Here is a 57671-nt window from a genome sequence, read left to right as displayed (position 1 = left end):
CGGTGCGGCTGCTCACCGAGACCCAGGTGTGGCCGGAGACCGACCGGCCGCGCCGGGCCGGGGTGTCCTCGTTCGGCATGAGCGGCACCAACGCCCACGCGATCGTCGAGCAGGCCCCCGCCGTCGACCGGGCCGTGCCCGAGGCCGCGCAGCCCGTCCTGGCGCCGAGCTTGGCGCCGCACCTGGTGCCGTGCCTGGTTTCCGCCCGCACCGCCGCGGCGCTGCGGGAGCAGGCCGATCGGCTGGTGTCCCACCTCGACTCCCGGCCGAGGCTGGGCCTGCTGGACGTGGCCCACTCGCTGGCGACCAGCCGGGCCGCGCTGGAGCACCGCGCCGTCGTGCTCGCCGAGGACCGCGCCGACCTGCTGCGCGGCCTGCGCGAGATCGCCGCCGACGGCGGCCGGGTCCAGGGCGTCGCGGGCGACGGGCGCCTCGCGTTCCTGTTCACCGGCCAGGGTTCGCAGCGGGTCGGGATGGGCCGGGAGCTGTCGGCGGCGTTCCCGGTGTTCGCCGAGGCGCTGGACGCGGTGTGCGAGCGGCTGGGTGAGGTGCCGTGGGACGACCAGGAGAAGCTGGACCAGACCCGGCACGCGCAGGCCGCGCTGTTCGCGTTCGAGGTGGCCCTGTTCAGGCTCGTGGAGTCGTGGGGCCTGGCCCCGGACTACGTGATGGGGCATTCGATCGGCGAGGTCGCGGCCGCGCACGTGGCTGGTGTGCTCTCGTTGGACGACGCGTGCGCGCTGGTCGCCGCGCGGGGCCGGTTGATGCAGGCGCTGCCCGCTGGTGGGGCGATGCTGGCTGTTGAGGGCACCGAGGCTGATGTGCCTGCCGGGATTGACGTCGCGGCGGTGAACAGCCCGACGTCGTTGGTGGTATCGGGTGCTGAGGGTGAGATCGCGGCGTTGGAGGCCGGGTGGCGCGCGGAAGGCCGCCGGGTGAAGCGGCTCGCGGTGTCGCACGCGTTCCACTCGCGGCTGATGGAGCCGATGCTGGCGGAGTTCGCCGAGGTCGCGCAATCCCTTGCCTACCACCAGCCCGCGATCCGGATGCTGGGCGCGGTGACCGATCCCGGGTACTGGGTGCGGCAGGTTCGCGACACGGTCCGCTTCGCCGAGGGGATCGCCCGGCTGCGCGCGGAGAACGTCACCACCTTCCTCGAACTCGGCCCGGAGAACGCGCTGTCGGCCCACGTCGACCAAGCCATCCCGCTGCTGCGCCGGGGGCGGGACGAGCCGCGGGCCGTGCTCGGAGCGCTCGCCGCCGCCCACGTCGCGGGCGTGCGGGTGGACTGGACCTCGGTCTTCGCCACCTGGGGCGGTCAAAGCCTCGACCTGCCCACCTACCCCTTCGCGGGTGAGCGCTACTGGCTGCCGGAACGCCAGGACGGCCCGCGGACCGACCCGGCCGAGGACCGCTTCTGGCGGGCCGTGGAGACCGGGGACACCGCCGCCGTCGCCACCACCCTGGGACTCGACCCCGGCAACGGCCTGAGCACCGTGCTGCCCGCGCTCTCCGCCTGGCGCAGGGGCCGCCGCGACAACGCCACCGTGGACTCCTGGCGCTACCGCGTCACCTGGCAGCCACTGACCGACCTGCAGGCCCCGCGCGTACTCGGCACCTGGCTGGCGGTCCTGCCCTCCGGCCCAGCAGAATCCGGTCCAGCAGAATCCGGTCCAGCAGAATCCAGTCCAACAGAATCCGGTCCAGCAGAATCCGGTCCAGCGGAAGCCGACCCGGCCGTCGCCGCGCTGCGGGCGCACGGCGCCCAGGTCGTCGAGCTGCGGCTGCCCGCGGACGCGACCGACCGGTGGGACGTCGCGGGCCTGGTCCTCGACGCCGCCACGGAGGCGGGCGGCGTCGATGGCGTGCTCTCGCTGCTCGGCACCCAAGACGGACCGCACGCCGAGCCGCACGCCGAGTACGCCCCGATGGCGACCGGCCTGGTGGCCAACGTCCTGCTGCTCCAAGCCCTCGGCGACGCCCAGATCGACGCTCCCCTGTGGACCTGCACCCGCGGCGCCGTCGCGGTCGGGCGCGCCGACGCGGCCCCGAACCCCATGCCCGCCCAGATCTGGGGCTACGGCCGTGTCGCGGCCCTGGAGTTCCCCGCCCGCTGGGGCGGCCTGGTCGACCTGCCGGAGGTCATGGACGACCGGAGCGCCGCTGCGCTGGTGTCCGTCATCGCGGGCGGCGGCGAGGACCAGGTCGCCGTGCGCGCCACCGGGGCGTTCGGCCGCAGGCTCCAGCGCGCCCCCCTCGCTGACCCCTCGCTGACCGGCCCCTCGCTGACCGACCCCGCGCTGGGCGGCGCCTGGCGGCCCACCGGTCCCGTGCTCATCACCGGCGGCACCGGGGCGCTCGGCACCCGCGTGGCCCGGTGGCTCGCCGGACGCGGCGCGACCGACATCCTGATCACCAGCCGCTCCGGCCCCTCGGCGGCGGGCGCGGCAGCGCTGGTCGGCGAACTGGCGGACCTCGGCGTCACCGCCACGGTCGTGGCCTGCGACGTCGCCGACCGCGACGCCCTCGCCCGGCTGCTGGCCGAGCACCCGGTGACCGCCGTGATGCACACCGCGGGCGTCGCCGAGTCGGTGCCGCTCGGGGAGACCGGCATGGCGGAGTTCGCCGACGTGCTGCGCGCCAAGGTCGGCGGCGCGCGCAACCTCGACGCGCTGCTGCCCGACGCCGACGCGTTCGTGCTGTTCTCCTCCATCGGCGGGGTGTGGGGCAGCGGCAACGCCGCCGCCTACGGCGCGGCCAACACCTTCCTCGACGCGCTCGCCGAGCACCGGCGGGCCCGGGGCCTGGCCGCGACGGCCGTCGCCTGGGGCCCGTGGGCCGGTGCGGGCATGGCGGCGGGGGAGACCGCCGAGCACATCGCCAGGTGGGGGCTGGCCCCGATGGCGCCCGACCTCGGCCTGACCGCGCTCGGCCAGGCCATCGACGGGGGCGAGACCGCGCTCGTCGTGTCTGCTGTGGACTGGGCCACCTTCGCCCCGGTCTTCTGCACCTCCCGGCGCAGCCCGCTGATCGCCGCGATCCCCGAGGCCGCCGCCGTCCTCACCGCGACCACCGCCGACGCGGCCCAGGGGGACGTGCGCGGCGGTTGGGCCGAGCGGCTCGCCGCGCTGCCCGCCGCCGACCGCGCCGAGGTGCTGCTCGACCTCGTGCGCGCCGAGGTCGCCGCCGTGCTCGGCCACCGCTCGGCCGCCGACATCGCCCCGCGGCTCTCGTTCAAGGACCTCGGCATCGACTCGCTGACCGCGATCGAGGTCCGCGACCGGCTGGGCGCCGCGACCGGTCTGCGGCTGCCCGCGAGCCTGGCCTTCGACTACCCGACGCCGACCGCGCTGGCCGCGCACCTGCTCGCCGAGCTGGCGGGCGAACAGACCGCGCTTCCCGCCACCCCGGCCACCACCGCGCCCACCGACTCCGATGACATCGCGATCGTCGGCATGGCCTGCCGGTACCCCGGCGGCATCCAGACCCCCGAGCAGCTGTGGCGGCTGCTCGCCGACGGCGGCGAGGCGCTCTCGCCGTTCCCCGCCGACCGGGGGTGGAACCTCGACCAGCTCTTCGGCCGCGACCGCGGCACCTCCTACGTCCAGGCGGGCGGGTTCCTGGCCGAGGCCGCCGACTTCGACGCCGCCTTCTTCGGCATCAGCCCGCGCGAGGCCGTCGCGATGGACCCGCAGCAGCGGCTGCTGCTGGAGACCACGTGGGAGGTGTTCGAGCGGGCGGGCATCGACCCCCGGTCGCTGACGGGCAGCCGGACCGGCGTGTTCGTGGGCAGCAACGCCCAGGACTACGCCTACGTGCTGACCTCATCGGCCGAGGACGTGGCGGGCCAGCTCGTCGGGGGCACGACGGCGGGCATCCTCTCCGGCAGGCTCGCCTACACCTTCGGCCTGGAGGGCCCCGCGGTCACCGTCGACACGGCGTGCTCGTCGTCGCTGGTGGCCCTGCACCTGGCCGGGCAGGCGCTGCGGGCGGGGGAGTGCTCGCTGGCGCTGGCCTGCGGGGTGACGGTGATGTCCACGCCCGGCCCGTTCGTCGAGTTCAGCACCCTGTCCGGGCTCAGCGAGGACGGCCGGTGCAAGGCGTTCTCCGACGCCGCCGACGGCACCGGCTGGGGTGAGGGCGTCGGTGTCCTGTTGGTGGAGCGGCTGTCCGACGCGCGTCGCAACGGGCATCCGGTGCTGGCGGTGGTGCGGGGTTCGGCGGTCAATTCCGATGGCGCGTCCAACGGGCTCACCGCGCCCAACGGGCCGTCCCAGCAGCGCGTCATCCGCGCGGCGCTCGCGGGCGCGGGGCTCGACCCGTCCGATGTGGACGCGGTGGAGGGGCACGGGACCGGTACCGAACTGGGCGACCCGATCGAGGCGCAGGCACTGCTGGCGACCTACGGGCAGGACCGGGACCGGCCGCTGTGGCTGGGCGCTGTCAAGTCGAACATCGGCCACACGCAGGCCGCCGCGGGCGTCGCGGGCGTGATCAAGGTGGTGCTGGCGCTGCGCAACGGGCTGCTGCCGAGGACCCTGCACGTCGACCGGGCCAGCACCAGCGTCGACTGGACCGCGGGCGAGGTCGCCCTGCTCACCGAGCCGGTGCCGTGGCCCCGCGCCGGCCGGCCGCGCCGCGCGGGCGTGTCGTCCTTCGGCGCCAGCGGCACCAACGCCCACGTGATCATCGAGGAGTCCCCGCAGGAATCAGCCGGGGAACCAGCCGGGGAACCAGCCACGCCGTCCGACGGGCTGGTGCCGCTGGTGCTCTCCGCGGCAAGCGAGCAGGCGCTGCGCGCCCAGGCCCAGCGCCTGCACACCCACCTGGCCGCCCGCCCGGACGTGCGCGCCGAGGACGCCGGGTACTCCCTGGCGACCGCGCGCGCCACGTTCGAGCACCGCGCCGTGGTCGTCGGCGATCGGGACGAGGTGCTCGACGGCCTCGCGGCCCTCGCCACCGGCAGGCCGTCCGCGGCCGTGGTGACCGGCGACGGCGCCGGGGGCAAGGCCGTGTTCGTCTTCCCCGGCCAGGGGTCGCAGTGGCCGGGCATGGCCCTGGACCTGCTCGACGAGTCCCCGGTGTTCCGCGCGGCGTTCCAGTCCTGCGAGCACGCGCTCTCCCCGCACATCGACTTCTCCCCGACGGATGTCCTGCGTCAGCAGGACGACCGGTTCGACCGCGTCGAGGTCGTCCAGCCGCTGCTGTTCGCGGTGATGGTCTCGCTCGCGGCGCTGTGGCGGGCCCACGGCGTGGAGCCCGCCGCCGTCGTCGGGCACAGCCAGGGCGAACTGGCCGCGGCCGTGGTCTGCGGCGCGCTGTCGCTGCCCGACGCCGCCGCCGTGGTCGCCTCGCGCAGCCGGGCCATCGCCGAGGAGCTGTCCGGCCGGGGCGGCATGGTCTCGGTGGCGCTGCCCGCCGAGCGGGTCAGCGCCCGCATCGCCGACTGGGCGGGCGCGCTGGAACTGGCCGCCGTCAACGGTCCCGCGTCGGTCGTCGTCTCCGGCCCGCCCGGCGCCCTCGCCGAACTGGTCGCCGCGATGACCGCGGAAGGCGTGCGGGCCAAGCACATCCCGGTCGACTACGCCTCGCACTCCCGCCAGGTCGAGGCGATCCGCGACCGGCTGCGCCGCACCCTCGCGGGCATCACCCCGCGCTCCTCCGCCATCCCGTTCTACTCCGCGGTCACCGGCAAGCCGATGGACGCCGCGGGCCTCGACGCCGACTACTGGTACACCAACCTGCGCGAGACTGTGCGATTCGACGTGGCCACCGCCGCGCTGATCGGGCACGGCCACCGGGTCTTCATCGAGGTGAGCCCGCACCCGGTCCTCGCCATGGCCGTCCAGGAGACCGCCGCGGACGTCCCCGACGTCACGGCCCACGTCGTCGGCACCCTGCGCCGTGACGACGCAGGCCCGCGCCGCTTCCTCACCAGCCTCGCCGAGGCGCACGTCCACGGCGTCACCCCCGACTGGGCCGCGGTGTTCCCCGGTGCCAGGCGCGTCGACCTGCCCACCTACGCCTTCCAGCGCACGCGGTACTGGCCCAGGCCGCACGACCCGGCGGACTTCGCACCCCCGGCGGGTTCGGTTCAGGAGGGCCGGTTCTGGTCCGCGGTCGAGACCGGCGACGCCACGCTGGCCGCCACCGTCCTCGACCTGCCGTCGGACACCGGCATCGCGCCCCTGCTGCCCGCGCTGTCCGCGTGGCGCCGCAAGCTGCGCGAGCGTTCCACAGTGGACTCCTGGCGCTACGCGGTGCGCTGGCACGCGATCACCGAACCGGCGTCCCCGGTCCTGTCCGGCCGCTGGCTGCTGATCACCGCGAACCCGGACGACCCGGTCACCCTCGCCTGCGCGACCGCGCTGCGGGCCCGGCTCGCCGAGGTCGACACCCTGGCCGTGGACCCGGCGAGCGCGGACGCGGCGGCGCTGGCCGAGCACCTGCGCGGGGGCGCCTGGACCGGCATCCTCTCGCTGCTCGCGCTCGACACCTCCGCGCACCCCGAGCACGGCGTGCTCCCGGTGGGCCTGGCCGCGACCCTGTCCCTGCTGCACGCGGTGCTCGACGCCGACCCCGGCGCCCCGCTGTGGTGCGTCACCCAGGGCGCGGTGGGCACCGAGGCGCCCGCCAGCCCCGAGCAGGCCCAGGTGTGGGGCATGGGCCGGGTCGCCGCCCTCGAACACCCCCGGCACTGGGGCGGTCTCATCGACCTGCCCGAGGTCGTGGACGCGCGGACCGCCGAGCGGCTGGCGGGCGTGCTGGCCCGCGCCGACGGCGAGGACCAGCTCGCGCTGCGACCGGCCGGGGTGCTGGCCCGCAGGCTCGTCCGCGCCGAGGACACCGGACCGGTCCGCACCTGGCGCCCGCGCGGCGCCGTCCTGGTCACCGGGGGGACCGGCGCGATCGGCGGGCACGTCGCCCGCTGGCTCGCCGGGCACGGCGCCGAGCACCTGGTGCTGGTGAGCAGGCGCGGCCCGGCCGCGCCCGGCGCGCCGGAGCTGGAGGCGGAGCTGGCCGCGCGCGGTGCCCGGGTGACGGTCGCCGCCTGCGACGTCGCCGACCGCGCCGACGTCGCCGCGCTGCTCACCGGCCTGCGCGAGCAGGGCGTGACCATCCGCGCGGTCATGCACACCGCGGGCGCGAGCACCCTGGAACGGCTGGAGCACACCGGCGTCGCCGACCTGGCCGCTCTGCTCGCGGGCAAGGTCGCGGGCGCGCGCAACCTCGACGAGCTGATCGACCCGGCCCAGCTGGACGCGGTCGTGTACTTCTCCTCGATCGCGGGCGTGTGGGGCGTCGGCAGGCACGGCGGCTACGCGGCGGGCAACGCCTACCTTGACGCGCTCGCGCAGCGCAGGAGAGCCGACGGCGTCCCGGCGCTGTCCGTGGCGTGGGGCCCGTGGGACGGCGGCGGCATGGTCGCCCAGGCCGAGGTGGAGCCCATGCTGCGCCGCGGCGTCCCCCTGATCAAGCCGGCCGCGGCGATGCTCGCGCTCCAGCAGGCCCTCGACCACGACGACGCGTTCGTCGCCGCGGCCGAGGTCGACTGGGAGCGGTTCACCCCCGCCTTCACCGTCATGCGGCCCAGCCCGCTGATCGGCGAGCTGCCCGAGGTCAGGCGGGCGGCAGCGGCGACGCCGACCGAGGACACCCGGGCCGACGGCGCGAACGGCCTGCGCGCGTCCCTCGCGGGCCAGTCGCCCGCCGAGCGCGAACGGACGGTCGTGCACCTGGTGCGCGCGAACGCCGCCGCGGTGCTGCGCCACGAGGGCGCGGACGACGTCCCGGCGGGCAGGCCGTTCCGGGAGTTCGGGTTCGACTCGCTGACCGCGGTCGAGCTGCGCAACCGCCTCGCCTCGGCGACCGGGCTCCGGCTGCCCGTGACGCTGGTGTTCGACCACCCGACCCCGGTGGTGCTCGCCCGGCACCTGCTCGCCCGGCTGGAGCCCGAGCCCACCGCCGACGACCTCCCGACGATCGAGGACCTCGACCGGCTCGACAGCGCGCTGTCGGCCAGGGCGGACGACGACTTCGCCAGGGTCCGCGTGGTGATGCGGCTGGAGGCGCTGCTGGTCAAGCAGCGCGGGCACACCGGCGACGACCTTCTGGCGCGGTTGGGCACCGCCTCCAATGACGAGCTGTTCGACCTGGTTGACCGGGATCTCGGGGTCAAGTGACCTCGCCGGTGGTGAAGGAGCGACTGGACACGATGGCTGACGAGAAGAAACTCCGGGACTACCTCGGCCGAGTGATCGCCGAACTGCACGAGACCCGTCAGCGCCTGCGCGAGGCCGAGTCCGGCGGGCAGGAGCCGATCGCCGTCGTCGCGATGAGCTGCAGGCTGCCCGGCGGGGTGAGCAGCCCGGAAGACCTGTGGCGGTTGCTCGAGCGCGGCGGCGACGCGATCACCGAGTTCCCCGCCGACCGCGGCTGGCACCCCGAGGACCTGCGGGGCCGCGCCTTCGGCGGGTTCCTGCACGACGCGGCCTGGTTCGACCCGGGCTTCTTCGAGATCAACCCGCGCGAGGCGGTCGCGATGGACCCGCAGCAGCGGCTCGCGCTCGAAGTCGCGTGGGAGGCCGTCGAGCGCGCCGGGATCGCCCCGCACACGCTGCGCGGCAGCCGGACCGGCGTGTTCGTCGGCGCCAACGGCCAGGGCTACGACGTGGCCCTGGCAGGCGGCGCCACGGGCTCGGAGGGCTACGTGATGACCGGCAGCGCCACCTCGGTGGTCTCCGGCCGGATCGCCTACGCCCTCGGCCTGGAGGGCCCCGCGATCACCGTGGACTCGGCCTGCTCGTCCTCGCTGGTCGCCCTGCACGTCGCGGGCCACGCGCTGCGCAACGGCGACTGCACCCACGCCCTGGTCGGCGGCGTCACCGTCATGCCCCACCCGACCCTGTTCCACGAGTTCGACCAGCAGCGCGGGCTCGCCTCCGACGGCCGGTGCAAGGCGTTCTCCTCGGCGGCCGACGGCATGGGCATGGCCGAGGGCGCGGCGATGGTGCTGGTGACCACGCTGTCCCGCGCGCTCGCCGACGGCCTGCCGGTGCTGGCCGTGGTGCGCGGGTCCGCGGTGAACTCCGACGGCGGCTCCAACGGGCTGACCGCGCCGAACGGGCCGTCGCAGCAGCGGGTCATCGCGGCGGCGCTGGCGAACGCGCGGCTGGGCCCCGAGCAGGTCGACGCCGTCGAGGCGCACGGCACCGGCACCCGGCTCGGCGACCCCATCGAGGCGCAGGCCCTGCTCGCCGTGTACGGCGGGCACCGCGACCGTCCACTGTGGCTGGGCTCGCTGAAGTCGAACATCGGCCACACCCAGGCCGCGGCGGGCATGGCCAGCGTGATCAAGTCGGTGCTGGCGCTGCGGCACGGCGTGCTGCCCAAGACCCTGCACGCCGCCGACGCGACCCCGCACGTCGACTGGTCGGCGGGCGCGATGTCGCTGCTGACCGAGGCCCGGCCGTGGCCCAAGGGCGCCGAGCCGCACCGGATCGGCGTCTCGTCGTTCGGCATCAGCGGCACCAACGCCCACGTCATCATCGAAGACGCCCCAGAGCCCGCCGCACCGCCCGCCGCGGCACGCCCGCCGGTGGTCCCGGTGTTGTTCTCGGCCCGCACCGAGGCGGCCCTGCGCGCTCAGGCCGACCGGCTGGCGGAGGCCGTCGACCCGAACCTGCTCGACCTCGGCCACTCGCTGGCCACGACCCGCACCCACTTCGAGCACCGCGCCGCCATCATCGCGTCCACTGTGGACCAGATGCGCGCGGACCTGGTGCAGCACCGCTATCTCCGCGGTCGCACCGAGCCCGGCCTGACGGCCTTCCTGTTCACCGGCCAGGGTTCGCAGCGGGCCGGGATGGGTCGGGAGCTGTCGGCGGCGTTCCCGGTGTTCGCCGAGGCGCTGGACGCGGTGTGCGAGCGGCTGGGTGAGGTGCCGTGGGACGACCAGGAGAAGCTGGACCAGACCCAACACGCGCAGGCGGCGCTGTTCGCGCTGGAAGTGGCGCTGTTCCGGCTGCTGGAGTCCTGGGGCCTCACCCCGGACTACCTGGCGGGGCATTCGATCGGCGAGGTGGCCGCGGCGCACGTCGCCGGTGTGCTGTCCCTTGACGACGCGTGCGCGCTGGTCGCGGCGCGGGGCCGGTTGATGCAGGCGCTGCCCACTGGTGGGGCGATGCTCGCTGTCGAGGCCACCGAGGCCGATGTGCCCGCGGGCATTGACATCGCGGCGGTCAACAGCCCGACTTCGCTGGTGGTCTCCGGTGCTGAGGGCGAGATCACGGCCCTGGAGGCGCGGTGGCGCGCGGAAGGCCGCCGGGTGAAGCGGCTCGCGGTGTCGCACGCGTTCCACTCGCGGCTGATGGAGCCGATGCTGGCGGAGTTCGCGAAGGTCGCGCAATCCCTTACCTACCAACAGCCCGCGATCCCGATGCTCGGCGCGGTGACCGATCCCACCTACTGGGTGCGGCAGGTCCGCGACACGGTCCGCTTCGCCGACGGCATCGCCCGGCTGCGCGCGGAGAACGTCACCACCTTCCTCGAACTCGGCCCCGACGCCGCGCTCTCCACGCACGTGGACGACTCCGTGCCGACGCTGCGGGCGGGCCGCGCCGAGGCCGAGACGCTCATGGCCGCTGTCAGCGCCGCGTGGGTCCGCGGCGTCGACGTCGACTGGGGCCGGGTCCTGCCCGGCGGCAGGCGAATCCCGCTGCCCACCTACGCCTTCCAGCGCGAGCGGTACTGGCCCGCGCACGCCCCCCGGGCCGACGTGGCCGCCGCCGGGCTCGCGGGCGCCAACCACCCGCTGCTGGGCGCCGCCGTCTCGCTCGCCACCGGCGACGGCGCGCTGCTCACCGGCAGGCTGTCGAGCACCACCCACCCCTGGCTGGCCGAGCACGTCGTCCTCGGCTCGGTCCTCGTCCCCGGCACCGCGTTCGTGGAACTCGCGCTGCGCGCCGGAGAGTTCGCCGGGTGCCCCGCGCTGGACGAGCTGACCCTGCGGACCCCGCTCGCCCTGCCCGAGACCGGCGGCGTCGCGGTCCAGATCGCCGTCGGCGCGCCCGACGCCGAGGGCAGGCGCACGGTCGCGATCTTCTCCCGCGCCGACGGCGACTGGGTCCGGCACGCGGAGGGCGTCCTCTCCGCCGAGACCGCCACGGGCGCGGACCTCACCGCCTGGCCGCCCGAGGACGCGGAACCGCTGCCCGTCGACGACTGGTACGCCACCGCCGCCGAGGCCGGGCTCGCCTACGGCCCGACGTTCCAGGGCCTCACCGCCGCCTGGCGCGGCCGCGACGCCGTCTACGCCGAGGTCGCCCTTCCCGACGCGGCCCACGCCGAGCCGTTCGGCCTGCACCCCGCGCTGCTCGACGCCGCCCTGCACGCGGCGGGCCTCGGCGGCCTGGTCACCGGCGGCGTCCGGCTCCCCTTCTCCTGGACCGGCGTCCACCTGCACGCCGCGGGCGCGGGCGCGCTGCGCGTCAGGCTGACCGCCGCGGGCGAGGACGCGGTCGCCCTGACCGTCGCCGACCCCACCGGCGCCCCCGTCGCCACCGTCGAACGCCTGGTGCTCCGCCCGGCAGACCCGACCGCGGGCCCGCGCCACTCCCTGTTCACAGTGGACTGGGTTCCCGCCGGCCCAGCAGGAACCGCGCGCGAGGGCATCGCCCTGGCCGAGATCCCCACCAACTCCGACAGCACCGCGACCGACCTCGTGGCGGTCACCCGGTCGGCCACCCACGCCGCCCTCGCCGCCGTGCAGCACGCCCTCGCCACCGACACCGACCTCGCGGTCGTCACCACCGGGGGAGTCGCCGCGGACGCGGTGTGGGGCCTGGTCCGCGCCGCCCAGTTGGAGAACCCCGACCGCTTCGTCGTCGTCGACACCGACGGCACCCTCGACATCGACGCCGCGCTCGCCCACGGCGAGCCGCACCTGCGCGTCCGCGACGGGCAGGTCCTCGTGCCCCGCCTGGCCAGGACCGCGGGCGGCGCCGGGACACCGCTGGACCCGAACGGCACCGTGCTGATCACCGGCGGCACCGGCGCCCTCGGCAGGCAGGTCGCGCGCCACCTGGTCACCCGCCACGGCGTCCGGCACCTCGTGCTGGTCAGCCGCGGCGGCCCGGACGCGCCCGGCGCGGCCGAGCTGGCCTGCCTCGACGCCGAGGTCACCATCGTCGCCGCGGACGCCGCCGACCGGGCCGCGCTCACCGGGGTGCTCGCCGCCATCCCGGCCGAGCACCCGCTCACCGCGGTCGTGCACGCCGCCGGGGTCGTCGACGACGGCATCACCGAGTCGCTGACCCCGGAGCGCGTCGACGGCGTGCTGGGGCCGAAGGCGACCGCCGCCGCCCTCCTGCACGAGCTGACCGCCGACCTCGCCCTGTTCGTGCTGTTCTCCTCCGCGTCGGCCACCTTCGGCGCGGCGGGCCAGGCCAACTACGCCGCCGCCAACGGCTTCCTCGACGGCCTCGCCCGGCACCGCGCCGCCGCAGGCCTGCCCGCGGTGTCGATCGGCTGGGGCCTGTGGGAGCAGCGCAGCGGCATCACCGCCCACCTCGACGACACCGACCTGGTCCGGATCACCAGGGCGGGCGGCGCGCTGTCCACTGAGGACGCCCTCGCCATGCTCGACCGGGCGTGCGGGGCAGGCCAGGCCCACGTCATCGCCATGCCGCTGGACCTCGACCTGCTGCGCGCCCAGCACGACCGCGACCCCGACACCCCGGTCCCGCCGCTGCTGCGCGGCCTCGTGCGGCAGCGGGTCCGCCGCGCGGGCGCCGCCACCGCGGCCCCGACCGGTCTCGGCGCCCGGCTCGCGGCCCTGGCCGACGCCGAGCAACTGCGCGTGCTGGTCGACCTGGTCCGCACCGAGGCGGCCACCGTCCTCGGCCACCCGTCGGCCGACGCCGTGGAACCGCGCCGCCCGTTCAAGGAACTCGGCTTCGACTCGCTGACCGCCGTCGAACTGCGCAACCGCCTCGCCTCGGCGACCGGGCTCAGGCTGCCCGCCACCCTGGTGTTCGACTACCCGTCGCCGGAAGTGCTCGCCGAGCACCTGCGGGTCCGCCTGCTCGGCATCGACCGCCCCGCGACCACCGTCGCCCCCCGCGCCTCGGCCGACGAGCCCATCGCCATCATCGGGATGAGCTGCCGCTACCCGGGCGGCGTCGACAGCCCCGATGCCCTGTGGCAGCTGGTGTCCACCGGGACCGACGCCATCTCGCCGCTGCCGACCAACCGCGGCTGGCAGCTCGACGGGCTCTACGACCCGGACCCCGACAGCTCCGGCAAGTCCTATGTGGTCGAAGGCGGGTTCGTGCACGACGCGGACACCTTCGACCCGGCCCTGTTCGGGATCAGCCCGCGCGAGGCCCTGGCGATGGACCCCCAGCAGCGCCTGATCCTGGAGGCGTCCTGGGAGGCGTTCGAGCGCGCCGGGATCGACCCGACCTCGATGCGCGGCAGCCGGACCGGGGTGTTCGCGGGCTTGATGTACTACGACTACGCCGCCACCATGTCCGTCCTCCCGGAGGGCGTCGAGGGGTTCATCGGCACCGGCACGTCGGGCAGCGTGCTCGCGGGCCGGGTGTCCTACACCTTCGGGCTGGAAGGGCCCGCGATGACGGTGGACACCGCGTGCTCGTCGTCGCTGGTCACCCTGCACCTGGCGGCCCAGGCCCTGCGCGCGGGCGAGTGCGACCTCGCGCTCGCGGGCGGGGTGACGGTGCTGTCCACGCCTGCGGTGTTCGTCGAGTTCAGCAGGCAGCGGGCGCTGTCGCCGGACGGCCGGTGCAAGGCGTTCGCGGGCGCGGCCAACGGCACCGGCTGGGCCGAGGGCATCGGCATGGTCCTGGTCGCCCGGCTCTCCGACGCGCTGCGGGCGGGCCACCCGATCATGGCGGTCGTCCGGGGCACCGCGGTGAACCAGGACGGCGCGTCCAACGGCCTCACCGCCCCGAACGGCCCGTCGCAGGAGCGGGTCATCCGCACCGCGCTGGCGGGCGCCGGGCTGCGGCCCGCCGACGTCGACGCCGTGGAGGCGCACGGCACCGGGACCACGCTCGGCGACCCGATCGAGGCGCAGGCCCTGCTGGCCACCTACGGCCAGGACCGCGCGGGCGAGCCGCTGTGGCTGGGCTCGCTGAAGTCCAACATCGGGCACAGCCAGGCCGCCGCGGGCATCGGCGGGGTGATCAAGATGGTGATGGCGATGCGCCACGGCGTGCTGCCCAAGACCCTGCACGTGGACGAGCCGACGCCGGAGGTGGACTGGTCCGCGGGCGAGGTGTCGCTGCTGACCGAGGCGCGGCCGTGGCCCGAGACCGGCCGCCCGCGCCGGGCGGGCGTCTCGTCGTTCGGCGTGAGCGGCACGAACGCCCACGTGATCGTCGAGCAGTACCCGGGCGCGGTCCCCGCACCGGCCTCGGACGACCGGCCGGGCCTGGTCCCGTGGGTGCTGTCGGCCAAGACCGAGGACGCGCTGCGGGGCCAGGCCGCCCGGCTCGCCGCCTTCGCCGACGAGCACCAGGACCTCGACCCGCGTGACGTCGCCGCCGCCCTGGTGCGGTCGCGGGCCGCGCTGGAGCACCGGGCCGTCGTGCTCGCCGACGACCGGGCGGACTTCGCCGAGGCGCTCGCCGCGCTCGCGGCCGGTCGCCCCGGGACCGGTGTCCTGACCGGCGTCGCGGGCCGGGGCGGGATCGCGCTGGTGTTCCCGGGTCAGGGTTCGCAGTGGGTGGGCATGGCGGCGGGTCTGCTGGACGTCGAGCCGGTGTTCCGCGCCCGGGTTGAGGAGTGTGCTGAGGCGCTGAGCGCTCACACCGACTGGTCGTTGCTTGATGTGCTGCGGGATGTGCCTGGTGCGCCGTCGTTGGAGCGGGTCGACGTGGTGCAGCCGACGCTGTGGGCGGTGAACGTCGCGCTGGCGGCGTTGTGGCGTTCGGTCGGGGTGGTGCCCTCGGCGGTGGTGGGGCATTCGCAGGGCGAGATCGCCGCCGCGGTGGTGTGTGGTGGGTTGAGCTTGGAGGACGGTGCGCGGGTTGTCGCCCTGCGCAGTCTGCTGTTGGCGGAGTTCATGGCGGGTCGGGGCGGGATGGTGTCGCTTCCGGTGTCGGCGGAGGCGGCGGAGCGGTTGATCGCCCCTTGGGACGGCGCGTTGAGCCTGGCCGGGCTGTCGGGTCCGCTGTCGTCGGTGGTGTCAGGTGACATCGCGGCGGTGGAGGAGTTGTTGGCCGAGTGTGAGCGGCGTGGTGTGCGGGCGCGGCGGGTTCCGACGGACTGCGCCGGGCATTCGCGGCAGGCCGACCAGGTCCGTGGGCGGCTGCTGGAGGTGTTGGCCCCGGTCAGCCCGCGCCGGGCGGAGATCCCGTTCTACTCGGCGGTCACCGGCGCCATCCTGGACACCGAGTCGCTGGATGCCGCGTACTGGTACCGGAACTTGCGTGAGCCGGTGCTGTTCGAGCAGGCGACCCGCGCGCTCATCGCCGACGGCCGGTCGACGTTCGTCGAGGTCAGCGCCCACCCTGTCCTGGCCACCGCCATCGAGGAGACCATCGACGCGGTCGACACCGCGGGCGTCGTCCTGGGCACGCTGCGCCGCGACGACGGCGGCCAGGACCGGTGGCTCACCGCGATGGCCGACGCCTACGTCCACGGTGTGGCTGTGGACTGGACCGCCGTCCTGCCCGCAGGCCGCACAGTCGAGCTGCCCACCTATGCCTTCCAGCGCACCCGGTACTGGCCGGAGCGCGGGCACGTCGTCAACGACGTCGCGGGCGTCGGGCTCGGCGCCACCGCCCACCCGCTGCTCGGCGCCGCCGTGCAGGTCGCGGGCGAACAGGGCGTCCTGCTCACCGGCAGGCTCTCCGCCGCCACCCACCCCTGGCTGGCCGAGCACGTCCTGCGCGGCACCAACCTGCTGCCCGGCACCGCGTTCGTCGAGATGGCGCTCCTCGCGGGCGCCCAGGTCGGCTGCACCCGCGTGGAGGAGCTGACTCTGCAGGCGCCGCTGGCCATCCCCGAGCGCGACGGCGTGCGGCTGCAGGTCTCCGTCGGCGCGGCGGAGGCGGGCGGCTCGCGGGCGGTGACCGTGTTCTCCCGCCCCGAGTCCGCCGACCCCGACCTGCCCTGGACCACCCACGCCGTCGGCCACGTCCTGGACGGCCGGTCGGCGGGCGAGCCGCTGGAGCTGGCGCAGTGGCCGCCCGCGTCCGCCGAGCCGGTCCCCATCGACCACTTCTACGACGGCGCCGCCGCCGCGGGCTACGCCTACGGGCCCACCTTCCGGGGGCTGCGGGGCGTCTGGCGCGCCGCGGACGGCGCGGTGTTCGCCGAGGTCGCCCTGCCGGAGCGCAACCACGCCGAAGCCCGCTGGTTCGGCGTGCACCCGGCCCTGCTCGACGCCGCGCTGCACGCCATCGAGGTCGGCGGCCTGGTCGCCGGCGGCGAGGCCGTGCGGCTGCCCTTCGCCTGGCGCGGGGTCGACATCCACGCGGTCGGCGCGACCGGCCTGCGGGTCCGGCTCACGCGGGCCGACGGGGCCGACGCCGTGCGCATCGACATCACCGACCCGGCCGGGGCCCCGGTGCTCACCGCCGAGTCGATGGTGACCCGCCCGGTGTCCACCGACGACCTGCGCGCCGCCACCAGCGGCCCCGAGGACTCCCTGTTCCACATCGGCTGGGTCGACCCCGGCGCCGCGGCCCCCGGCGCGGTCCCCGCCTCCTGGGCGGTGATCGGCGAGGACTCCTGGGGCATCGCGGAGCGGCTGGTCGAGCACGTGCCGTCCGTCGACTGGCACACCGACCTCGACGCGCTGGCCGACGCCGTCGCCGCGGGCAGGCCCGCGCCCGAGGTGGTGGTGTGGTCCGGGGACACCCCGTCCGGCACCCTGCCCGAGGCCACCCGCGAACTGCTCGACGACGTGCTGACCACGCTGCAGATCTGGCTTGAGGACCCGGTGTTCGGCGAGGCCACCATGGTCGTGCTGACCCGGGGCGCGGTCGCCACCACCGACACCGAGGGCGTCGCCGACCTGGCCGCCGCCGCGGTGCGCGGCCTCGTCCGCAGCGCGCAGAGCGAGAACCCGGACCGGTTCGTGCTGGTCGACATCGACGCCGCCGACGCGTCCTCGGCCAAGCTCGCCGAGGTCGCCGCGCTCGGCGAGGACCAGGTGGCGCTGCGCGGAGGCGCCGTCCTCGTACCGCGCCTGGCCCGCGCCGCCCACTCCGCCGAGCCCGCCCCGGTGCTGGACGGACCGGTGCTGATCACCGGGGGCACCGGCATGATCGGCGGCCTGGTCGCCCGGCACCTCGCCGCCCGGTACGGCGCGCGTGAGCTGCTGCTGCTCTCCCGCAGCGGCCCGGCGGCCCCGGACGCCGCCCGCCTGGTCGCCGACCTCGCCGCGCTCGGCGCGACCGCCGAGGTGCTGGCCTGCGACACCGCCGACCGCGCCGACCTCGCCGCCGCCATCGGCGACCGCGTCCTCGCGGGCGTGGTGCACGCGGCGGGCGCCCTCGACGACGGCGTGATCGGGTCGCTGACCCCCGAGCAGTTCGACACCGTGCTGCGGCCCAAGCTGGACACCGCGGCGCACCTGCACGAGCTGACCGAGGGGATGCCGCTCGCGCTGTTCGCGATGTTCTCCTCGGCCGCGGCGGCGATGGGCTCGGTGGGCCAGGGCAACTACGCCGCGGCCAACAGCGCCCTCGACGCGCTCGCCCACCGCCGCCGCGCCGCGGGCCTGCCCGGCCTCGCCATCGGCTGGGGCATGTGGGAGCGGGCCAGCGCGATGAGCGCCCACCTCGACGCCGCCGACCTGGCCAGGGCCACCAGGGCGGGCGCGGCTCTGTCCGATGAGGACGGTCTCGCGCTGTTCGACGCCGCGCTGCTGTCGGGCAGCGCGCACCTGGTCGCCACCCGGCTCGACATCGCGGCCCTGCGGGCCCGCGCGGGCTCCGAGCCGGTGCCCGCGCTGCTGCGCGGCATGGTCCGCGGACCGGTGTGGCGCGTGGCGGGCACCGGCTCCGACAGCGGCCCCGACCTGCTCACCCGGCTGGCCGGGCTCTCCGAGCTGGAACAGCGCAGGCTGCTGCTGGACCTCGTCCTCGGCGCGGCGGCCACCGTGCTCGGCCACGCCTCGCCCGCCGCGATCGACCCCGAGCGCGGGTTCATGGAACTCGGCTTCAGCTCCCTGACCGCGATCGAGATCCGCAACCGGCTCGCCGCGGCGACCGGGCTGCGGCTGCCGAGCACGCTGATCTTCGACCGCCCGACCGCGGCCAAGCTCGCCGAGCACCTGCGCACGGCCCTGGCCGTCGACGCGGTCGCGGGCGCGCCGCCGCTGACCGCCGAGCTGGACCGCCTCGAGGCGGGCCTGACGCTCACCGACGCCGGGGACGAGACCAGGGTCCGCGTGCTCGACCGCCTGCACGCGCTGATCGCCAGGTACGACACCGGCCTCAGCACCTTCGAGGAGGTCGTCGACGACCTCGACCTGGCCACCGATGAGCAGATGTTCGCGTTGATCGACGGAGGCTCCGATGGCGAATGAGGAGCAGTTGCGCGACTACCTCAAGCGCGCGACAGCGGACCTCAGCCAGGTCCGCAAGCGGCTGCGCGCGGCCGAGGCCGCCGACCGGGAGCCCATCGCCATCATCGGGATGAGCTGCCGCTACCCCGGCGGGGCCGACTCGCCCGAGGCGCTGTGGCGCCTGGTGGCCGACGGCGCCGACGCGACCACCCCGTTCCCCACCGACCGCGGGTGGGACCTGGGGTTCTTCGACGGCCCCGGCGCGCGGTTCCGCCGCGCGGGCGGCTTCCTGCCCGACCTCGCCGACTTCGACCCCGCGCCGTTCGGGATCAGCCCGCACGAGGCGCAGGCGATGGACCCGCAGCAGCGGCTGGTGCTGGAGGCCGCCTGGGAGGCCGTCGAGCGCGCCCGCGTCGACCCGCTGTCCCTGCGCGGCAGCCGGACCGGCGTGTTCGCGGGCGCGATGTACAGCGAGTACATCGGCCGGACCCTGGCCGTTCCCGACGGCGTCGGCGCCTACCTCGGCACCGGCAGCGCGGGCAGCGTCATCTCCGGGCGCGTCTCCTACACCCTCGGGCTCGAAGGCCCCTCGGTCACCGTCGACACCGCGTGCTCGTCGTCGCTGGTGGCGCTGCACCTGGCCGGGCAGGCGCTGCGGTCGGGGGAGTGCTCGCTCGCGCTCGCGGGTGGCGTCTCCGCACTGGTCACCCCGAACACGTTCATCGACTTCGCCGCTTCCGGCGGGCTCGCCGAGGACGGCCGGTGCAAGTCGTTCGCCGCGTCGGCCGACGGGGCGATCTGGGCCGAGGGCGTCGGCATGCTCCTGCTGGAGCGGCTTTCCGACGCGCGGCGCAACGGCCGCCGGGTGCTCGCCGTCATCCGCGGCACCGCGGTCAACTCCGACGGCGCGTCCAGCGGCCTGACCGTCCCCAATGGACCTTCGCAGCAGCGGGTCATCCAGTCCGCGCTGCGCAGCGCCCGGCTGGCCCCGCGCGACGTCGACGCCGTCGAGGCGCACGGCACCGGCACCTCGCTCGGCGACCCGATCGAGGCGCAGGCCCTGCTGGCGACCTACGGGCAGGACCGGGACCGGCCGCTGTGGCTGGGCTCGGTGAAGTCCAACATCGGCCACGCCCAGGCCGCCGCGGGCGTCGGCGGCGTCATCAAGATGGTGATGGCGCTGCGCAACGAGTCCCTGCCCAAGACCCTGCACGTCGACGAGCCCACCCCGCACGTCGACTGGGCCGCGGGCGCTGTCGAGCTGCTGGCCGAGGCGCGGGCGTGGCCCAGGGGCGAGGAGCCCCGCCGGGCCGGGGTGTCCTCCTTCGGCGTCAGCGGCACCAACGCGCACGCCATCATCGAGGAGGCCCCGGCCGAGACCGCGGCGCGGAGCCACGCGGGCACCCGGCCCTCGGTGCTGCCGTGGGTCGTCTCCGGCAAGACCGCCGACGCGCTCACCGGCCAGGCCGCCCGCCTGCTCGCCCACGTCGACGCCCGTCCCGGCCTCGACCCGGTCGACGTCGGCCACGCGCTCATCACCACCCGAGCCACCCTCGACCACCGGGCCGTGGTCATCGGCGCCGACGCCGACGAGCTCCGCGCCGGCCTCGCCGCCCTCGCGGAGGGGGCCGCGCCGCCCGGCGTGGTCCGCCGCACCGGGGACGCCGGGCACGGCGGGGTCGTGTTCGTCTTCCCCGGCCAGGGCGCCCAGTGGGCGGGCATGGCCGCCGACCTGCTCGACACCGCGCCGGTCTTCCGCGCCCGGATCGAGGAGTGCGCCGCCGCGCTCGCCCCGCACGTGGGCTGGTCGCTGGTCGACGTGCTGCGCCACGACCCGCTGGACCGGGTCGAGGTGGTGCAGCCCGCGTCCTGGGCGGTCATGGTCTCCCTCGCCGCGCTCTGGCGGTCGGCGGGCGTCACCCCCGACGCGGTCGTCGGCCACTCCCAGGGCGAGATCGCCGCCGCCGTGGTGGCGGGCGCGCTGAGCGTCGAGGACGGCGCCCGCGTCGTCGCCCTGCGCAGCGCGGCCATCGGCGCCGAGCTGTCCGGCCGGGGCGCCATGGTGTCCGTGGCCGCCCCCGCCGCCGAGGTCGCCGACCTCATCGCGCCCTGGAGCGCCGGGCTGTCGCTGGCCGCCGAGAACGGCCCGCGCTCCACCGTCGTCTCCGGGGACCCCGAGGCGCTGGCCGGGCTGCTGGCCGCCTGCGCCGAGCGCGGCCTGCGCGCCAAGGGCATCGCGGTGGACTACGCCTCGCACTCGGCCCAGGTCGAGCGGCTCGGCGAGCGGCTGCGCGCCGACCTCGCCCCCATCACGCCGCGGCCCGCCGAGATCCCCTTCCACTCGACGGTCACCGGCCAGTCCCTTGACACCACCGGCCTCGACACCACCGGTCTCGACGCCGACTACTGGTTCGCCAACCTGCGCCGGACCGTCCGCTTCGAGCGGACCATCCGCGCCCTGCTGGCCGCGGGCCGCTCGTCGTTCCTGGAGGTGAGCCCGCACCCGGTGCTGACCGGCGGGATCACCGAGACCGTCGACGCGTGCGGGGCCAGGGCCGCGGTGCTGGCGACCCTGCGCCGCGACGAGGGCGGGCCCGCCCGCTGGCTGACCGCCCTCGCCGAGGCCCACGTCCACGGCGTGGCGGTGGACTGGACCGCGGTGTCCGCCCCCTGGGGCGGCCAAGCGGTCGACCTGCCGTCCTACGCCTTCCAGCGCAGGCGGTTCTGGTTGGACACCGCCGAGTTCGCGCCTCCGGCGGGCGACGCGGGCCCCGCCCGGTTCTGGGACGCCGTCGACCGGGCCGACCTCGACGCCCTCACCGGCCTGCTCGACGTCACCGACGACACCCCGCTGCACACCCTGCTCCCGACGCTGGCCGCCTGGCGCCGCAAGGACCGCGACCAGTCTACTGTGGACTCCTGGCGCTACCGCATCGACTGGCGGCCGGTGGCTGTCGGGCAGGCCGCGCTCCACGGCGCCTGGCTGCTGCCGGTCCCCGAGGGCATGGCCGACGACGACCGCGTGCGCGCCTGCCGCGCGGTGCTGGAGGCAGGCGGCGCCGCCGTGGTCCCGGTCGAGCTGACCGAGGCCGACGGCGACCGCGCCGCCCTCGCCACCCGGCTCACCGACTCCCTGGCCGACACAGCGGATGTGACCGGCGTCCTGTCCCTGCTGGCGCTGAACGGCTCCACCCGCCCGGCGCACCCGAACGTCACCGCGGGCCTGGCCGACACCCTCGCCCTGCTGCACGGGCTGCGCGACGCCGGGATCACCGCGCCCCTCTGGTGCGTGACCGAGCGCGCGGTGAGCACCGGGCCCGCCGACCGGCTCGACCACCCCGAGCAGGCGCTGCTGTGGGGCCTCGGCCGGGTCGTGGCGCACGAGAACCCCGCCTGGGGCGGCCTCGTCGACATCGACGGGCCGCCTGACGCCCGGCTCACCGGCATCCTCGCGGGCGCCTCGCACGAGAACCAGGTCGCCCTCCGCGCGGACGGCGTCACCGCCGCCCGCCTGGTCCGGGCGGGCACCGGGGACGCGCCCCCGGCGCGGGACTGGCGGCCCTCGGGCACCGTCCTGGTCACCGGCGGCACCGGCGGCATCGGCACCCACGTGGCGCGCTGGCTGGCCCGCTCCGGGGCCGAGCACCTGCTCCTGGTCAGCCGCAGGGGCATGGCCGCGCCCGGCGCCGCCGAACTCGCCGCCGAGCTGGCCGACCTCGGCGCCGCGGTCACCATCGCCGCCGCCGACCCCGCCGACGAGGGCGTCCTCGCCGGGCTGCTCGGCGACATCCCGGCCGAGCACCCGCTGACCGCCGTCTTCCACGCCGCGGGCGTGGTCGACTCCAGCATCGTCGACTCGCTGACCGTCGACCGGATGGACGCCGCGCTGCGCCCCAAGTTCCGGGCCGCGCTCACCCTGCACGAGCTGACCCGCGACCTGGACCTGTCCGCGTTCGTGCTGTTCTCCTCGCTCGCGGGCGTGTTCGGCGCCGCGGGGGAGGGCAACTACGGCCCCGGCAACGCCTTCCTCGACGCGCTCGCCCAGCACCGCCGCGACCTCGGCCTGCCCGCCACCTCGATCGCCTGGGGCGCCTGGGCCGGGGCGGGCATGGCCGATGGCGCCATCGGCGACGCCATGGGCAGGCACGGCATCCCGAGGATGGACCCCACCCTCGGCGTCGCCGGGCTCCAGCAGGTCCTCGACCACGACGACACCGCGGTCGCCGTCGCCCACCTGGACTGGGACACCTTCGCCTACTTCTTCACCGCCACCCACCACACGCGCCTGCTCGACGAGCTGGCCCCGAAGGCCCCGCCCGCCGCGGCCCTGACCGGCACCGACCGGACCGGCACCGACCGCACCCCGCTGGCCGTGTCGCTGGCCAGGGCGCCGGAGGCCGAGCGCAACCGCGGTCTCCTCGCGCTGGTCCGCGAGCAGGTCCAGCAGGTCCTCGGCTACCGGTCGGTCGACGAGGTCGAGCCGGGCCGCGCCTTCTCCGACCTCGGGCTGTCCTCGGCGGGCTCGGTCGAGCTGCGCAACCGGCTCACCCTGCTGCTGGGGCTGCGCGTCCCGGCGACCGTGGTGTTCGACCACCCCACCGCCGCCGCGCTCGCCCGCCTCCTGGCCACCGAGCTGACCGGCGGCGCGGAGCCCGCCGCCGCCCCGGCCGTGGTCTCCGCCTCCGCCTCCGCCGACGAGCCCATCGCCATCATCGGGATGAGCTGCCGCTTCCCTGGCGGCGTGTCCTCGCCGGAGGACCTGTGGCGGCTCGTCAGTGAGGGCACTGACGCCATCGCGCCCTTCCCCGCCGACCGCGGCTGGGACACCGACGCGCTGTACCACCCCGACCCCGACCACGCGGGCACCAGCTACGCCCGCGAAGGCGGGTTCGTGCCCGAGGCGACCGCGTTCGACCCCGGCCTGTTCGGCATCTCGCCCCGCGAGGCCCTGGCCATGGACCCGCAGCAGCGGCTGCTGCTGGAGGCCGCCTGGGAGGCGGTCGAGCGCGCGGGCATCGATCCGCTGTCGCTGCGCGGAAGCCGCACCGGCGTCTACGCGGGCACCGGGGGACAGGAGTACTCGGCCCTGCTCGCCGCGTCCCAGGAGGGCGCCGAGGGCTACCTGGCCATCGGCGGGTCGCCCTCGGTGGTGTCCGGCCGCATCGCCTACACCCTCGGGCTCGAAGGCCCCGCGGTCACCGTCGACACCGCCTGCTCGTCCTCCCTGGTCGCGCTGCACCTCGCGGCCCAGTCGCTGCGCCAGGGCGACTGCGACCTCGCGCTCGCGGGCGGGGTCACCGTGCTGTCCAGCCCGAGCATCTTCGTCGAGTTCTCCCGCCAGCGCGGCATGTCCGCCGACGGCCGCTGCAAGTCCTTCGCCGCCGCCGCCGACGGCGCGGGCTGGGGCGAGGGGGTCGGGGTCATCCTGGTCGAGCGGCTCGCCGACGCCCGCCGCAACGGCCGCCGGGTGCTCGCCGTCGTCCGCGGCTCGGCCATCAACTCCGACGGTGCCTCCAACGGGCTCACCGCACCCAGTGGCGCGGCCCAGCAGCGGGTGATCCGCCAGGCCCTGGCGAACGCCGGGCTGTCCGCGTCCGATGTGGACGCGGTGGAGGCGCACGGCACCGGCACCTCCCTCGGCGACCCGATCGAGGCCACCGCCCTGCTCGCCACCTACGGCCAGGACCGCGAGCGCCCGCTGCTGCTCGGCTCGGTCAAGTCGAACATCGGCCACACCCAGGCCGCCTCGGGCGCGGCAGGGGTGATCAAGACGGTGCTGGCGCTGCGCGCGGGCACCCTGCCGAAGACCCTGCACGTCGACGCGCCGTCCCCGCACGTGGACTGGGCAGGCGGCTCGGTCGACCTGCTCACCGAGACCCGCCCCTGGCCGGAGACCGGGCGCCCGCGCCGCGCCGGGGTGTCCTCCTTCGGCGTCAGCGGCACCAACGCCCACGTGATCATCGAACAGGCGCCGGAGGAGGTCGAGCCGGAGCCGGAGCGGACCGACCGGCCGGTGCTGTGGGTGCTGTCGGGCGCGTCCCCCGCCGCCCTGCGCGCCCAGGCCGCCCGCCTGCGCGCCCACGTGGCCGACCGGCCCGACCTCCCGCCCGCCGACGTCGCGCTCTCGCTGGCGACCACCCGGCCCGCGCTCGAGCACCGCGCGGCGATCACCGGCACCAGCCGCGCCGACCTGCTCGCCGGGCTCGACGCGGTCGCCGCGGGCAGGCACCGCGCCACGGTGGCCGAGGGGGTCGCGGGCGCCGCCGACGCGGTCGCGCTGGTGTTCCCCGGCCAGGGCTCGCAGTGGGTCGGCATGGCCCGCCGCCTGCTGGGCGAGTCGCCCGTGTTCGCCGAGCGGATGCGCGCGTGCGCCGCCGCCCTCGCCCCGTTCGCGGACTGGGACCTGTTCGACGTCCTCGACGACGCGGCCGCCCTCGACCGGGTGGACGTCGTGCAGCCCGCGGTGTGGGCGGTGATGGTGTCGCTGGCGCAGACCTGGCGCTCCTTCGGCGTCCCGGTCGCCGCGGTGCTCGGCCACTCCCAGGGCGAGATCGCCGCCGCCGCCGCCGCGGGCGCGCTGTCACTCGATGACGCCGCGCGCGTGGTCGCGCTGCGCAGCCGGGCCCTGGTCGCGCTCGCGGGCAAGGGCGGCATGGTGTCCGTGCCGCTGCCGGTGGACCGGGTGCGGGAGCGGATCGCCGCCTTCGGCCCCCGGCTGTCGGTCGCCGCGGTCAACGGGCCCTCGTCGGTGGTCGTCTCCGGCGAGCCCGCCGCGCTGGACGCGCTGCTGGCCGCCTGCGCCGCCGACGACGTCCGCGCGCGGCGGGTCGCGGTGGACTACGCCTCGCACTCCGCGCAGGTCGAGGCGCTGCGCGAGCACCTGCGCGAGGCCCTGGCCCCGATCCGGCCGCGCTCGGGCGACATCCCGATCTACTCCACGGTGACCGGCGAGCTGATCGACGGCGCCGAGCTGGACGCGGAGTACTGGTACCGCGGCCTGCGGGCCCCCGTCAGGTTCGAGGACGCCACCCGCGCCGCGCTCGCCGCCGGGGTCCGCGCGCTGGTCGAGTGCGGCCCGCACCCGGTGCTCGCCGTCGGCGTGCAGGAGACCATCGACGCCGCGGATGTCCCCGCGGTCGTGGTGGGCTCGCTGCGCCGCGACGACGGCGGCGTCGAGCGGCTGCTCGGCTCGCTCGCCCAGCTGCACGTCCACGGCGTCCGGCCGGACTGGTCCTCGGTGTTCGCCGGGACCGGCGCCCGACCGGTCGAGCTGCCCACCTACGCCTTCCAGCACGAGCGGTTCTGGCCGAGCGCCCCCAAACCGTCCCCGGCCACCGGCGCGGACGACGCGGACTTCTGGTCCGCGGTCGAGGCGGGCGACCTCGCCGTGCTCGCCGGGGAGCTGGCCGTCGACCCCGCCGCCACGCTGGGCGACGTCCTGCCCGCGCTGTCGGCGTGGCGCCGCCGCGGGCACGACAAGACCACTGTGGACAATTGGGGCTACCGGACCGTGTGGCGCCCGGTCGCCGAGGCGGACACCGCGGGCGGCGGCTGGCTCGTCCTCGCGCCCGCCGGGCACCGCTGGGCCGCCGCGGCCTGCGCGGCGCTCGACGGCCGCCGCGTCGACCTGCCCGAGACGGCGGGCCGCGACGACGCCGAGCTGGCGCTGCTCACCGCGCTGGACGGCGGCTCACCCCGCGCGGTCCTCGCCTTCACCGACCGCGACGGCTCGCTGGCGCTGCTGCAGGCACTCGGCGCGGTCGCGCCGGACCTGCGGCTGTGGTGCGCGACCAGCGGCGCGGTGTCCATCGGGCGCTCCGACCCGCTGCGCGACCCCGAGCAGGCGGCGGTGTGGGGCCTGGGCCGGGTCGCCGCCCTCGAACACCCCGAGCGCTGGGGCGGCCTGGTCGACCTGCCCGCCGAGCCGGACGAGCGGGCGGCGGCCCGCCTGGCCCGCGCCCTCGGCGGCGCCGAGGACCAGGTCGCGGTCCGCGCCTCCGGCGTGTTCGGCAGGCGCCTGGCGCGCCTCGCCCCCGCAGGCCCGCGGCGAAGCGACCTGCGGGGAACCGCGCTGGTCACCGGCGGGACCGGGGCACTCGGCGCGCACACCGCCCGGATGCTCGCCGAGCGCGGCGCCGAGAAGCTGGTGCTGCTCAGCCGCGGCGGCCCGGCCGCGCCCGGCGCCGCCGAACTCGCCGAGGAACTGGGCCGCGCGGGCACCGCGGTGAGCGTGCTCGCCTGCGACGTGGCGGACCGCGCCGCCCTCGCCGCCGTGATCGCGGACATCCCCGACCTCACCACCGTCGTGCACACCGCCTGCGTCCTGGACGACGGCGTCCTCGACGCGATGACCCCCGAGCGCCTGGCCGCCGTCTGGCGGTCCAAGGCCGACGCCGCCCGGCACCTGCACGAGCTGACCGAGGGCGTCGACCTGACCGCGTTCGTCCTGTTCTCCTCCGCCGTGGGCACCCTCGGCAACGCGGGGCAGGGCAACTACGCCGCCGCCAACGCCTACCTGGACGCGCTCGCCGAGCAGCGGGCCGCCGACGGCCTGCCCGCGACGTCGATCGCGTGGGGCGCCTGGGACGGCGACGGCCTGGCCGCCGACGGCGACGTGCGCGAGGGGCGGGTGCGCGGCGGCGGGTTCCGCCCGATGCGCCCCGATCTGGCCGTCGCCGCGCTCGACAGGGCGATGGCAAGGGCGACTCCTGGAACCGATCCGGTGCTGGTGGTCGCCGACATCGACTGGGCCCGCTTCCGCCCCGCGTTCACCGCCGTGCGGCCGACCACCCTGTTCGACGAGCTGCCCGACGCCGCCCCGCACCCGACCACCAAGCACCACGAGCCCGGGTCGCTGCGGGACCGGCTCGCCGACCTCACCGACACCGAGCGCGACCGCGCCCTGCTCGACCTGGTGCGCGACCGCGCCGCGACCGTGCTGCGGCACGAGTCCGCCGACGCGGTGGAGTCCGGCAAGCCGTTCCGGGACCTTGGTTTCGACTCGCTCACCGCGATCGAGTTCCGCAACCTCGTCGCCGCCGCGACCGGCCTGCGCCTGCCCTCCACCGTGGTCTTCGACCACCCGACCCCGGCCGCGCTCGCCGCCCACCTCCGCGCCGAACTGCTCGGCTCCCCGCGCGCCACAGCCCCGAATGCCACAGCCCCGAATGCCACAGCCCCGAATGCCACAGCTCCGGCTGCCGCGCCCACCAAGGCCGAGGACGACGACCCGGTGGTGGTCGTCGGCATGGGCTGCCGGTTCCCCGGCGGGGTCTCCGACCCCGACGACCTGTGGCGGCTGCTGCTCGCCGAGCAGGACGCGGTGTCGGTGCTGCCCGCCGACCGCGGCTGGGACGTCGAGGCGGGCTACGACCCCGATCCGGACAAGGAGGGCACCTTCTACGTCCGCGAGGGCGGGTTCGTCCACGGCGCGGGCGAGTTCGACCCCGGCTTCTTCGGGATCTCCCCGCGCGAGGCGATCGCGATGGACCCGCAGCAGCGGCTGCTGCTGGAGACCTCCTGGGAAGCCCTCGAACGCGCCCGGATCGCCCCGACGTCGCTGCGGGGCACCGCGACCGGGGTGTTCGCGGGCATCAACTACCAGGACTACAGCTCCCTGTCGGGCAAGCCGGACGGCGTCGAGGGGCACCTGATGACCGGCAACGCGGGCAGCGTGCTGTCCGGCCGGATCGCCTACGCCTTCGGCTTCGAGGGCCCCGCGGTCACCGTCGACACCGCCTGCTCGGCCTCCCTGGTCGCGCTGCACCTCGCGGCGCAGTCGCTGCGGCAGGGCGAGTGCGGGCTGGCCATCGCGGGCGGCGCGACGATCATGTGCACCCCCGGGATGTTCATCAACTTCAGCAGGCAGCGCGGCCTCGCCGTGGACGGCCGGTGCAAGACCTTCGACGCCACCGCCGACGGCACCGGCTGGGGCGAGGGCGCGGGAGTGGTGGTGCTGGAGCGCCTCTCCGACGCCCGCCGCAACGGCCACCCCGTCCTCGCCGTGCTCCGCGGCTCCGCGGTGAACTCCGACGGCGCGTCCAACGGGCTCACCGCGCCCAGCGGCGCGGCCCAGCAGCGGGTGATCCGCCAGGCCCTGGCCAACGCGGGGCTGAGCGCGTCCGATGTGGACGCGGTGGAGGCGCACGGGACCGGGACCGCGCTCGGCGACCCGATCGAGGCGCAGGCGCTGCTCGCCGCGTACGGCCAGGACCGGGAGCTGCCGCTGCGCCTGGGGTCGCTGAAGTCTAACATCGGCCACACCCAGGCCGCCGCCGGGATCGCGGGCGTCATCAAGACGGTGCTGGCGCTGCGGCACGGGGTGATGCCCAAGACCCTGCACATCACCAAGCCGACCCCGCACGTCGACTGGACCGCCGGGGCGGTGGAGCTGCTGACCGAGGCGCTGCCGTGGCCGGAGACCGGCAGGCCGCGCCGGGCCGGGGTGTCCGCGTTCGGGATCAGCGGCACCAACGTCCACGCCATCTTCGAGCAGGCGTCCGATGAGGACACACGTCCGGAATCCGGCGCTGACACTGGCGTCCTGCCCTGGCTCGTCTCCGGGAAGACCGAGGAGGCGCTGCGCGAGCAGGCCGCCCGCCTGCGCGCCCACCTCGACACCCACCCCGGGCTGTCCCCCGTGGACGTCGCGTTCTCCCTGGCCACCACCAGGTCCGCCCTGGAGCGCCGGGCGGTCGTCCTCGGGCGCGACGAGGACGAGCTGCGCATCGGCCTCGCCGCCGTCACCGCGGGCACGGCCCCGATCACCGGCCGGGCACGGCCGGATGAGGCGCTCGCCTTCCTGTTCACCGGCCAGGGCGCCCAGCGCACCGGCATGGGCCGGGAGCTCCACGCCGCGCACCCGGTGTTCGCCGAGTCCTTCGACGCGGTGTGCGCGCGGATGGACGGCGCGCTCGCGGTCCCGCTGCGCGAGGTTGTCTTCGAGCCCGAGCACGCGGCGCTGCTGCACGACACCGCCTACGCGCAGGCGGCGCTGTTCGCCGTCGAGGTCGCCCTGTTCCGCCTCGTCGAGCACTTCGGCGTGCGCCCGGACGTCCTCATCGGACACTCCATCGGCGAGCTGGCCGCCGCCCACGTCGCGGGCGTGCTGTCCCTGGACGACGCGTGCGCGATGGTCGCCGCCCGCGGCGAGCTGATGGGCGCCCTGCCCGGCGGCGGCGTGATGTACGCGGTGGAGGCCGCCGAGGACGAGGTCACCGACCTGGCGGAGGTGTCGCTCGCCGCGGTCAACGGGCCGATGTCGGTGGTGCTGTCCGGCGCGGAGGAGGCCGTGACCCGCGCCGCGGAGGAGTTCGCGCTGCGGGGCCGCAGGGTCAAGCGCCTGACCGTCTCGCACGCCTTCCACTCGGCGCTGGTGGAGCCGATGCTGGCGGAGTTCCGCGCTGTCGTCGCGGGCCTCGCGCTCACCCCGCCGCGTCTGCCGATCATCTCCAACGTGACCGGGCGGCGGCTCACCGCGGAGCAGGCGTGCTCGCCGGACTACTGGGTCTCCCACGTGCGCAGGCCGGTCCGCTTCCACGACGGCGTCATCGCGGCCGACGCGGCCCGGTTCCTGGAACTCGGCCCCGACGGCGTGCTCACCGCCATGGCGCAGGAATGCCTGCCCGACGACGAGACCGCCGTGTTCGCCCCTGCGCTGCGCCGGGACAAGGCGGAGGAGGAGACGCTGACCGCTGCACTCGGCGCGCTGCACGCCCACGGTGTCGGCGTCGACTGGTCGGCCTTCTTCGCGGGCCGCGGCGCGTCCGCCGTCGAGCTGCCCACCTACGCCTTCCAGCGCAGCCGCTTCTGGCTCGGCGCCACCACCGGGCCCGCCAGGACCGCGGCGGCCCCCGCCGCCGACGACCAGCTCTGGCGCGCCTTCGAGCGCCAGGACGTCGACACCCTCGCCGACCTGCTCGACCTCGACCGGGTGCACCTCGACGCCCTCGTCCCGGCGATGTCCGCCTGGCGGGCGCGGCAGGACGAGCAGAGCGCGCTCGACGCCCTGCGCTACCGGGTGCGCTGGCAGGCCGCCGACGCGCCCGCCGGGCCGCTGCTGCGGGGCACCTGGCTGGCCGTGACCGCCGCGGGCGGGCAGCGGTGGAGCCGCGCCGTGCTCGCGGGCCTCGCCGAGGACGGCGCCGCCGTCATCCCGGTCGAGCTGACCGCGGGCACCGACCGCGCCCACCTCGTCCGGCAGCTCCGGTCCGTCCTGGACGAGCACCCGCACATCGACGGGGTCGTGTCGCTGGTCGCGGTGGACGAGCGCCCGCACCCGCAGGCGCCCTCGGTCGCCTCGGGCGTGGCGGCCACGCTGTTCCTCGCCCAGGCGCTCGGCGACCTCGGGGTCGGCGCGCCGCTGTGGGCGCTCACCCGGCGGGCGGTCTCGATCGGCGCGGCCGAGCGGCTGGCGGGCCCCATCCAAGCCCAGGTCTGGGGTCTCGGCCGGGTCATCGGGCTGGAGCGGCCCGACCGCTGGGGCGGGCTCGTCGACCTGCCCGACGACCTCGACGGCCCGACCGCGGCCCGGCTGCGCGGCATCCTCGCGGGCGGCATCGCCGACGAGGCGTTCGCGATCCGCACGGCGGGGGTGTTCGTCCGCAGGCTCGTCCACGCCCCGGCCGGGCCCGCGCCGGACTGGCGGCCCCGGGGCACCGTGCTCATCACCGGCGGGACCGGCGCCCTCGGCGCCCACGCCGCCCGCTACGCCGCGGCCAACGGCGCAGAGCGGCTGGTGCTCACCAGCAGGCGCGGGCTCAGCGCACCCGGCGCCGCCGACCTGGTCGGCGAGCTGCGGGCGCTGGGCGCGGAGGTGGCCGTCGCCGAGTGCGACGTCGCCGACCGGGCCGCGGTGGCCGCGCTGCTGGCGTCGATCGCGGCGGAGGGCCCCGCGCTGACCGCGGTGCTGCACGCCGCGGGCGTGGGCCAGCTCGCCCCGTTCGACGAGGTCGGCCTCGCCGACTTCGCCGCGGTCCTCGCCCCGAAGGTCTCCGGCGCCCAGCACCTGGACGAACTGCTCGGCGACACCCCGCTGGACGCGTTCGTGCTGTTCTCCTCGATCTCCGGGGTGTGGGGCAGCGCGGGCCAGCCCGCCTACGCCGCGGCGAACGCCCACCTCGACGCGCTGGCCGAGCACCGGGTGGCCCGCGGCCTGGCGGCCACGTCGATCGCCTGGGGGCCGTGGGCGCAGGGCGGCATGGCCGACGGCGCGAGCGCCCTGCTGCGCCGCCAGGGTTTGCGGCCGATGGCCGTCGACCGGGCGGTGTCCGCGCTCACCCAGGCGGTCACCCGCCGGGAGAGCACCGTCGTGGTGTCCGATGTGGACTGGACGGTGTTCGCCGACGTGTACACCCTGGCCAGCCACCGGCACATGCTGGACGAGCTGCCGGAGGTCGCCGATCCCGGGCGGCCGGGGCCCGCCGCCGGTTCCACGGGCCTGCGCGAGCGGCTCGACGCCGCCGCGCCCGCCGAGTGGCCCGCGATCCTGCTGGAGGTGGTCCGGTCCGAGGCCGCGACCGTGCTCGGGCACCCGGACACCGCCGCGGTCGAGCCCGACCGCGCGTTCCGCGACCTCGGGTTCGACTCGCTGACCGCGGTGGAGCTGCGCAACCGGCTCCAGGCGCTGATCCAGGAGGGCCTGCAGGCGACGGTGGTGTTCGACCACCCGACCCCGACCGCCCTCGCCGCCGAGCTGCTGCGCCGGGTGACCGGCGAGTCCGACGGCGACCCGGTCGAGCCGCTGCTCGCCGACCTCGCCAAGTGGGAGGTCGCGATCGCCACCGCGATCGGGCTGGACGACCGGGCGCGGATCACCCTGCGCCTGCGGACCATCCTCGCGAAGCTGACCGGCGACCCGGAGCAGTCCGCGCGGTCGGCGCAGTCCGCCTTCCGCAACCTCGACGAGGCCAGCGACAGCGAGCTGTTCGCCCTCGTCGACCAAGACCTTGGGGTGGCGTGATGGCAGACCCGATGTCCACTGAGGACAAGCTGCGCGGCTACCTCAGGCGCGTGATCGCCGAGCTCGACCAGACCAGGCAGCGGCTGACCGAGGCCGAGTCGCGCGCGCCGGAGCCCGTCGCCATCGTCGGCATGAGCTGCAGGCTGCCCGGCGGGGTGCGCTCGCCGGAGGACCTGTGGCAGGTCGTGGCCTCCGGCGCCGACGGGCTCTCGGAGTTCCCCACCGACCGCGGCTGGGAGGTGGGCGGCGCGGGCTTCACCAAGGTCGGCGGGTTCGTCTACGACGCCACCGAGTTCGACGCCGGGCTGTTCGGCATCTCCCCCCGCGAGGCCCTGGCGATGGACCCGCAGCAGCGCCTGCTGCTGGAGGCGAGCTGGGAGGCGCTGGAACGGGCCGGGATCGCGCCGGAGACGCTGCGCGGCAGCCGCACCGGGGTGTTCGTCGGCGCGTCGCACTCCGGCTACGGAACCGGCGTGCCGCTGACGCCGGAGGTCGCGGGCCACGCCGTCACCGGCACGGCCGACAGCGTGCTCTCCGGCCGCATCGCCTACGTCTTCGGCCTGGAGGGGCCCGCGGTCACCATCGACACCGCCTGCTCGTCCTCCCTGGTCGCCCTGCACCAGGCCACCGCGGCGCTGCGCGCGGGGGAGTGCTCGGCCGCGCTCGTCGCGGGCGTGACCGTGATGACCACGCCCGCCGCGTTCGTCGAGTTCGACCGGCAGAACGGGCTGGCGGGCGACGGGCGGTGCAAGTCCTTCGCCGCCGCCGCCGACGGCACCGGCTGGGCCGAGGGCGTCGCCGTGCTGCTGGTCGAGCGGTTGGGCGACGCCCGCCGCCTCGGCCACGACGTGCTCGCCGTCGTGCGCGGCTCCGCGGTGAACTCCGACGGCGCCTCCAACGGCCTCACCGCCCCCAACCGGCGCTCCCAGCAGCGGGTCCTGCGCGCCGCCCTCGCCGACGCCCGGCTCGAACCCGCGGACGTGGACGCCGTCGAGGCGCACGGCACCGGCACCGCGCTCGGCGACCCCATCGAGGCCGCCGCCCTGCTGGCCACCTACGGCCAGGACCGGGACCGGCCGCTGTGGCTGGGCTCGCTGAAGTCCAACCTCGGCCACACCCAGGCGGCGTCCGGCCTCGCGGGCGTCATCAAGACGGTGCTCGCGCTGCGGCACGGGCAACTGCCCGCGACCCTGCACGTCGACGCGCCGACCCCGCTGGTCGACTGGGAGTCCGGCGCGGTGTCGCTGCTCACCGAGCCCCGGCCGTGGCCCGCCGGGACGACGCCGCGGCGGGCCGGGGTCTCCTCGTTCGGCATCAGCGGCACCAACGCCCACACCATCATCGAGGAGTCCCCGCAGCGGCCCGAGGAGCGGCAACCGCGCTCGGGCGACCCCGTCCTCGTCCCGTGCGTGGTCTCCGGCCGCTCCGCGGACGCCCTGCGCGCGCAGGCGGAGCGGCTGCGGAACTTCGTGGCGGCCGAGCCCGCGCTCGACCTGGTCGACGCGGGCTTCTCGCTGGCGACCACCCGGGCGGCCCTGCCGCACCGCGCGGTCGTCCTCGCCGCTGACCGGGACGGGCTGCTGCGCGGCCTCGCCGAGGTCGCCCGCGCGGCGCCGGGCACCGGCGGCACGACCGGGGGCCTGGCGTTGCTGTTCACCGGCCAGGGCGCCCAGCGGGTCGGGATGGGCCGCGAGCTGTCCGCGGCGTTCCCGGTCTTCGCCGCCGCGCTCGACCAGGTCCGCGGCGGGTTCGCCGCCCTGTCCGTCGACCTGCCCTTCGACGACGAGGCGCGGCTCGGCTGGACCGACGGCGCGCAGGCGGCCCTGTTCGCGCTGGAGGTGGCGCTGTTCCGCCTGCTGGAGTCGTGGGGGATCACCCCGGACCACCTGGTGGGCCACTCCATCGGCGAGGTCGCCGCCGCCCACGTCGCGGGGGTGCTCTCGCTGGAGGACGCCTGCGCCCTCGTCGCCGCCCGGGGCAGGCTGATGCGGGCGCTGCCCGCCGGTGGCGCGATGCTCGCGGTCGAGGCCACCGAGGCCGACGTCCCGGCGGGCGTCGACATCGCGGCGGTCAACAGCCCGACCTCGCTGGTGGTCTCCGGCCCGCGCGCCGACATCTCCGCCCTGGAGAGGACGTGGCGCGCCGAGGGCCGCAGGGTCACGCCGCTGGCGGTGTCGCACGCGTTCCACTCCCGGCTGATGGAGCCGATGCTCGACGAGTTCGCCGCCGTCGCCAGGGTCCTCACCTACCAGCAGCCGCGCATCCCGATGCCGGGCGAGGTCACCGACCCGGACTACTGGGTCCGCCAGGTCCGCGACACCGTCCGGTTCGCCGACGCCGTCCGGCGCCTGCGCGAGGAGAACGTCACCACCTTCCTGGAACTGGGCCCGGACGCCGCGCTCTCGGCGCACGTGGACGACGCGACACCGCTGCTGCGCCGCGACCGCCCCGAGGTCGAGACGCTCCTGTCCGCCGTCGGCGCCGCGTGGGCGCGCGGTGTCGGCGTCGACTGGTCGGCGGTCTTCGCACCCTGGGGCGGCAGGCGGATCGCCCTGCCCACCTACGCCTTCCAGCGCGCGCCGTACTGGCTCCACTTCGACCCCGACTGGGCGCGGTCACGCCCCGACGACGGCTTCTGGGCCGCCGTCGAGTCCCACGACAGCGCCGCGATCGCGGGCGCCCTCGACCTCACCGAGCCCGACACCGCCGCCCTCGACACGATCCTGCCCGCCCTGTCCCGGTGGCGCGCGGGCCGGGCCGAGCAGGCCGAGGTCGACGCCTGGCGCTACCGGGTGAGCTGGCAGGCCGCCACCGAGCCCGACCGCCCCCACCTCCCAGGCCGCTGGCTCGTCATCACCAACCAAAGCCCCGCCGACCTGAACCTCGCCGACCAGAGCCTCGGTGCCCGGCCTCTCGCCAGCTGGGATCTCGCTGGTCAGGGCCTCGGCGACCGGGACCTCTCTGACCTGGGTCTCGCCGACCTCCTCAGGGACCGCGGCGTCGAGGTCGTCACCTCGCTCGATGACCTCGATCCCGGTCTTCCCATCTCCGGTGTGCTGTCCCTTGTGGACGCCGTCGAGCGGACCGCGGCGCTGGCGCAGGCGCTCGCCGAGCGCGGCGTCGAGGCCCCGCTGTGGTGCCTGACCAGTGGCGCGGTCTCGGTCGGTGGCTCCGACCCGGTTCGCGCCCCCGGCCAGGCCCTGATCTGGGGTTTCGGGCGGGCCCTCGCCATGGAGGCCCCGCACCGCTGGGGCGGCCTGGTCGACCTGCCCGAAACCCTCGACCGGCGCACGGTCGACCGCTTGGTCGCCGTGCTCGGGGGCCGGGAGGACGAGGTCGCCCTCCGCGCCGCGGGGCTGTTCGTCCGCAGGCTCGTGCGCGCCGAGCCCGCCACCGGCGCCTGGCGGCCCCACGGCACGGTGCTCGTCACCGGCGGGACCGGCGCGCTCGGCGCCCGCGTCGCCCACTGGCTCGCCCGCCACGGCGCCGAATCGCTGGTCCTGGTCAGCCGCACCGGCCCCCACGCGCCGGGTGCCTGCGAACTCGCCGAGCGGCTGCGCGCCGAGGGCGCCGCGGTGACCATCGCCGCCTGCGACGTCACCGACCGGGACCGCCTCGCCGCGCTGATCGAGGCCACCGGCCCGCTGACGGCGGTCGTCCACGCCGCGGGCGTCGCCGGGGGCGCGGAGCTGCCCGCCCTGACCGACGACCGGCTCGCCGAAGTGCTCGCCCCGAAGGTGACCGGCGCGTGGCACCTGCACGAGCTGACCGCGGGTCACCCGCTGGAGGCGTGCGTGCTCTTCTCCTCCGCGGCGGGCGTCTGGGGCGGCGCCGGACAGGCCGCGCACGCCGCCGCCTGCGCGGGCCTGGACGCGCTCGCCGCCCACCGCGGGGCGCTGGGGCTGCCCGCGACCTCGATCGCCTGGGGCCCCTGGGCCGAGCCCGCGGGCCTCTCCGGCGGCAACGGCGTCGCCGAGCGGTTCGACCGCATGGGACTGCCCGCGCTCGACCCCGACCGCGCCCTCACCGCGATGGCCGCCGCCGTCGGCACCACCGCGCCCACCGCCGTCCCCACCGGGCACACCGCCGTCACCGTCGCCGACGTTCGCTGGGACCGCTTTCTCCCCGCGGTCACCGGCGTCCGGCCACGACCGCTGTTCGACGCCCTCCCCGAGGCCCGCCCGGAGCCCGAGCCCGCCGCCCCGGTCACCTCCGACACCGATGTGGCCACCCTCGTGCGCGCCGAGGCCGCCGCCGTGCTCGGCTACCAGGACATCGGGCTGGTCGAGCCCGGCAGCGGCTTCCTCGAACTGGGCTTCGACTCCCTGACCACCCTGGAGTTCCGCGACCGCCTGCGCGCGGCGACCGGGGTCCGGCTGCCCGCCAACCTGATCTTCGAGTACCCCACCGTCGACGCGCTCGTCCGGCACCTGCGCGCCGCGCTGCTCGGCGTCCCCGCCGCCGAGGAGGAGGTGGTGCTCGGTGTGTCCCCTGAGGACCGCGACCCGGTCGGCCTGCTCAACTCCCTGTACCAGGTGGCGATCAAGAACCGGACGGTCACTGAGTTCGTGGAGTTCCTCGGCGACGCCGCCAAGTTCCGTCCCGTGGCCGAGACCCTGGACGAGGTGGGCGTCGCGGCCACGGTGACCCGGCTGGCCCGCGGCCCCGCCGAGCCGGTCCTCATCGGGTGCAGCGGCATGACCGCGCTCGGCGGGCCGCACGAGTTCGCCAGGATCGCCGCCGGGCTGCGCGGCGTCCGCGACGTCGCCGCCGTCCCGCTGCTCGGCTACGGCCGCGGCGAACTGCTCCCGGCCACCATGGACCTCGCGCTGCGCTGGCAGGCCGAGGCGGTCCTGCGCTACGCCGACGGCCGACCATTCGTCCTCTATGGACACTCGGCGGGCGCGATCGTGGCGCACGCGCTCACCCGCCACCTCGAATCGGTCGGCGCGGGCCCCGCCGGGCTCGTCCTCGGCGACCTGTACCCGCCGGGCGAGTCGATGATGACCGAGTGGGACACCGAGCTGTCCGAGGGCGCCTTCGCCCGCGAGGACGACTACGTGCCGATGGACGACCTGCGGCTCACGGCGATGGCCTGGTACGCCACGATCTTCTGGCAGTGGGAGCAGGTCGGCACGGCCGCGCCCACCCTGCTGCTGCGGGCCAGCGAGCCGCTTGGCCCGGTTGCGGACGGCCGAGAGTGGCAGAGCTCGTGGGAGTTCGCCAAGACCGCCGTCGACGTGCCCGGCAACCACTTCTCGATGGTGCTCGACCACGCCGAGGCCACCGCGCTGGCCATCGACACCTGGATCGAGGAGTCCCTGTGACCCCGGGCCTGGGCCTGGATTCGCCCGATGAGAAAGAGGAAGAGGAAACGATGAACGAGGTCTTGGCCCGCGCCATCGGGGTGACCCGCCGCTACGGCGACGTCACCGCGGTCGACAACGTGAGCATCGACATCCCGGCCGGGCAGGTGCTCGGCCTGCTCGGCCCGAACGGGGCGGGCAAATCGACGATCATCAACATGTTCGTCGGGCTGCGCCGCCCGACCGAGGGCACGGTCGAGCTGTTCGGCCACAACCCGCGCGACATGAAGGCGCGCAGGCGCATGGGCATGACCCCGCAGGAGACGGGGCTGCCGGAGACCGTGCAGGTCGGCGAGGTCGTCGACTTCGTCTCCTCGCACTTCCCCGACCCGATCGACCGGGCCGAGCTGCTGGAGCAGTTCTCCCTCACCGAGCTGGTCCGCAGGCAGACCGGCGGCCTCTCCGGCGGCCAGATGCGCAGGCTGGCCGTCGCGCTCGCCTTCGTCGGCAGGCCGGACCTGGTCTTCCTCGACGAGCCCACCACCGGGCTCGACGTCGAGGGCAGGCACACGCTGTGGACGGGCATCCGCGAGTTCAACCGCACCGGCGGCACGGTCGTGCTCACCAGCCACTACCTGGAGGAGGTCGAGCAGCTGGCCCAGCGGGTCATCATCATCGACCGCGGCCGGTGCGTCGCCGACGACAGCGTCGAGTCGCTGCGCAGGCTCAGCGGCCTGCAGCGGGTCAGCGTCACCGTCCCCGAGGTGCCGTCCCTGCCCGGGGTGGAGGGCGTCGAGCGCGACGGCGACCGCACGCACCTGATCACCCACGACCCCGACCAGCTGGTGCGCGACCTGGTCGGCTCCGGCGTCGCCTTCAGCGACCTGGAGATCCGCGCGGGGTCCCTTGAGGACGCCTTCCTCGCCCTGACCGCCAAGACCCCGGCCGCCTGACCACACCACGGAGCCCCTGAGATGAAATCGATCCTGGTCTACTCGAAGTTCGAACTCCTGCAGGCGATGCGCATCCCGATGGTGTACGTCGCGCTGCTGTTCATGCCCAGCGTCGGCATGGTGCTGTTCGTCATCCCCGCGGTCGGCGACGACCCGCTGGCCGCGGCCATGGCCACGGCGTCCATGTGCCTGTTCGCCGTGCTGACCATCTGCTCGGCCCAATACGGCATGGCCATCTCGATCGGCCGGATTCGGCCGTGGGGCGGCTATGTGCGGACCCTGCCCGGCGGGCCCATGCCCAGGATCGTCAGCATGCTGGTGTTCAGCACCGTGCTCGTGGTGTTCTCCTGCGTCCCGCTGGTCGTGATCTCGGCCTTCGCCACCGAGGCCACCGCCTCGGCCGGGGCCGTCGCCGCGGGCTTCGGCGCGCTGATGCTGGCCGTCATCCCGTTCGGCCTGTTCATGACCGCGGTCGGCTACTCGGTCACCCCCATGGCGATCGGCCCGCTGACCAGCATCGCCCCGCTGCTGCTCGCCTTCCTCGGCGGGTTCTTCACCAATCCCAACGAGACCGAGGGGTTCATGGCCACGGCCACCCAGTTCCTGCCGACCCGGGGGCCCGCCGAGCTGGTGTGGGCCGCGGTCGGCGGCTACTCGCCGAACCTGATCTCGATGGTCACGTTCGTCCTGTGGACGGCGGTCTTCGCGTTCTGGGCCTACCGCGCCTACCGCAACGACGAGGGCAAGCGGTTCGCCTGAGCTGGGAGTCAGCGTGAGCAGTCACATCACGATCGTCAACAACCCCGGGTTCGGGCACGTCCTGCCGACCCTCGACGTGGTCGCCGAGCTCGTCCGCAGGGGCCACCGGGTCACCTACGCCACGGCGGGGGCGGCCGCGGAGCGGGTGGCGGCCACCGGGGCCGACGTCCTGGAGTTCGACTCGGTCCTGGCGGGGGTCGACCTGGCCGCCGTCGACACCATGGGCGAGTCGCACCGGCTGCTGCCGCTGCAGGTGCGCGAGAGCGAGGCGATCCTGCGCGCGGTGGACGCGCGTTTCGGGTCCGGCACGGCGGACCTCGTCGCCTACGACACCACCGTCTACCACGCCGGTCGCATCCTGTCCCGGAAGTGGGGCGTGCCCGCGGTGGCCCTCTGCGCGACCCTGTCCTCCAACGAGCACTTCTCGCTGATGGACAAGTTCGTCGAGGCCACCGGAAGCGCGCTGCCCCCCAACCACCCGGTGCTCAGGGAGTTCGGGACCCGGCTGCTCAGGCTGCTCGCCGCCCACGGGCAGAGCGACCTCTCGCTGGAGGAGTTCATCGGCCGCCCCGAGGGCCTGCACCTCGGGTTCTACCCGCGGTCCTTCCAGTTCGCGGGCGACACCTTCGACGACCGGCACGTGTTCGTCGGCCCGTACGTCGGCGACACCGCCGCCCCGCCGACGTGGACCCCGCCCGGGGGCGGCGAACCGCTGCTCGTGGTGTCCCTGGGCACCTCGTCCAACCGCAGGCCCGGGTTCTTCCGCACGTGCGCCCAAGCGCTCGCGGAGCTGCCGTGGCGGGTGCTGATGACCGTCCACAGTGGTGTGGACGTGGCCGACCTCGGGCCGCTGCCGCCCAACGTCGAGGCGCACGGCTGGCTGCCGCTGCACGAGGTGCTCGCCCACGCGGACGTCTTCCTGTGCCACGGCGGGCTCGGCAGCATCATGGTCTCCCTCGCGCAGGGGACCCCGGTCGTCGTCGTGCCCGACTCCCCGGAGCGGATGGCCAACGCGGCCCGCGTCGAGGAACTCGGGCTCGGCCGCGCGGTCGCGGAGGCGGCGCTGACCCCCGAGCGGCTGCGCGGCGCCGTCCGCGAGGTCGCGACCGACCCGGAGATCCGCGAGGCGGCCGCGGCCATGCGCGAGGACATCCGCGCGGCGGGCGGCGGGTCGCGCGGCGCCGACGCCATCGAGGGCCACCTGAAGACCGCGGGCGACGGCCTGAGGAGAGGAGACCGATGAGCCACATCGTCATCGCGGGCTACCCGGGGGTCGGCCACGCGATCCCGACCCTGGACACCGTCACCCACCTGGTCGGCCGCGGCCACCGGGTGACCTGCGTGACCACGGGCATCCCCGCGGCCAAGCTGGCCACCACCGGCGCGAACATCGTCGAGTACGACTCGGCGCTGACCGGGGTCGACCTCGCCGTGATGGACACCGTCGAGGAGATGGACCGCCTCATGGTCCTCGGGGTCGAGGAGGACAGGCGGCTGATCGCCGCGGTGGAGGAGTACGCCGCGCACGACCGCCCCGACCTGGTCATCTCCGACGCGACGCGGTTCGCCGTCGGCCGCATCCTCGGCCGCAAGTGGAACGTGCCGATCGCGGCGTTCTGCACGGTGCTGCTCTCCAACGAGCACTTCTCCTTCCACGAGCGGGTGGAGGCGAAGAAGGCCGCCGTGCCCAGGCGCCGCCAGCACGCCGCGAAGGCGCTGCGGAACCTGGTGTCGCTGCTCGCCGCGCACGGGCAGAGCGACCGGACGCTGGAGGAGTTCTACCGCGCCCAGGAGGGGCTGTACCTGGCCTTCTACCCCCGGTCGTTCCAGTTCGCCGGGGACACCTTCGACGACAAGAACGTCTTCGTCGGTCCCAACCTCACCGAGGGGACCGACCCGGGGGAGTGGGCGCCGCCCGCCGACGGCCGCCCGGTGCTGATGATCTCCCTGGGCACCAGCGTCCACCGCAGGCCGGACTTCTTCCGGGGGTGCGTCGAGGCGTTCCGGGGCAGCGACTGGCACCTCGTCCTGCACGCGCACGCGGGCCTGGACCTCGCCGACATCGGCGAGCTGCCGCCCAACGTCGAGGTGCACCGCTGGCTGCCGCACCTCGCGGTGCTCGAGCACACCGACGTGCTCGTGTGCCACGGCGGGATGGGCACCCTGATGGCCGCGTTCGCCAAGGCCACGCCGGTCGTCGTGGTGCCGAACTCCGGGGAGCAAATGCTCAACGGCGACCGGGTGGTCGAACTCGGGCTCGGTCAGGTGCTCGCCCAGCAGGCGGCCACCGGGCAGGCCCTGCGCCGCGCGGTGGAGGAGGTGCACGCCGACCCGGCGGTGCGCGAACGGGTCGCGGCCATGCGGGCGGACATCCTCCGGACCGGGGGCGGCGCGCACGGGGCGGACGCGATCGAGGACTTCATCAAGCGCTCGGCCGACCGGACGGGCCAGGGGCCAGTGGGGAATGTGATCGGACATGACTGAAGACAGCGGGCGACCGCTCATCGTCGTCCTCGGCGCCTCGGGCTTCATCGGCACCGCGGTCAGCCGGGCGCTGGCCGCCCGGCCGGTGCGGCTGCGGCTGGTGTCGCGGCGCCTTCCCCCCGTGCCGTGCGACGCGGTCGCCGACATCGAGGTGAGCACCGTCGACCTGACCGAGCCCGGCGCGATGGCGCGGGCGATCGCGGGCGCCGACACCGTGATCCACCTCGTCGCGCCCTCCTGGCGGTCCGCCGACGGGGCCGCCGACGGCGACGCCGCCGCAGCGGAGAAGGTGAACGTGGGGCTGGTGCGGGACCTGGCCGACGTCTGCCGGGCGGGGGGCACGGTCCCGGCCGTCCTGTTCACGGGCACCGCGCTGAACGGCGACGACAGCACCGACACGCCGCCCGACCGGCTGCGCAGCGCGTACTGCAGGCAGAAGCTGTCCGCCGAGCGGGTGCTGGAGCAGGCCACCGCCGACGGGGTGCTGCGCGCGGTGTCGCTGCGGCTGCCGCCGGTGTTCGGGTACGAGCCGGGCACCCGCCCCAACGTGGTCGAGACGATGGCCCGCAAGGCGCTGGCGGGCGACGCGCTCACCCTGTGGCACGACGGCACGGTCCGCAGGGACCTCGTGCACATCGACGACGTGACCGCGGCGATCCTCGACACCCTCGACCACTTCGAGGCGCTCACCGGCTCCTACTGGCTGGTCGGCACCGGCCAGGGCGAGCCGCTGGGCAAGCTGTTCGCCGAGATCTCCCAGATCGTCGCCGACCACACCGGCGAGCCCGCGGTGGCGGTGACGAGGGTGCCCCCGCCCGCGAACTCCTTCTCCACCGACCTGGTCGACGTCGACGTCGACCCGTCCCGGTTCCACGCGGTGACCGGCTGGCGGCCGCGGCTGTCCCTGCGCGACGGCCTGATCAGCACGGTCGCCGCGCTGGCGGGCGCGACGGTGTCGGAGGCGGTGGCCCGATGAGCCACATCGCCTTCTTCAACAACTCCGGCTACGGCCACGTGATCCCGACCCTCGGCGTGGTGGAGGAACTGGTCCGCCGCGGGCACCGGGTCACCTACGTGACCGGCGACCGGCTCGTGGACACCGTCGCGGCCACCGGCGCCCGGGTGCTCGGCTACGACTCCCAGCTCGTGCACGTCGACCTGTCCGAGATGGTCACCGCGGACGCGACCTCCCGGATGCCGGGCATCTACCTCCAGGAGGGCGTGGACATCCTCGCCGTGGCGGAGCCGGTGCTGGCCGCCGACCGCCCCGACCTCATCGCGTTCGACATGACCGTTTACCACGCGGGCCGCATCCTCGCCCGCAAGTGGGACGTGCCCAGCGTCGAGTGCTTCCCGTCGTTCGCCTCCAACGAGCACTTCTCCTTCCTGGACAGGATGCTGGAGAAGATGCCCGACAAGGGCACCCTGCTCCATCCCGCGCTCCAGGCGTTCTTCGGCAGGCTCACCCGGCTGATGGCCGAGCACGGCCAGCCCGACCGCGCGATCGAGCAGATCATGGGCCAGACGGACGAGCTGAACCTGGTCTTCTACCCGCGGTCGTTCCAGCCCGCGGGGGCCACCTTCGACGACCGGCACTGCTTCATGGGGCCGTGCCTGGACTACGTCGACCAGAGCGAGCCCCCGTGGACCCCGCCGGGGGACGGCAGGCCGGTGGTGCTGATCTCGCTCGGCACCAGCGTGCACCGCCAGCCGGACTTCTTCCGGATGTGCGTGGAGACCTTCGCGGGCACGCCGTGGCACATCGTGCTCGCGGTGCACAACTCCGTCGACCCCGCCGACCTGGCCCCACTGCCGCCCAACATCGAGGCCCACGCCTGGATTCCGCACCTGGCCGTGCTCGAGCACGCCGCGGTGTTCGTCTCGCACGCCGGTCTCGGCAGCCTCATGGGCGGGCTCTACAAGGGCGTGCCGCTGGTGCTCGTGCCGACCTCGCCGGAGCACAAGGTCAACGCCCAGCGGGTCGCCGAACTCGGCCTCGGCCGCGTCGTGCGGGAGGAGGTCCTGTCCCCGGCCAAGCTGCGCACCGCCGTCGAGGACGTCGCCGCGGACCAGCTCACCAAGAACCGGGTGCTGAAAATGCGGCGCGATATCGCGCAGGCGGGTGGTCCCGGAAAAGCCGCCGACGCCATCGAGCGGCGTATCGCGGCGCACCGCCTCGCGTTATCCCGCTGATACGCGCGGGAGAACAGGCGCCGAACCCGATCAGGGCGCGGTGCCGGGTTCTCCGATTCGCGTTTATCTCGACAGGCGCAGCGGCAGGTTCGCCAGCATCCGGAGATTGAAGTGCTCGTGGTAGGGCGGGTCGTCCGTGGCCAACTCGATTTTCGGATAGCGCTCGAGCAGCGTCCGGAACAGGGTGCCCGCCTCCACCGAGGCCAGCATCTTGCCGACGCAGTGGTGCGGGCCAGCACTGAAGGCCAGTGACCGCACCCCGGTGCGGGCCAGGTCGAGCCGGTCGGGGTCGCGGTAGCGCTGCGGGTCGCGGCCGACGGAGTCGAAGGCGACGAACACCGCCTCGCCACTGGGGATCAGCGTGCCGCCGACCTCCAGGTCCTCGGTGAGGATGCGGCAGGCGAACCGGGCGGACGGGTCGAACCGGGACAGCTCCTCGACCGCCGTGGTCATCAGCGACGGGTCCTCGCGCAGCTGCCGCATGGCCTCGGGGTCGCGCAGCAGCGCCAGCATGCCGTTGCCGATCAGGTTGGCCGTCGTCTCGTGGCCCGCGTTGAAGACCAGCCCGACGTTCGCCGCGATCTCCTCGTCGGTGAAGCCCGCCTCGGAGTGGGTCATCAGCGAGATCATGGTGTCGTCGGGCTCGCTCGCGCGGACCGACCGCGTCTTCTCGGTGACGTACGCGCGGATCTTCGGCTCGGCCTTGTTCATGGCGATGAGCCGCTGCGGGGTGATGGACCGGTCGATGACGTGCCCGAGCGCCTCGCTCCAGACCCGCAGCGACTCCCGGTCGGCCTCGGGAATGCCGATCAGCTCGCTCACCACGGTGATCGGCAGCGGGAAGGCCACGGTGCTCATCAGGTCGACCTCGCCGGTGTCGTCAACGCGCGCCAGGAGCGCGTCGACGATCTGGGGCACCCGTTCCCGCATCCGCTCGATCACCCTCGGGGTGAACAGCTTGGCGATCACCCGGCGCAGCCGCTTGTGCGCGTTGTCGTCCTGCATCAGCAGCCACTTGCCGGACGCCTTGATCACCGGGCTGGTCGGCCCGCCCCGGGCCTTGGCCCAGTTCGCGTTCGCCGGGAAGTTGCTGGACGCGCCCGCCGCCTTGAGCAGGGTCTCCGCGTCGTCGTAGCGGAACAGCATCCAGTAGCCGTGCGGGGTCCTGTGGACCGGGTCGGTCTCCCGGAAGCGCCGGTAGTACTCGAACCGGTCGGCCCGCAGCATGGGGTCGTCGAAATCGAAGTACGTGGTCATGCCGCCGCCCATCGGAGGAATATCCGGGATGGCACTGATGGTCCGCCGGGTCCGGCCACCCGTCAACTCCTAATCGTGATGGCGAGCCGCGATGGTCGATAACCCCTATTCCGCGATAGGCGTGGTCAAAAGGAAACCCCTATCGGCCACTATGAGACAAGACTCTCATTAGCGCTGATGCTAGGCGGTGATCGCGGTCAGCAGGGCCGTCATGCCGGAGCGGGGGAGCCGCAGTGTGCCCGCATCCGGAGCTTTGCTGTCGCGGAGGGCGAACTGATCGGCGGCAAACCTCGCCGCCTCGACGCAGTCGCCGCCCCCGGAGTCGCCGCCCCCGGAGAAGCTGCTTTTTCGCCAGGTCACCGGGTTGGTCGACATCTCGGGGTTCCTTTCGGTGGGGATCACTCGTATGTCTTACCAGCCTCGTTGATCAGCCGCATCGACTCGTCAGGGGGGAGTGCGAAGCGGGTGAGGATGCCCCAGCGCTCGGTGCAGGTGCGGACCTTCGCCTTGTCCTCGATGTAGACCGCTCCGCCCGGCCCCTCTGTGTAGCCGAAGTCCGGGATCGGGTCGGGAAGTGTCAACAGCGAGAACGGGCCGTAGATCATCGGGGTCGCGCCGCAGTCCTTGGGAAGCACCTGGATCGTGATGTTCTCCGCCTTGGCGGCGGTGCGGAGCTTGGTGAGCTGCCCGAACATGGTCTCGGGACCGCCGATGGTCCGGGTGAGCATGGTTTCCTCAAGGATCACGTGATAGCGCATGGGATCAGGGCCTGCCAGCACCCGTTGACGGGCAGTGCGGGCCAAGACCCGCCGCTCGACCACGTCTTGCGAGATCCCGGGACATGATCCTGAGATCACCGCCCTTGCGTACTCGGGAGTTTGGAGCAGTCCCGGGACGACGAGGGTCGCGAGTTGGCGTTCCGACAGCAAAGCCGCTTCCACGTTGAGCAGGAGGTGGAAGTCCTCGGGGAGGTCCGGGCGGATCGAGTGCCAGTACCCGCGCTCGGCCGGTTTGGTCGCCAACTCCAGGACCCATGCCCGCTCGGTGGCGTCGGTGACCCCGTAGACGTCGAGCATCCGGGCCGCGTCGGCGGACTTCACGCCCGACTCGCGGCCCTCGATCCGGCTGATCTTCGCCTTGGACCACGTGCCGCCCAGGGGTTTCAACCGCTCCGCTGCCTGCTCCATCGTCAGGCCCGACTTGGCCCTCAGCTCCCGGAGGATCTCGACGAGCTGCCACTGTCGGACGACGTGGTTCGCACGACTCGGGTCCCGGCTCATGGTCCTCCGATCGGATGAAAGTTTGCGACTCCAGTTTCCAGAGTGAGAGTTGCAAGTCAGTTTAGCTGTGCGGGCAGTGACCGCAACACCACAGGCTGTAGGAGGCCCAAATGCTAGTCAACGCAGGCCAGGCGCGATCGGGCGACGCCGTCGAGGGCCTCAGGGCCACGTTCGCCGACGCCCCGGTGTTCGCCGACGCCGTCCACACCCTGGTGTTCGGCCAGGCGCCCCGGCTGTTCGCGATCCTGCACGAGGTGGGCCACCGCGAGGACGCCTGGGTCGCCGCCTGGGGCATGGCCTTCGACGACCACGTCGAGGTCGTCGACTCCGACGGCCGGTGCCGCATGGCCCTCAGCAGCGCCGAACGCGCCTGCGACATCCTCGGCTGCGACGACAACGCCACCGCCCACCTCCTCTGGCTCGACGGCCGAGCGAGCGGCGCGATGGAGGCGGAGGGAGGACATGTCCATCGGTGAAGTGCGCGCCCAGGTCACGGGAATCGCCGACGAGATGCCCATCGCCGTGTTGATTACGGAAGCCGCTCTCATCCAGGAGGACACCGCTGAACTGCGGAGATTGACGCGGGGAACGAGCAGGCCGGACGTCCTGGCCGCAGTCGACCTCCTGATGGTCGCTGCTGACCAGGTCCGACATGCACATGCCGCTGTGGTCTCCGCGCAGAGCATGTGCCACGCATACGTCGCGAATGTGTAGCCCACCGTGGGCATGGATGAGGTCCTCGCGGCCATCGATAGGCGACTCGATACCCCACAGGTGGCTCTGCACTCGGTGACGCAGTGGATTGACATCCAGGCCGGTCCGACCTTGTACGGACTCGCCCTGGAGTCCAGTCGAATCGAACTTGGGCAGGCCGTCGCGCACCTCGGCGTCGCGCGTGAGGCGATCGACCGAGCCTTGCAGGCCATCGACGCGGCTCACTCCATACTGGCGGACTACCGCGCACGCCTGACAAGCCCAGTAGTTGGCCAAGTGGAAACAACTTCCGGACCATTTGGTGTGGCTGCGGGTTCCCCCGATGACAAACCGGGAGCCCGGTCTCAGGAGGAGTTGGTCGAAGCTGCTCGTGCGCGGTTGAAACCGCCGGTGCCCGGTGCGCGTACTTACGGCGCGTGGATCGACTGCGACGGAGAGGTTCACGACCTGGTCAGCGGCAACCGGGACCAGTGGTTCGTCGCCGCTGCTGACTACGGCAGGGAACGCGGCTGGGTGAAGGGGCGAGCAGTGCTCGGCTTGGCTCGTCACATCGAGGTGAAGTTCGCCATGCGCCTGCGTGACCGCCATGACCGGCGGCGGCCCGGAGACCCGCCGCTCAGCGAAACCATCGTTATCGACCGCCCACCTTGTGGCACTGCCGCCCCGGCCGAGTGGACCTGCGATGCCACGCTCGCCGACTGGCTTCCACCCGGTGCCACACTGATCGTCATCGACCGAGACGGCAACCGCCACATCTACCGGGGAACCGCAGATCCATGATCATTCAGGCCCATTACCGCATCCTCATCGATGAGCGAGTCAGCGAGGAATCCGCCGAGATCACTCCTGGCAGCACCGACGAGGTGCTCACCCTCCTCGCCACCAAAGCTCCCTTCGGCATCCGTCTCCTCGCGACCGCACCAGGCCAGACCGCCACGGTGCTGAGCGAACTCGTCGTCGGTGTCCGCGGTGACTGCGCCGCCATGTATTACACCGACGAAACCGGTTCCTGGTACAGCCACGGTCGCACACCGGACGATGACGGCCCCGTCTACGCCGAAGTGGATTTCCCCGAGCACTGTGAGTTCCCGGCCGTCAGTCTCCGCTCCGCCCTCGACTACTACTGCCGCACCGGGAGCAGGCCCTCCGGTGTCGACTGGCAACAGGACCCCTGCCAAGCCTGAACAGGCTGGGCAGATCGAGTGGCGGTTCCCCGCGCCAGTCCGCTCGCTGTTCCGGTGTCGAACCCTTTCGGGTGGTCGCGACATCGTGTGCGGTGAGTCGGGTATCCGGGTTGGGGAGTCAAGTGCCCTCAACGAAGGAAGTGGATTCATGGCGAGCATCAGAGGCAAGGCGGCTGTCGCGGCGTTCGCGATCAGCGCGGTGATCGCGAGTGGGGTTGCCGCGTCGGCCACGCCCACCGTCATGCCTGCGGCTGAGGGGACCGAGTGCGTCGCCCTGGCCGGCGCGGCGGCTCCGGAGGTCGAATCCCTGCTGACCCTCGCCGGTCTCGACCCGGCCGAGGCGGAGGGGCCGATCGGGGTCGGGTGCACGGTGGCGGGCCGCATCGCGGGGGCCGCGCACCGGGTCACGCTCGTGGGTGTCGAGGGCACCGCGTACACCTGTGCGAAGGCGGACGAGGTGACCGAGGACATCGTCTTCTTCAACGAGTGCGAGAGCTGAGGGCTTCGGGGCGTCGGGACGGGAGTTCCCGGTCCGGCGTCCCCGGGGCTGTCGAACTCACGCGGTGCAGAGCCGAGCACGCGCTGTGATCAGGGTGCCTGTCGCTTGAGAGATCACCGTCGGCCCACGTTGCCCTCGGTATCCGCGATGTACTCTCGGGTGGTGCGTTCGTCGGGAGTGATCGAAAACGCCCGGGGCTATGGTCTTCACGACCATCTGTGCTGGCAGTACGACGACCCGGCTGAGCTGCGGTCGCGGGTTCAGGAGTTCCTGGGCGAAGGGCTGGCGAGCGGCGCGCGGGTCTGTTACATCGGGGCCGCCCCGAAGGAGACCCTGCTCGCCGAGCTGCGGCGGATCGACGGCATGGACGAGGCGTTGAGCCGCGGAGCCGCGCAGGCCACCTCGCTGGCCGACATCTACACGACGACGGACACCGTGGTCGAGCCCGCCGCGCAGGTGCGGGCCTACGCCGCCGCGACGGAGGAGGCGCTGGCCGCCGGGTACACCGGCCTGCGGGTCGCGGCGGAGGCCACGCCGATGGTGCGCACCCCCGCCCAGCTCGAGGCTTTCGCCCGGTATGAGCACCTGGTGGACCGGTACATGGCCGAGCACGAGTTCTCGGCCCTGTGCGCCTACGACGTCCGGGAGCTGGGTGACGACGCGATCGCGCAGCTCGCGTGCATGCACCCGAACACCAACCTCGACACCGGCGGTTTCCGGCTGCACGCGGCGACCGGCGAGGACTACAGCGTCACCCTGAACGGGGAGCTCGACCTGTCCACCGAGAACCTGTTCGCCACCGCCTTGGGGCGTGCCGAGCTGCCACCCAGAGGCGGGGAACTGATCATCGACGCCACCGGTCTGGACTTCATCGACCACCGCAGCGTGCTGCGGTTGCTGGAACACGCCCGCAGCCGCGCCGCCACCCTCGTGCTGCACACCTCACACCCCTGTCCGACGCGAATGGTGGAGTTGCTCGGGCTCGCCGACGTGCGTGTGGAACAGCGACGGGAGCGCACCGCATGACCACCTCGACGCCGTCGAGTACTGGTGAGTTCGTCCACCCCGCGCTGTTCTACCGCTCCGACACGGAGTACCTGGCCGCGCTGGTGCCGTTCATCACCGACGGCCTGGCGGCCGAGCACCCGGTCGCGGTGGCGGTTCCCGGCCCGAAGGTGCGGCTGCTGACCGCCGCCCTCGGCGACGCGGCCGAGCGGGTGCGCCTGCTCGACATGACCGTGGTCGGCCGCAACCCGGGGCGGATCATCGCCACGGTGCTGCGCCGCTTCGCCGACACTCACCCCGACCGGCACGTCCGGATCATCGGCGAGCCGATCTGGCCGACCCGCTCGGAGACCGAGTACCCGGCCTGCGCCCAGCACGAGGCCCTGATCAACGCGGCGTTCGCCGGGCGCGACGTCACCATCGTCTGCCCGTACGACACCGTCGGGCTGGCCCCGTCCGCCATCGCCGACGCCCGCGCCACCCACCCGCTGGTGTGGGAGGCCGATGAGCGGTACCTCAGCGTGGAATACGCCCCGGACAGCGTGGTCAGCCGCTACAACCTGCCACTGCCGGACTTCGGCTGCGAGGACGTCCACCTCGTGGCCACCGCAGCCGACCTGCCCCCGGCGCGCCACCGCATCGCGGTCCAGGCCCGGATGCTGGGGCTGTCCCCGGACCGGGTCGCGGAGGTGGAGATCATCGCCACCGAACTGGCCACCAACAGCCTCATCCACGCGGGCACGCCGTGCGAGCTGCGGATCTGGACCGACGACGGCCACGTCGTCTGCGAGGGACGCGACAAGGGCCTGCTGGCCGACCCCCTCGCGGGCCGCAGACCCGCGCTGCCCGACAACCCCTCGGGCCGCGGCCTGCTGATGATCAACGACCTGGCCGATTTGGTCCGCACCCACACCAGCCCACTGGGCACCACGATCCGCGCCTACCTCCGCGTCGGCTGACGGTTCCTGTCGGTCAGGAGGTCGCGGAGGACCGCCGCGAAGTGCTCGCGTTCTCAGTTCCCGTCTGCTGGCCGTGACCGTGCACTGTGGACAGCAGGCCGGGGGACAGCAGGCAGGCGAACGACCGCGGTCCTGCCCGGTCGCGTGGGTGGGCACGACCGTGGCGACGGGCGGACCCGCGACCCAGCGGCGCGTGGTTCGACCCCGCGGCCGCACCTGCCGCTCATCGACTCCGCGCACGGGATCGGCAGCCGCGGGTCCGGGGCCGGTTACGCGCCGGGCCGGGGGACGTCACCTCGCCAGGCGCCGCTCTCGTGCCCGCGGGACTCGATGAACGTCTTGAACCGGTCCAGGTCGCCCTTGACCCGGCGGTCGAGGATGCCCACCTTGTCCGCGACGTTCTCGATGAACCCCTCCGGGTCGATGTCCATCTGCACCGTGACCCGGCTGGTGGTGTCGTCGATGCGGTGGAAGGTGACCACGCCCGCGTGCTTGGGGCCGTCGTCGGCCGCCCAGGCGACCCGCTCGTCGGGGTGCTGCTCGGTGATCGTGGCGTCGAACTCCCGGCGCACGCCCGCGATCTCCACGACCCACCGGGTGTGGGTGTCGTCGATCTGGCGGATCTCGGTCACGCCCTCCATGAAGTTCGGGAACGACTCGAACTGGGTCCACTGGTTGTACGCGGTGGACACCGGGACCTCGACATCGATCGACTTCGTGATGTTGCCCATCAGCCGTCCTCTCTCATCACCTGGCTGTCGGGGAGGGGGTACCCCGTCCATCACGGAACGACGCACGAGCGGTGCAGATCGACCGGAGTGGGTGTTCACGGTGCGGTGAGCGGGCGGGCGCGGGAAGGTTGGGGTATCAGGCCGCGTCCACCAGGGGAGAGGAACCGATGGCGTCATTGTTCGACCAGCTGCGAACCCATTGGCCCGCGCACGTGCCGGTGGTGCCCGTCGACGCCCCCGGCTGGTCAGCGCAGGAGCCGACGTACCGACAGGCGCGGCCCGCGGTGATCGAGGCCGCGGCCAAGCGCGCGGCGGCGCTGCCCTCGGGCAACTGGTACGTGCTGGCCGCCGGCGGGGACATCCGCGCCGGGCAGCCCTACGGCAACACCGTGGGTCGACGGGAGGTCGTGGCCTGGCGCGACGCCGACGGCACGGTGGTGGCCGGGCCCGGCGCGTGCCCGCACCTCGGCGCCCCGCTGGCCGACGGCAGGCTCGACGGTGGCACGCTGCTGTGCCGCTGGCACGGCCTGGCCCTGAACCGCGGTGGCGGGCCGGGGTGGACCCCACTGCCCACCCACGACGACGGACTGCTGGTGTGGGTGCGCCTCGACGACCTCGGCGGCGAACCCGCCCTGCCCGCCCCGGTGCTCGCGCCGCGTCCGGCGGTGGACGCGCGCGTGGCCGCGGTGGCCACGCTCAGCGGGACCTGCGAGCCCGGCGACGTGGTCGCCAACCGGCTCGACCCGTGGCACGGCGCCTGGTTCCACCCCTACTCCTTCACCCGGCTCACCGTCGTCAGCGCCCCGCCCGAGGACGCGACACCCGAGCAGGACCGCTTCGTCGTCGACGTGACCTTCCGCATCGGGAAACGCCTGGGGGTGCCGGTGCGCACCGAGTTCACCTGCCCGGAGCCGCGCACGGTGTGCATGCGCATCATCGATGGCGAGGGCGTGGGCAGCGTGGTCGAGACCCACGCGACACCCCGGGCGCCGTGGCCCGACGGACGGGCACGCACCTCCGTGGTCGAGGCGACGATCGCCACTTCGGACCGGCCGGGTTTCGCCAACGCCGTCCGCGCCGCGGTCGTGCTGCGCCCGCTGATGCGCTGGACGGCGGCCCGGTTGTGGCGCGACGACCTCGCCTACGCCGAACGTCGTTACGCCCTGCGTACCCGCTGATCCGATGCGACCTCGATCGTGTTCCTGACGCAGCAATCTCACGTCGCCACCACGGATTCGGTCGGATTGGCGGTCGCGGAGTGTGACAATGTCGGAATGAGTAGCGCGGAAGGTGGGGGACCGATGTGGACCGCGGGCGCGGTGGCCCGCGAGTTGCGCATCGCTGATTCGACGCTGCGCACCTGGCACCGCCGCTACGGACTCGGGCCCGCCGCGCCCCGCCCCGGCCAGTACCGGCGCTACAGCAGCGCCGACATCGCCCGGCTGCGCCGGATGCGCGACCTGATCGCGGCCGGGGTCCTGCCCTCGGAGGCCGCGCGGCGGGTGACCGACCCCGGCGAGAGCGCGCCGACCACCGACATCCTGGCCGAGGTGCTCGCCGCCGCGCGCGCACTGGACAACGCCCAGTGCGCCGGGGCGGTCGAACGCGCCCTCGGGCAGTGGGGTGTCATCGACGCCTGGGAGCAGGTGTGCCGCCCCGCGCTGGCGGCGGTCGACCCCGAGCGCATCGACTGCGAACACGTGTTGTCCTGGGCCATCAGCACCGCCCTGCGCCGCTTGGACCGTCCCACCGCGGCGGCCGCGGTGCTGCTGACGTGCACCGATGACGAGCAGCACACCCTGCCGCTGGAGGCGCTGGCCGCCGCCCTGGCCGAACACGACACGCCGGTGCGCATGCTCGGCGCCGCGGTGCCCACCGCCACCCTGGCCCAGGCCGCGGTGTCGGCGGAGCCGCGCGCGGTCGTCCTGTGGTCCCAGCGCCCCGAGACGGCCCGCCCCGAGGCCGTGCGCGCCCTGCTGCGCCGCCGCGTCCGCGCCCTCATCGCCGGGCCGGGCTGGCGCCGCCGCCCCGCCGGGGCCGAGCACGTCCACAGCCTCCGCGACGCCGTCACCGCGCTGCGCGACGTCACCTGAGAAATCGGCCCTGGAAAAATCCGCGTCGTTCGTGCGTCACTTCGCCCGCGAGCGGGAACCCACCGGCAGGCGCACTCGACCTGACGGAGGCCGGACATGAGCAAGGACGAGTTCCGCGAAGGCGACAAGGTGCGGTGGAACAGCCACGGGGGACAGGCGGTGGGCGAGGTCGAGGAAAAGATCACTGAGGACACCGAGGCCGCCGGGCGTACAGTGCGGGCATCCGAGGACGACCCGCAGTACCGGGTGCGCAGCGACAAGAGTGGCCGGGACGCGGTGCACAAGCCCCAAGCGCTGCGGCGCGAGGACTGAGACGCGAATCGGAGGCGGTCCCCATGACGGTGCGCAAGCGCGTGGCCGACGCGGTGTTCGAGCGGGTCGCCGGGCCGGACGGGGCCGCGGTCCGCGCCCGCGTCCACGACTCGCCGGGACCCCGGTGGTTCGCCCCTGACCGCCCGATCCGGCGGGTGCACGCCGACGCGGCCATGTTCATCGGCGGGCTGCGAGCGCTGCTGCTGCAATCGCTGCACCCGCTGGCGATGGCCGCGGTCGCCGGGCACTCCGACTTCCGCGACAACCCGTGGGGACGGCTGCAGCGCACCAGCACCTTCCTCGCCGTCACCACCTTCGGCACCGCGAGCGACGCGCAGGCGGCCGTGGACCGGGTCCGCGGCATCCACACCCGCGTCCGCGGCACCACCGCGGACGGCGCGGCCTACCACGCCGCCGACCCGCACCTGCTCGAATGGGTGCACCTCGCCGAGATCGACAGCTTCCTGCGCTGCCACCTCCGCTATGGAGCGAGCCCACTGTCCGAACCGGACCGCGACGGGTACGTGGCCGACACCGCCCGGGTCGCCGCCGCCCTGGGCGTGGTGGACCCGCCCACCACCGTCGCCGAGCTGTCCCGGCGCCTGGCCGCCTACCGGCCGGAACTGCGCGGCACCCCGCAAGCCCGGGACGCGGCCCGGTTCCTGTTGCTGACGCCCCCACTGCCCGCGCCCGCGCGCGTGCCGCACGCCGTGCTGGCCGCCGCCGCCGTGGCGTCGCTGCCCGCGTGGACCCGGGTGCCCCTGCGGCTGCCGCTGCTGCCGATCACCGAGAACACCGCCGTCCGCCTGGCGGGCCACGGCCTCACCAAGGCGATCCGCTGGGCGATGTCGGCCTAGCTTCCCGGCCTGGTTCGCTGGTCTAGTTCGCTGGGCGCTCGACGCTGTGGGCGCTGAGCATCACCCGGTAGCCCAGCAGCAGCACGATGTGCAGCAGGTACAGCCACAGCGCCAGCGCGGTGGCGACGCCGACGGGGACGAGCCCGGCGAAGGGGATGCTCCAGTCCACGGGGATGGCCAAGAACAGCAGGAAACCGTGGAGGAAACCGGTGAGGACGGCCCCGACGGCGAACGCGGCGACGACGGCCACCCACGGCGGCACCATGGTGGGGGCGGTGATGGTGAACACCAGCGCGACCGCCACCGAGACCAGGACCCAGTCGAGGTGGAAGGACACCACCACGCCGAGGACCGCCGACCAGCCGCCCGCCGAGTAGAGGGACCCGACGAACGGCGCTGACGCGAGCGGCGCGGCCAGCAGCAGGGGCGAGGCGATGAGGACGGGCAGGAAGCCCAGCCTGCCCTTCCACCCGGTCAGCCCGCCCGCAGACTGCCCGGCGGGCTGGTTGAGAGCGCGGCGCAGCCCCTCGCCGTAGAGCGTCGCCGGGATGAGGGCGGCGGCCAGCACCGGCCACGACGCGCCCAGGGCGGCGGCGGTCACCGTCAGCACGGCCGCGCCTGCCCGCTGTTCGCCGGGCAGGGCAGCGGCCAGGCTCCGGGCGCCATCGGTGACGAGCGTCGCGCCGAACAGCTCGGCCGCGCCGCGCAGGGCGAGCAGGAGCACGGGGACGACGGCGAGGCAGGCGAAGAAGGTCAGGCCCGCCGCCCACAGGGCCAGATCGCGCCCGCGCAGCGCGCCGGAGGTGTGGCGCAGGACGAGCCGGACCCGCTGGGCAACCGTGGACATGCGGGGGCATACCCCGGGTTGGCCGCGATCTCACCTGCGGATCGCCCTGGCGGGGCTTACGGTGGCGCGAGTCACGGCTTGGGGCGGTGTGGTGAGCGAGAACCCAATGAGCGAGGACTCGGTGCGCGAAGACCCGGTGAGCGGGAACCCAATGAGCGAGGACTCGGTACGCGGGGACTCGGCGAGTGAGGATCCGGTGCGTGGGTGGGAGCGCCTGCACGGCGAGGACGTCTCCGGCAACCGGCTCGCGGTGGGCTGGATCAGGCTGGTGCACGTCCTCGCGAGGCCGGTGTCGTGGATCGCGCCGGACGTCCTCTCGGCCTTGGGCGTGGCCGCGGCGGCGGGTGCGGTGGCGGCGGCGTGGGCGGGCTGGGCGTGGGCGGCGCTGGCCCTGGTGGTGGTCTCGGGGCTGCTCGACGGGGTGGACGGCGCGGTGGCGCTGCGGACCGGGCGGGCGCGGCCGCTGGGCGCGGTGGTCGACGCGGTGGCCGACCGGCTCGCGGACCTGTGCCTGGTCGCGGTGCTGGTGGCCTTGGGCGGGGACGCGCGGCTGGCGGCGGTGGTCGCCGCGGCCGTGCTGCTGCACGAGTACGCGCGGGCCAGGGCGCAAGGCGTGGGGATGACCTCCGCCGGGGCGATCACCGTCGCCGAGCGCCCGACGCGGGTGATCCTGGTGGCCGTGACGTGCCTCGGCGCCGGAGTCGCCCCGACCGGCACGCCGGGGACCGGGTGGGCCTGGCCGACGGTGACGCTGTGGCTCTGGGTGGTGGTCGCGGTGGTCGGCGCCGCGCAGCTGGTCGCGGGCATCCGGCGCGCGCTCGGCGGTTCAGGCGGGGCCGATGAGCCGGGCGGCGATCGCCGCTGAGAGCGCCACCAGCGGCAGGCCGCCGCCGGGGTGCGCGGAGCCGCCGACCAGGAACAGGCCGGGCACCCGGCTGCGGTTGGCCGGGCGCAGCAGCGCCGCCCTGGCGCCGTTGGACGACGGCCCGTACAGCGAGCCCCCGACCGAGCCGGTGTCGCGTTCCCAGTCCGCCGGGGTGCGCACGGCGCGGTGGAGGACGCGGTCGCGCACGTCGAGCCCGCGGCGCGCGAGGACGGCCAGCACCCGGTCGGCGTACTCCTCGGCCAGGCCCGGCGCGGTCCAGTCGACGGGGCCGTGGCGCGGGGCGTTGACGAGCACGAACCACGCCTCGCAGCCCGCGGGGGCGACGGCCGGGTCGTCGGGGGCGCAGACGTAGACCGTCGGGTCCTCGACCGGGCGGGGGCGGGGGCCGAAGATGGCGTCGAACTCGGCGTCGTAGTCGGCCGGGAACAGCACCCGGTGGTGGTACTGGGGTGTGGTGCGCCCGCGCAGGGCCAGCAGCAGCACGAACCCCGACAGCGACGGTTGCGCGCGGGCGAGGGCGCGGCGGGCGCGGGCGGCGCGGCGGTCGGTGAGCAGGTCGCGGTGCAGGTGCTCGGCGTCGGCGTCGGAGACCACCACGTCGGCCTCGACCGGCTCGCCGTCGGCCAGCCGCACCCCGCGCACCCCGGAGCCGTCGGTGCTGACCGCCGCGACCGGGGTGTCGAAGCGGAAGCGGACGCCGAGACCGGCGCAGTGGGCGTGCAGGGCGTCGGCCAGGCGGCGCAGGCCGCCGCGCACGTACCAGCCGCCGTGGCGCTGCTCTACGTAGGGCACGACCGTCATCAGCGCGGGCAGGCGCCGGGGGTCGGACCCGGTGTAGGTGGCGTAGC

Annotated in this window: 26 protein-coding genes and 2 pseudogenes (2 of these 28 running past the window's edge); 22 read left to right on the top strand and 6 right to left on the bottom strand. The window is 74.7% G+C overall.

Annotation, left to right across the window (positions count from 1 at the left end):
- From ACTG9Q_RS12340 to ACTG9Q_RS12295, 10 genes and pseudogenes are all read left to right on the top strand, one after another.
- A pseudogene (locus ACTG9Q_RS12340) lies at positions 1-8183 on the top strand (type I polyketide synthase); its annotated part reaches 1189 nt to the left of the window's first position; the annotation flags it as partial.
- On the top strand, positions 8180-18565 hold the full coding sequence (locus ACTG9Q_RS12335) for an SDR family NAD(P)-dependent oxidoreductase (protein ID WP_455572853.1): 10386 nt from the start codon (positions 8180-8182) through the stop codon (positions 18563-18565). The pseudogene ACTG9Q_RS12340 and the gene ACTG9Q_RS12335, both read left to right, overlap by 4 nt.
- Complete coding sequence (locus tag ACTG9Q_RS12330; RefSeq protein WP_455572852.1) at positions 18555-32504, top strand: type I polyketide synthase; 13950 nt, start codon at positions 18555-18557, stop codon at positions 32502-32504. Before ACTG9Q_RS12335 ends, ACTG9Q_RS12330 begins: the two co-directional genes overlap by 11 nt.
- 11 nt (positions 32505-32515) lie before the next feature.
- Positions 32516-37831, top strand: a pseudogene (locus ACTG9Q_RS12325) (type I polyketide synthase); the annotation flags it as partial.
- A 50-nt stretch (positions 37832-37881) separates the two neighbouring features.
- Positions 37882-38763 (top strand): ABC transporter ATP-binding protein, encoded by an 882-nt coding sequence (locus ACTG9Q_RS12320; protein WP_455572851.1) that lies wholly within the window; start codon positions 37882-37884, stop codon positions 38761-38763.
- A gap of 21 nt (positions 38764-38784) precedes the next feature.
- Positions 38785-39522, top strand: coding sequence for a hypothetical protein (locus ACTG9Q_RS12315; protein WP_455572850.1), 738 nt, complete (start codon positions 38785-38787; stop codon positions 39520-39522).
- A gap of 13 nt (positions 39523-39535) precedes the next feature.
- A complete protein-coding gene (locus ACTG9Q_RS12310) occupies positions 39536-40765 on the top strand; it encodes a macrolide family glycosyltransferase (RefSeq protein ID WP_455572849.1) in 1230 nt (409 codons plus the stop codon).
- Positions 40762-42006 (top strand): macrolide family glycosyltransferase, encoded by a 1245-nt coding sequence (locus ACTG9Q_RS12305; RefSeq protein WP_455572848.1) that lies wholly within the window; start codon positions 40762-40764, stop codon positions 42004-42006. The genes ACTG9Q_RS12310 and ACTG9Q_RS12305 overlap by 4 nt, the downstream gene beginning before the upstream one ends.
- A complete protein-coding gene (locus tag ACTG9Q_RS12300) occupies positions 41999-42982 on the top strand; it encodes an NAD-dependent epimerase/dehydratase family protein (RefSeq protein WP_455572847.1) in 984 nt (327 codons plus the stop codon). Before ACTG9Q_RS12305 ends, ACTG9Q_RS12300 begins: the two co-directional genes overlap by 8 nt.
- Entirely contained in the window at positions 42979-44199 is a 1221-nt protein-coding gene (locus ACTG9Q_RS12295; RefSeq protein ID WP_455572846.1) for a macrolide family glycosyltransferase, read from the top strand. Before ACTG9Q_RS12300 ends, ACTG9Q_RS12295 begins: the two co-directional genes overlap by 4 nt.
- Positions 44200-44262: 63 nt before the next feature.
- Here ACTG9Q_RS12295 and ACTG9Q_RS12290 read toward each other — a convergent pair whose 3' ends face one another.
- The 3 genes from ACTG9Q_RS12290 to ACTG9Q_RS12280 all read right to left on the bottom strand — a co-directional run bounded on the left by ACTG9Q_RS12290 (position 44263) and on the right by ACTG9Q_RS12280 (position 46736).
- Positions 44263-45456, bottom strand: coding sequence for a cytochrome P450 (locus ACTG9Q_RS12290; RefSeq protein WP_455572845.1), 1194 nt, complete (start codon positions 45454-45456; stop codon positions 44263-44265).
- Between the two features lie 180 nt (positions 45457-45636).
- Positions 45637-45831 carry a DUF397 domain-containing protein gene (locus tag ACTG9Q_RS12285; protein ID WP_455572844.1) on the bottom strand — a complete coding sequence of 65 codons (195 nt, stop codon included), beginning with the start codon at positions 45829-45831 and terminating at the stop codon, positions 45637-45639.
- Positions 45832-45854: 23 nt separating this feature from the next.
- Positions 45855-46736, bottom strand: a complete 882-nt coding sequence (locus ACTG9Q_RS12280) for a helix-turn-helix domain-containing protein (RefSeq protein WP_455572843.1) — start codon at positions 46734-46736, stop codon at positions 45855-45857.
- A 110-nt stretch (positions 46737-46846) separates the two neighbouring features.
- Here ACTG9Q_RS12280 and ACTG9Q_RS12275 point away from each other — a divergent pair, with 110 nt between their 5' ends.
- The 7 genes from ACTG9Q_RS12275 to ACTG9Q_RS12245 all read left to right on the top strand — a co-directional run bounded on the left by ACTG9Q_RS12275 (position 46847) and on the right by ACTG9Q_RS12245 (position 51097).
- Entirely contained in the window at positions 46847-47212 is a 366-nt protein-coding gene (locus tag ACTG9Q_RS12275; RefSeq protein ID WP_455572842.1) for a hypothetical protein, read from the top strand.
- Positions 47199-47450 carry a hypothetical protein gene (locus ACTG9Q_RS12270; protein WP_455572841.1) on the top strand — a complete coding sequence of 84 codons (252 nt, stop codon included), beginning with the start codon at positions 47199-47201 and terminating at the stop codon, positions 47448-47450. Before ACTG9Q_RS12275 ends, ACTG9Q_RS12270 begins: the two co-directional genes overlap by 14 nt.
- Before the next feature lie 12 nt (positions 47451-47462).
- Positions 47463-48230, top strand: a complete 768-nt coding sequence (locus ACTG9Q_RS12265) for a DddA-like double-stranded DNA deaminase toxin (RefSeq protein WP_455572840.1) — start codon at positions 47463-47465, stop codon at positions 48228-48230.
- Complete coding sequence (locus ACTG9Q_RS12260) at positions 48227-48634, top strand: Imm1 family immunity protein (RefSeq protein WP_455572839.1); 408 nt, start codon at positions 48227-48229, stop codon at positions 48632-48634. Before ACTG9Q_RS12265 ends, ACTG9Q_RS12260 begins: the two co-directional genes overlap by 4 nt.
- A gap of 148 nt (positions 48635-48782) precedes the next feature.
- A complete protein-coding gene (locus ACTG9Q_RS12255; RefSeq protein WP_455572838.1) occupies positions 48783-49133 on the top strand; it encodes a hypothetical protein in 351 nt (116 codons plus the stop codon).
- Between the two features lie 162 nt (positions 49134-49295).
- Positions 49296-50159 (top strand): MEDS domain-containing protein, encoded by an 864-nt coding sequence (locus ACTG9Q_RS12250; RefSeq protein ID WP_455572837.1) that lies wholly within the window; start codon positions 49296-49298, stop codon positions 50157-50159.
- The gene (locus tag ACTG9Q_RS12245) at positions 50156-51097 is read left to right on the top strand and encodes an anti-sigma factor RsbA family regulatory protein (protein WP_455572836.1); all 942 of its coding nucleotides are present in this window, start codon (positions 50156-50158) and stop codon (positions 51095-51097) included. The genes ACTG9Q_RS12250 and ACTG9Q_RS12245 overlap by 4 nt, the downstream gene beginning before the upstream one ends.
- 269 nt (positions 51098-51366) lie before the next feature.
- On the opposite strand, the gene ACTG9Q_RS12240 is transcribed toward ACTG9Q_RS12245, so the two are convergent.
- Positions 51367-51828 (bottom strand): SRPBCC family protein, encoded by a 462-nt coding sequence (locus ACTG9Q_RS12240; RefSeq protein WP_455572835.1) that lies wholly within the window; start codon positions 51826-51828, stop codon positions 51367-51369.
- A 167-nt stretch (positions 51829-51995) separates the two neighbouring features.
- Here ACTG9Q_RS12240 and ACTG9Q_RS12235 point away from each other — a divergent pair, with 167 nt between their 5' ends.
- The 4 genes from ACTG9Q_RS12235 (at position 51996) to ACTG9Q_RS12220 (ending at position 55090) form a co-directional block, all read left to right on the top strand.
- Positions 51996-53006, top strand: a complete 1011-nt coding sequence (locus ACTG9Q_RS12235; RefSeq protein ID WP_455572834.1) for a DUF5914 domain-containing protein — start codon at positions 51996-51998, stop codon at positions 53004-53006.
- A 96-nt stretch (positions 53007-53102) separates the two neighbouring features.
- Positions 53103-53921 carry a MerR family transcriptional regulator gene (locus ACTG9Q_RS12230; RefSeq protein ID WP_455572833.1) on the top strand — a complete coding sequence of 273 codons (819 nt, stop codon included), beginning with the start codon at positions 53103-53105 and terminating at the stop codon, positions 53919-53921.
- 96 nt (positions 53922-54017) lie between these two features.
- On the top strand, positions 54018-54233 hold the full coding sequence (locus ACTG9Q_RS12225) for a DUF2945 domain-containing protein (RefSeq protein WP_455572832.1): 216 nt from the start codon (positions 54018-54020) through the stop codon (positions 54231-54233).
- 23 nt (positions 54234-54256) lie between these two features.
- Positions 54257-55090: an oxygenase MpaB family protein gene (locus ACTG9Q_RS12220; RefSeq protein ID WP_455572831.1), complete on the top strand. Its 834-nt coding sequence runs from the start codon at positions 54257-54259 to the stop codon at positions 55088-55090.
- A gap of 22 nt (positions 55091-55112) precedes the next feature.
- Here ACTG9Q_RS12220 and ACTG9Q_RS12215 read toward each other — a convergent pair whose 3' ends face one another.
- Positions 55113-55937, bottom strand: a complete 825-nt coding sequence (locus tag ACTG9Q_RS12215) for a YhjD/YihY/BrkB family envelope integrity protein (protein ID WP_455572830.1) — start codon at positions 55935-55937, stop codon at positions 55113-55115.
- A 196-nt stretch (positions 55938-56133) separates the two neighbouring features.
- Between ACTG9Q_RS12215 and ACTG9Q_RS12210 the strand changes: the two genes are divergently transcribed.
- Positions 56134-56802, top strand: coding sequence for a CDP-alcohol phosphatidyltransferase family protein (locus ACTG9Q_RS12210; protein ID WP_455572829.1), 669 nt, complete (start codon positions 56134-56136; stop codon positions 56800-56802).
- Here the strand turns inward: ACTG9Q_RS12210 and ACTG9Q_RS12205 are convergent.
- Positions 56764-57671, bottom strand: the 3' portion of a protein-coding gene (locus tag ACTG9Q_RS12205; protein ID WP_455572828.1) for a phytoene desaturase family protein. The gene runs 562 nt beyond the window's last position; 908 of the gene's 1470 nt are visible here — the last part of the coding sequence; the start codon falls outside the window, past its right edge; the stop codon is at positions 56764-56766. The genes ACTG9Q_RS12210 and ACTG9Q_RS12205 overlap by 39 nt on opposite strands.

This window comes from Actinokineospora lacus (genome assembly GCF_053813445.1).
Note: the sequence above shows the minus strand (reverse complement) of the source record. Positions and strands in the feature narration are given on the sequence as shown.

Bases quoted from the DNA above. Each gene is read 5' to 3' on its own strand.
- ACTG9Q_RS12230 (WP_455572833.1), top strand. From the start codon at position 53,103: ATGAGTAGCGCGGAAGGTGGGGGACCGATGTGGACCGCGGGCGCGGTG.
- ACTG9Q_RS12305 (WP_455572848.1), top strand. From the start codon at position 40,762: ATGAGCCACATCGTCATCGCGGGCTACCCGGGGGTCGGCCACGCGATC.
- ACTG9Q_RS12220 (WP_455572831.1), top strand. From the start codon at position 54,257: ATGACGGTGCGCAAGCGCGTGGCCGACGCGGTGTTCGAGCGGGTCGCC.
- ACTG9Q_RS12260 (WP_455572839.1), top strand. From the start codon at position 48,227: ATGATCATTCAGGCCCATTACCGCATCCTCATCGATGAGCGAGTCAGC.
- ACTG9Q_RS12255 (WP_455572838.1), top strand. From the start codon at position 48,783: ATGGCGAGCATCAGAGGCAAGGCGGCTGTCGCGGCGTTCGCGATCAGC.
- ACTG9Q_RS12330 (WP_455572852.1), top strand. From the start codon at position 18,555: ATGGCGAATGAGGAGCAGTTGCGCGACTACCTCAAGCGCGCGACAGCG.
- ACTG9Q_RS12235 (WP_455572834.1), top strand. From the start codon at position 51,996: ATGGCGTCATTGTTCGACCAGCTGCGAACCCATTGGCCCGCGCACGTG.
- ACTG9Q_RS12270 (WP_455572841.1), top strand. From the start codon at position 47,199: ATGTCCATCGGTGAAGTGCGCGCCCAGGTCACGGGAATCGCCGACGAG.
- ACTG9Q_RS12315 (WP_455572850.1), top strand. From the start codon at position 38,785: ATGAAATCGATCCTGGTCTACTCGAAGTTCGAACTCCTGCAGGCGATG.
- ACTG9Q_RS12320 (WP_455572851.1), top strand. From the start codon at position 37,882: ATGAACGAGGTCTTGGCCCGCGCCATCGGGGTGACCCGCCGCTACGGC.
- ACTG9Q_RS12285 (WP_455572844.1), bottom strand. From the start codon at position 45,831: ATGTCGACCAACCCGGTGACCTGGCGAAAAAGCAGCTTCTCCGGGGGC.
- ACTG9Q_RS12245 (WP_455572836.1), top strand. From the start codon at position 50,156: ATGACCACCTCGACGCCGTCGAGTACTGGTGAGTTCGTCCACCCCGCG.
- ACTG9Q_RS12295 (WP_455572846.1), top strand. From the start codon at position 42,979: ATGAGCCACATCGCCTTCTTCAACAACTCCGGCTACGGCCACGTGATC.
- ACTG9Q_RS12290 (WP_455572845.1), bottom strand. From the start codon at position 45,456: ATGACCACGTACTTCGATTTCGACGACCCCATGCTGCGGGCCGACCGG.
- ACTG9Q_RS12240 (WP_455572835.1), bottom strand. From the start codon at position 51,828: ATGGGCAACATCACGAAGTCGATCGATGTCGAGGTCCCGGTGTCCACC.
- ACTG9Q_RS12280 (WP_455572843.1), bottom strand. From the start codon at position 46,736: ATGAGCCGGGACCCGAGTCGTGCGAACCACGTCGTCCGACAGTGGCAG.
- ACTG9Q_RS12265 (WP_455572840.1), top strand. From the start codon at position 47,463: ATGGATGAGGTCCTCGCGGCCATCGATAGGCGACTCGATACCCCACAG.
- ACTG9Q_RS12300 (WP_455572847.1), top strand. From the start codon at position 41,999: ATGACTGAAGACAGCGGGCGACCGCTCATCGTCGTCCTCGGCGCCTCG.
- ACTG9Q_RS12225 (WP_455572832.1), top strand. From the start codon at position 54,018: ATGAGCAAGGACGAGTTCCGCGAAGGCGACAAGGTGCGGTGGAACAGC.
- ACTG9Q_RS12275 (WP_455572842.1), top strand. From the start codon at position 46,847: ATGCTAGTCAACGCAGGCCAGGCGCGATCGGGCGACGCCGTCGAGGGC.
- ACTG9Q_RS12215 (WP_455572830.1), bottom strand. From the start codon at position 55,937: ATGTCCACGGTTGCCCAGCGGGTCCGGCTCGTCCTGCGCCACACCTCC.